50 protein-coding genes, 1 tRNA gene and 2 pseudogenes (2 of these 53 cut by a window edge) are annotated in these 57,474 nt (G+C 62.7%); 31 read left to right on the top strand and 22 right to left on the bottom strand.

Features of this window, described 5'->3' with window-relative positions:
* The 4 genes from secD to queA all read right to left on the bottom strand — a co-directional run.
* Positions 1-113 carry the 5' portion of a protein translocase subunit SecD gene (gene secD / locus J7302_RS18990; protein WP_215378257.1) on the bottom strand. Its footprint begins 1,750 nt before the window's first position, so the window shows 113 of its 1,863 coding nt (coding positions 1-113); its start codon is at positions 111-113; its stop codon lies off the left edge, out of view.
* Between the two features lie 61 nt (positions 114-174).
* Positions 175-513: a preprotein translocase subunit YajC gene (yajC, locus tag J7302_RS18985; protein WP_215378254.1), complete on the bottom strand. Its 339-nt coding sequence runs from the start codon at positions 511-513 to the stop codon at positions 175-177.
* A 56-nt stretch (positions 514-569) separates the two neighbouring features.
* Complete coding sequence (gene tgt / locus J7302_RS18980) at positions 570-1,685, bottom strand: tRNA guanosine(34) transglycosylase Tgt (protein WP_215378430.1); 1,116 nt, start codon at positions 1,683-1,685, stop codon at positions 570-572.
* A 14-nt stretch (positions 1,686-1,699) separates the two neighbouring features.
* On the bottom strand, positions 1,700-2,749 hold the full coding sequence (queA, locus tag J7302_RS18975) for a tRNA preQ1(34) S-adenosylmethionine ribosyltransferase-isomerase QueA (protein ID WP_215378249.1): 1,050 nt from the start codon (positions 2,747-2,749) through the stop codon (positions 1,700-1,702).
* 108 nt (positions 2,750-2,857) lie between these two features.
* Between queA and J7302_RS18970 the strand changes: the two genes are divergently transcribed.
* The 3 genes from J7302_RS18970 to J7302_RS18960 all read left to right on the top strand — a co-directional run bounded on the left by J7302_RS18970 (position 2,858) and on the right by J7302_RS18960 (position 4,056).
* Positions 2,858-2,944: transfer RNA gene (locus J7302_RS18970), tRNA-Leu, on the top strand.
* A 302-nt stretch (positions 2,945-3,246) separates the two neighbouring features.
* Positions 3,247-3,459 (top strand): cold-shock protein, encoded by a 213-nt coding sequence (locus tag J7302_RS18965; RefSeq protein WP_215378246.1) that lies wholly within the window; start codon positions 3,247-3,249, stop codon positions 3,457-3,459.
* Between the two features lie 102 nt (positions 3,460-3,561).
* Complete coding sequence (locus J7302_RS18960) at positions 3,562-4,056, top strand: RDD family protein (RefSeq protein ID WP_215378243.1); 495 nt, start codon at positions 3,562-3,564, stop codon at positions 4,054-4,056.
* 59 nt (positions 4,057-4,115) lie between these two features.
* On the opposite strand, the gene lptG is transcribed toward J7302_RS18960, so the two are convergent.
* Together lptG and lptF are read right to left on the bottom strand one after the other, a co-directional pair.
* Positions 4,116-5,177, bottom strand: coding sequence for an LPS export ABC transporter permease LptG (gene lptG / locus J7302_RS18955; RefSeq protein WP_215378240.1), 1,062 nt, complete (start codon positions 5,175-5,177; stop codon positions 4,116-4,118).
* A complete protein-coding gene (lptF, locus tag J7302_RS18950) occupies positions 5,170-6,291 on the bottom strand; it encodes an LPS export ABC transporter permease LptF (RefSeq protein WP_215378237.1) in 1,122 nt (373 codons plus the stop codon). Before lptF ends, lptG begins: the two co-directional genes overlap by 8 nt.
* A gap of 143 nt (positions 6,292-6,434) precedes the next feature.
* Between lptF and J7302_RS18945 the strand changes: the two genes are divergently transcribed.
* The 8 genes from J7302_RS18945 (at position 6,435) to rlmF (ending at position 15,893) form a co-directional block, all read left to right on the top strand.
* Complete coding sequence (locus tag J7302_RS18945; RefSeq protein ID WP_215378234.1) at positions 6,435-7,922, top strand: leucyl aminopeptidase; 1,488 nt, start codon at positions 6,435-6,437, stop codon at positions 7,920-7,922.
* Positions 7,919-8,335: a DNA polymerase III subunit chi gene (locus J7302_RS18940; protein ID WP_215378230.1), complete on the top strand. Its 417-nt coding sequence runs from the start codon at positions 7,919-7,921 to the stop codon at positions 8,333-8,335. The genes J7302_RS18945 and J7302_RS18940 overlap by 4 nt, the downstream gene beginning before the upstream one ends.
* Before the next feature lie 11 nt (positions 8,336-8,346).
* Positions 8,347-8,751 (top strand): FUSC family protein, encoded by a 405-nt coding sequence (locus J7302_RS18935; RefSeq protein WP_215378226.1) that lies wholly within the window; start codon positions 8,347-8,349, stop codon positions 8,749-8,751.
* A 214-nt stretch (positions 8,752-8,965) separates the two neighbouring features.
* On the top strand, positions 8,966-11,830 hold the full coding sequence (locus J7302_RS18930; protein ID WP_215378223.1) for a valine--tRNA ligase: 2,865 nt from the start codon (positions 8,966-8,968) through the stop codon (positions 11,828-11,830).
* A gap of 221 nt (positions 11,831-12,051) precedes the next feature.
* Positions 12,052-12,348 (top strand): winged helix-turn-helix domain-containing protein, encoded by a 297-nt coding sequence (locus J7302_RS18925; protein WP_215378219.1) that lies wholly within the window; start codon positions 12,052-12,054, stop codon positions 12,346-12,348.
* Between the two features lie 36 nt (positions 12,349-12,384).
* Positions 12,385-14,214 (top strand): SLC13 family permease, encoded by a 1,830-nt coding sequence (locus tag J7302_RS18920; RefSeq protein ID WP_215378216.1) that lies wholly within the window; start codon positions 12,385-12,387, stop codon positions 14,212-14,214.
* A gap of 61 nt (positions 14,215-14,275) precedes the next feature.
* On the top strand, positions 14,276-14,836 hold the full coding sequence (locus tag J7302_RS18915; protein WP_215378213.1) for a TVP38/TMEM64 family protein: 561 nt from the start codon (positions 14,276-14,278) through the stop codon (positions 14,834-14,836).
* A gap of 67 nt (positions 14,837-14,903) precedes the next feature.
* Positions 14,904-15,893, top strand: a complete 990-nt coding sequence (gene rlmF / locus J7302_RS18910) for a 23S rRNA (adenine(1618)-N(6))-methyltransferase RlmF (RefSeq protein ID WP_215378210.1) — start codon at positions 14,904-14,906, stop codon at positions 15,891-15,893.
* A gap of 203 nt (positions 15,894-16,096) precedes the next feature.
* Here rlmF and J7302_RS18905 read toward each other — a convergent pair whose 3' ends face one another.
* Positions 16,097-19,522, bottom strand: coding sequence for an AAA family ATPase (locus J7302_RS18905; RefSeq protein WP_215378207.1), 3,426 nt, complete (start codon positions 19,520-19,522; stop codon positions 16,097-16,099).
* Entirely contained in the window at positions 19,519-20,739 is a 1,221-nt protein-coding gene (sbcD, locus tag J7302_RS18900; RefSeq protein ID WP_215378204.1) for an exonuclease subunit SbcD, read from the bottom strand. The genes J7302_RS18905 and sbcD overlap by 4 nt, the downstream gene beginning before the upstream one ends.
* Positions 20,740-20,861: 122 nt before the next feature.
* Here sbcD and J7302_RS18895 point away from each other — a divergent pair, with 122 nt between their 5' ends.
* On the top strand, positions 20,862-22,196 hold the full coding sequence (locus J7302_RS18895; RefSeq protein WP_215378201.1) for a TAXI family TRAP transporter solute-binding subunit: 1,335 nt from the start codon (positions 20,862-20,864) through the stop codon (positions 22,194-22,196).
* Positions 22,197-22,264: 68 nt separating this feature from the next.
* Positions 22,265-23,275 (top strand): nucleoid-associated protein YejK, encoded by a 1,011-nt coding sequence (yejK, locus tag J7302_RS18890; RefSeq protein ID WP_215378194.1) that lies wholly within the window; start codon positions 22,265-22,267, stop codon positions 23,273-23,275.
* Between the two features lie 181 nt (positions 23,276-23,456).
* Here the strand turns inward: yejK and J7302_RS18885 are convergent, their stop codons facing one another.
* From J7302_RS18885 to J7302_RS18855, 7 genes are all read right to left on the bottom strand, one after another.
* A complete protein-coding gene (locus tag J7302_RS18885; RefSeq protein WP_215378190.1) occupies positions 23,457-24,392 on the bottom strand; it encodes a glutathione S-transferase family protein in 936 nt (311 codons plus the stop codon).
* Between the two features lie 66 nt (positions 24,393-24,458).
* Positions 24,459-24,767 carry a GIY-YIG nuclease family protein gene (locus J7302_RS18880; protein WP_215378186.1) on the bottom strand — a complete coding sequence of 103 codons (309 nt, stop codon included), beginning with the start codon at positions 24,765-24,767 and terminating at the stop codon, positions 24,459-24,461.
* Between the two features lie 66 nt (positions 24,768-24,833).
* Entirely contained in the window at positions 24,834-25,304 is a 471-nt protein-coding gene (locus tag J7302_RS18875) for a nuclear transport factor 2 family protein (RefSeq protein ID WP_215378183.1), read from the bottom strand.
* A 92-nt stretch (positions 25,305-25,396) separates the two neighbouring features.
* Positions 25,397-26,158 carry an amino acid ABC transporter ATP-binding protein gene (locus J7302_RS18870; RefSeq protein WP_215378180.1) on the bottom strand — a complete coding sequence of 254 codons (762 nt, stop codon included), beginning with the start codon at positions 26,156-26,158 and terminating at the stop codon, positions 25,397-25,399.
* A gap of 9 nt (positions 26,159-26,167) precedes the next feature.
* Positions 26,168-27,265, bottom strand: coding sequence for an amino acid ABC transporter permease (locus J7302_RS18865; RefSeq protein WP_215378177.1), 1,098 nt, complete (start codon positions 27,263-27,265; stop codon positions 26,168-26,170).
* Between the two features lie 10 nt (positions 27,266-27,275).
* Complete coding sequence (locus J7302_RS18860; protein WP_215378173.1) at positions 27,276-28,460, bottom strand: amino acid ABC transporter permease; 1,185 nt, start codon at positions 28,458-28,460, stop codon at positions 27,276-27,278.
* A 108-nt stretch (positions 28,461-28,568) separates the two neighbouring features.
* Positions 28,569-29,597, bottom strand: a complete 1,029-nt coding sequence (locus J7302_RS18855; RefSeq protein WP_215378169.1) for an amino acid ABC transporter substrate-binding protein — start codon at positions 29,595-29,597, stop codon at positions 28,569-28,571.
* A 475-nt stretch (positions 29,598-30,072) separates the two neighbouring features.
* Between J7302_RS18855 and J7302_RS18850 the strand changes: the two genes are divergently transcribed.
* The 5 genes and pseudogenes from J7302_RS18850 (at position 30,073) to rhlB (ending at position 35,458) form a co-directional block, all read left to right on the top strand.
* Positions 30,073-30,756 carry an alpha/beta hydrolase gene (locus tag J7302_RS18850; RefSeq protein WP_215378166.1) on the top strand — a complete coding sequence of 228 codons (684 nt, stop codon included), beginning with the start codon at positions 30,073-30,075 and terminating at the stop codon, positions 30,754-30,756.
* Positions 30,713-31,159, top strand: a pseudogene (locus J7302_RS18845) (AMP-binding protein); the annotation flags it as partial. The gene J7302_RS18850 and the pseudogene J7302_RS18845, both read left to right, overlap by 44 nt.
* Positions 31,160-31,592: 433 nt before the next feature.
* Positions 31,593-32,531, top strand: coding sequence for a GGDEF domain-containing protein (locus J7302_RS18840; RefSeq protein WP_215378163.1), 939 nt, complete (start codon positions 31,593-31,595; stop codon positions 32,529-32,531).
* A gap of 196 nt (positions 32,532-32,727) precedes the next feature.
* On the top strand, positions 32,728-33,885 hold the full coding sequence (locus J7302_RS18835) for a dipeptidase (RefSeq protein ID WP_215378158.1): 1,158 nt from the start codon (positions 32,728-32,730) through the stop codon (positions 33,883-33,885).
* Between the two features lie 97 nt (positions 33,886-33,982).
* Positions 33,983-35,458 carry an ATP-dependent RNA helicase RhlB gene (gene rhlB, locus J7302_RS18830; protein ID WP_215378156.1) on the top strand — a complete coding sequence of 492 codons (1,476 nt, stop codon included), beginning with the start codon at positions 33,983-33,985 and terminating at the stop codon, positions 35,456-35,458.
* Between the two features lie 230 nt (positions 35,459-35,688).
* Here the strand turns inward: rhlB and J7302_RS27160 are convergent.
* A pseudogene (locus J7302_RS27160) lies at positions 35,689-35,993 on the bottom strand (ISL3 family transposase); the annotation flags it as partial.
* Between the two features lie 219 nt (positions 35,994-36,212).
* Between J7302_RS27160 and J7302_RS18825 the strand changes: the two are divergent.
* From J7302_RS18825 to J7302_RS18815, 3 genes are all read left to right on the top strand, one after another.
* Positions 36,213-37,172, top strand: coding sequence for an ornithine cyclodeaminase family protein (locus tag J7302_RS18825; RefSeq protein ID WP_215378153.1), 960 nt, complete (start codon positions 36,213-36,215; stop codon positions 37,170-37,172).
* A gap of 9 nt (positions 37,173-37,181) precedes the next feature.
* Complete coding sequence (locus J7302_RS18820) at positions 37,182-38,306, top strand: NAD(P)/FAD-dependent oxidoreductase (RefSeq protein WP_215378150.1); 1,125 nt, start codon at positions 37,182-37,184, stop codon at positions 38,304-38,306.
* A gap of 82 nt (positions 38,307-38,388) precedes the next feature.
* Positions 38,389-39,021, top strand: a complete 633-nt coding sequence (locus J7302_RS18815) for a helix-turn-helix transcriptional regulator (protein WP_215378147.1) — start codon at positions 38,389-38,391, stop codon at positions 39,019-39,021.
* 140 nt (positions 39,022-39,161) lie between these two features.
* On the opposite strand, the gene J7302_RS18810 is transcribed toward J7302_RS18815, so the two are convergent.
* From J7302_RS18810 to dmeF, 6 genes are all read right to left on the bottom strand, one after another.
* The gene (locus J7302_RS18810; protein WP_215378144.1) at positions 39,162-39,938 is read right to left on the bottom strand and encodes an ABC transporter substrate-binding protein; all 777 of its coding nucleotides are present in this window, start codon (positions 39,936-39,938) and stop codon (positions 39,162-39,164) included.
* Positions 39,939-40,244: 306 nt separating this feature from the next.
* Positions 40,245-40,697 (bottom strand): molybdopterin synthase catalytic subunit MoaE, encoded by a 453-nt coding sequence (moaE, locus tag J7302_RS18805; protein WP_215378141.1) that lies wholly within the window; start codon positions 40,695-40,697, stop codon positions 40,245-40,247.
* Between the two features lies 1 nt (position 40,698).
* Entirely contained in the window at positions 40,699-40,947 is a 249-nt protein-coding gene (locus tag J7302_RS18800) for a MoaD/ThiS family protein (protein WP_215378138.1), read from the bottom strand.
* A 2-nt stretch (positions 40,948-40,949) separates the two neighbouring features.
* Positions 40,950-41,420, bottom strand: a complete 471-nt coding sequence (gene moaC / locus J7302_RS18795; RefSeq protein ID WP_215378136.1) for a cyclic pyranopterin monophosphate synthase MoaC — start codon at positions 41,418-41,420, stop codon at positions 40,950-40,952.
* A 98-nt stretch (positions 41,421-41,518) separates the two neighbouring features.
* Positions 41,519-42,910 (bottom strand): PhoH family protein, encoded by a 1,392-nt coding sequence (locus tag J7302_RS18790; protein ID WP_215378133.1) that lies wholly within the window; start codon positions 42,908-42,910, stop codon positions 41,519-41,521.
* A 267-nt stretch (positions 42,911-43,177) separates the two neighbouring features.
* Positions 43,178-44,170, bottom strand: a complete 993-nt coding sequence (gene dmeF / locus J7302_RS18785) for a CDF family Co(II)/Ni(II) efflux transporter DmeF (RefSeq protein WP_215378130.1) — start codon at positions 44,168-44,170, stop codon at positions 43,178-43,180.
* Between the two features lie 253 nt (positions 44,171-44,423).
* Between dmeF and yaaA the strand changes: the two genes are divergently transcribed.
* From yaaA to J7302_RS18735, 10 genes are all read left to right on the top strand, one after another.
* Positions 44,424-45,203, top strand: coding sequence for a peroxide stress protein YaaA (gene yaaA, locus J7302_RS18780; RefSeq protein ID WP_215378126.1), 780 nt, complete (start codon positions 44,424-44,426; stop codon positions 45,201-45,203).
* 777 nt (positions 45,204-45,980) lie between these two features.
* A complete protein-coding gene (gene algD / locus J7302_RS18775) occupies positions 45,981-47,291 on the top strand; it encodes a GDP-mannose 6-dehydrogenase (RefSeq protein WP_215378122.1) in 1,311 nt (436 codons plus the stop codon).
* Between the two features lie 61 nt (positions 47,292-47,352).
* A complete protein-coding gene (gene alg8 / locus J7302_RS18770; protein ID WP_215378119.1) occupies positions 47,353-48,834 on the top strand; it encodes a mannuronan synthase in 1,482 nt (493 codons plus the stop codon).
* A 29-nt stretch (positions 48,835-48,863) separates the two neighbouring features.
* A complete protein-coding gene (locus tag J7302_RS18765) occupies positions 48,864-50,027 on the top strand; it encodes an alginate biosynthesis protein Alg44 (RefSeq protein ID WP_215378116.1) in 1,164 nt (387 codons plus the stop codon).
* Positions 50,028-50,040: 13 nt separating this feature from the next.
* Positions 50,041-51,405, top strand: coding sequence for an alginate biosynthesis TPR repeat lipoprotein AlgK (gene algK, locus J7302_RS18760; RefSeq protein WP_215378112.1), 1,365 nt, complete (start codon positions 50,041-50,043; stop codon positions 51,403-51,405).
* Positions 51,406-51,548: 143 nt separating this feature from the next.
* Positions 51,549-52,994, top strand: a complete 1,446-nt coding sequence (locus J7302_RS18755) for an alginate export family protein (protein WP_215378109.1) — start codon at positions 51,549-51,551, stop codon at positions 52,992-52,994.
* A 29-nt stretch (positions 52,995-53,023) separates the two neighbouring features.
* Positions 53,024-54,583, top strand: a complete 1,560-nt coding sequence (gene algG, locus J7302_RS18750; protein ID WP_251702148.1) for a mannuronan 5-epimerase AlgG — start codon at positions 53,024-53,026, stop codon at positions 54,581-54,583.
* Positions 54,584-54,594: 11 nt separating this feature from the next.
* Positions 54,595-56,019 (top strand): alginate O-acetyltransferase, encoded by a 1,425-nt coding sequence (locus J7302_RS18745; RefSeq protein WP_215378098.1) that lies wholly within the window; start codon positions 54,595-54,597, stop codon positions 56,017-56,019.
* 14 nt (positions 56,020-56,033) lie between these two features.
* Positions 56,034-57,134, top strand: coding sequence for a mannuronate-specific alginate lyase (locus J7302_RS18740; protein ID WP_215378093.1), 1,101 nt, complete (start codon positions 56,034-56,036; stop codon positions 57,132-57,134).
* Positions 57,135-57,235: 101 nt separating this feature from the next.
* Positions 57,236-57,474, top strand: partial view of an MBOAT family O-acyltransferase gene (locus J7302_RS18735; RefSeq protein ID WP_215378088.1) — the 5' portion only. 1,258 nt of this gene lie beyond the right edge of the window; the window shows 239 of its 1,497 coding nt (coding positions 1-239); it begins with the start codon at positions 57,236-57,238; its stop codon lies beyond the right edge, outside the window.

Below are 57,474 nucleotides of genomic sequence, written 5' to 3'. Positions count from 1 at the left end.
CTGACCTGAATGGCCGGATCATCCGGATAGAGATTGGGAGCGGAATAGACCAAACCAATCGCCAGCACAGCCAGGATCAGCAGGTACTTCCACAGTGGATATTTGTTGAGCATGACACCGCCCGTTATGACGCGGGGCGCCTCAAGCGCCCCGTCGATGGTAATCCGTGATTCGTTAGATGGCTTTCAGCGTGCCCTTCGGCAGGGTCGCTGCGATGGCCGCCTTCTGGAACTTCAGCTCGACAGTGTCGGACACCTCGATGACGACGAAGTCATCGGAGACCTTGACCACCTTGCCGGCGATACCACCAGAGGTCACCACTTCATCACCCTTCTGCAGGCTTGTAAGCAGGTTCTTGTGCTCCTTGGCGCGCTTGGCCTGGGGACGCCAGATCATCAGGTAGAAGATGACCAGGAAGCCGACCAGGAAAACCCACTCGAAACCGGTACCGGCGGGGCCAGCAGCAGCGGCCGGGGCGGCGTCGGCATAAGCGGCGGGAATCAGAAAGCTCATGTAAAACTCCTGTTATAAGGATTTGAATATCCAGGTCTTGAAACGATTGCTTCGACTCAATCCAGAGGCGGCACTGGCAAGCCACGTCGGGCATAGAAGGCATCGACAAAGGCGGCCAATTTACCCTGTTGGATAGCCTCGCGCAAACCAGCCATCAGGCGCTGGTAATGGCGCAAGTTGTGGATTGTATTCAGCATGCTGCCCAGCATTTCACCGCATTTGTCGAGGTGATGCAGGTAGGCACGGGAGAAGTGTTTGCAGGTGTAACAATCGCAGGTCGGATCCAGGGGAGACTCGTCGTGCCTGTGCACCGAGTTGCGGATCTTCAGCACACCCGTCTCGATGAACAAGTGGCCGTTGCGCGCATTACGGGTCGGCATCACGCAGTCGAACATGTCCACGCCCCGGCGCACACCCTCCACAAGATCCTCGGGTTTGCCCACCCCCATCAGGTAGCGAGGCTTGTCGGCTGGCATCTGCGCCGGCAGGTAGTCGAGGACGCGAATCATCTCCTCCTTCGGCTCACCAACGGAAAGCCCACCGATGGCCAGTCCATCGAAATCCAGCGCGCTCAGGCCTTCCAGAGAGCGCATGCGCAATTCTTCATGCATACCGCCCTGAACAATGCCGAACAGCGCTGCAGTGCATTCGCCATGGGCGACCTTCGAGCGTTTGGCCCAGCGCAGCGACAGCTCCATGGAGCGCTTGGCCACGTCGAAGTCAGCCGGATAGGGCGTGCATTCGTCGAAGATCATCACAATATCGGAGCCCAGGTCGCGCTGGACCTGCATCGACTCCTCCGGCCCCATGAAGACCTTGGCGCCGTCTACCGGGGAAGCAAAGGTCACCCCCTCCTCCTTGATCTTGCGCATAGCGCCCAGGCTGAACACCTGGAAACCTCCGGAGTCAGTGAGGATCGGCCCCTGCCATTGCATGAAGTCATGCAGGTCGCCATGGCGCTTGATCACCTCCATCCCCGGTCGCAACCAAAGGTGGAACGTGTTGCCGAGGATGATCTGCGCACCGATTGCCTCGATATCGCGCGGCAGCATGCCCTTCACCGTGCCGTAGGTGCCGACTGGCATGAAAGCAGGGGTTTCCACCACGCCACGCGGGAAGGTCAAACGGCCGCGACGGGCCTTGCCATCGGTGGCCAAGAGCTCGAAGTTCATTCGGCAGGTGCGGGTCATGCTGGGTCCTCGGGCCCGCGCGGAGCGGGATTGCGGGTGATGAACATGGCATCACCGTAACTGAAGAAGCGGTAGCCCCCTTCCACTGCCGCCGCATAGGCCGCCATGGTCTCCGCATAGCCGGCAAAGGCCGAGACCAGCATCAACAGGGTGGATTCAGGCAAGTGGAAGTTGGTCACCAAGGCATCGACCACGTGGAATGGCCTGCCCGGATATAGAAAGATGTCGGTATCGCCGCTGAACGCCTTCAGCTGCCCGTCACGGGCTGCACTTTCCAGCGAACGAACACTGGTAGTCCCTACTGCAATCACACGACCGTCGCGCGCACGACATGCCGCCACCGCATCCACGACATCCTGGCCAACTTCCAGCCACTCATGGTGCATGTGGTGGTCCTCGATGCGCTCTACGCGCACGGGCTGAAAGGTGCCAGCTCCGACATGCAGGGTGACGAAAGCCGTGGCAACGCCCTTCTCGGCGATAGCCTCCAGCATGGCCTGATCGAAATGCAGACCGGCAGTGGGCGCCGCAACGGCACCGGCGTGCCGGGCATAGACCGTCTGATAGCGCTCGCGGTCAGCATCCTCGTCAGGCCTGTCGATGTAAGGAGGCAGCGGCATGTGGCCGACGCGCTCCAGCAGCGGAAGCACCTCTTCGGTGAAGCGCAACTCGAACAGCGCATCATGGCGCGCCAGCATCTCTGCCTCACCGCCGCCATCAATAAAGATGAAGGAGCCTGGCTTGGGAGATTTGCTGGAGCGGACGTGAGCCAGCACGCGATGGCTGTCCAGCACGCGCTCGACCAGTATCTCAAGCTTGCCGCCGGACGCTTTCTGGCCGAACAGGCGAGCTGGAATCACTCGCGTGTTATTGAAGACCATCAGGTCGCCGGGACGAAGGTATTCCAGCAAGTCGGCGAATTGCCGATGGCTGAGCTGGCCACTGACACCATCCAGAACCAGCAGTCGGCTGGCCCGGCGCTCAGCGAGTGGATGGCGGGCAATCTGAGCTTCAGGAAGCTCGAAGTGAAAATCGGCTACGCGCATGGTGGGGGTCGTATCGCAGGGGCGCAAATAATACCGGAAATGTACGAAGCTGACCACGAAGACGGATTGACCGACCCTGAGCGCCTCCCTATACTGCGCGCCCATCGTGCCTCGGTGGCGGAATCGGTAGACGCGGCGGATTCAAAATCCGTTTCTGGCGACAGAGTGAGAGTTCGAGTCTCTCCCGGGGCACCACGATATCTGCAATTCCCTCCTCAAGTTGCCTGCCACACCCGGTAAATCCGGCCTGCCGCAGTACCCATGAATACCCCTTGTAAGATAGGCCCTACGGGGGATTGGCAATTACGCAAAACTTAGCGTAGAGTGAGCCAACTGTGTTTGCATGGGTCGCTGTTGAATCGTGACCTGATGCGGTAGATCACCAGATCCGCTACATCCCGCTCGACTTCTCTTACCTCTTTGCAACCAGTTCCAGCCCTTCTTGCCCAAGCGGGAGCAGGAGGCTGTCATCAACTTCAGTTTCAAGGAAACAAGATATGTCGAATCGTCAAACCGGCACCGTAAAATGGTTCAACGACGAGAAGGGTTTTGGCTTCATTACCCCTGAGAGCGGTCCGGATCTGTTCGTTCACTTCCGCGCTATCGAAGGCTCCGGCTTCCGTAGCCTGAAAGAAGGCCAGAAGGTCACTTTCGTAGCCGTGCAAGGCCAGAAAGGCATGCAGGCTGATCAGGTTCAGATCGTTAACTGATCTCCTGAGCTTTGCAAAAGCCCCTGATGGAAACATCAGGGGCTTTTTTGTGCGCAGCGCTCGGCTGCTAGAATGGCGCCTCCCTCACGCCAAGAGCCTGCAATGCCGAAACACCACTTGCGCCCTCAGGGCGAATTTCCATCTGCCGGCCTGATCCGACGTTTTGCGGCCATGTTCTACGACTTCCTGCTTTGCGCTGCGATGATCCTGGTGGTGGGTTTTGCCTATCAGGCAATGCGCATCATGGTTCACGGCGAGGAGCGCATGAGACAGCTTGCCGACGCTGGAGCCCTCGATGGCGACCCAGTCCTCGCCACTCTCGTGTTCTTCAGCCTGTTCGCCTTCTTCGCCAAGTTCTGGACGCACACCGGCCAGACCCTCGGCATGCAAGTGTGGGGCATCCGCGTACAGAACAAGGACGGCACAGCCATAAGCCTTTGGCAGGCGACGCTACGCTTCGTAGTCGCCATCGGCTCCTGGCTGTGCCTGGGCCTGGGCTTCCTCTGGAGTCTCTGGGACAAGGAAAAACGCACCTGGCACGACCTCTACTCCGAAAGCCAGGTGGTGCAACTTCCGAAGGGCATTCACAAGAAATGACCCAAACAACAAAAAGCCGGCATTGAGCCGGCTTTTTGTTCATCGCGGATTGGCTACGATCACCCTGCCCGCCTCAACAGCCAGACGCCAGCCAAGGCACAGACGCCCGCTGGAATCAGCACCGCCAGCAGCGGCGAGAATCCGAACACCAGGCTCGAGGGCCCCAGCAAGTCCTGACTGATGCGCACCACAAAGCCAATCACAACCCCGGTGAACACCCGCTGCCCCAGTGTCACGGAGCGCAAGGGCCCGAATATGAAGGAGATCGCCATCAGCACCAGGGCGGCAGTCACCAGGGGCTGCAACACCTTGATCCAGAAGGCCAACCAGTAGCGCCCATTATTCAGTCCCTGCTCCGCCAGGTAGTGGGCGTATCGCCACAACCCGCTGATGGACAGCGCCTCGGGCTCCATCACCACCGTGCCGAGCAGCTGCGGATCGAGTTGCACATCCCAACGCTCGCTGGCTGCATCCGCCACTTCGGTATGGTCGCCGCGGAAATGGGTCGTCTTCACATCCTCCAGCAGCCAGTGATCACCTTGGAACATTGCTCGACGTGCGAAGCTGGCAGCCTGCATATGGCGCTCGGCATCGAAGCGGTAACGGGTCACGCCATAGAGAATGCCATTGGGCTGCACGGCGTTGATGTGCACAAACTCTTCGCCCTGGCGGTGCCAGAGACCACGCTTGGAGCTTTGCGCATCGCCTCCACCCTGAGCCAAGGAGCGGTTGGCCTGCGCCAGATTCTCGCTCCAGGGGGCAACGTACTCGCCGACCAGGATGCCTACCAGCATCAGCACCAGCATCGGCTTCATGACGGCCCAGACGATGCGCCCAATGGAGACGCCCGCCGCACGCATGACCGTCAGCTCGCTGCTGCTGGCCAATGATCCGAGACCGATCAGGCTGCCAATCAGGGCTGCCATCGGCAGCATGTCGTAGAGCCTACGGGGTAAGGTCAGGAACACGTACCAGGCCGCGTCCATCACGCCATAGCCACCCTCGACGTCGCCCAACTCATCGATGAACGCAAACAACGCCGCAAGACTGACAATGACCCCCAACACAGCAAGAATGCCGAACAGCACGCTGGTACCGATGTAGCGATCCAACTTAACCATGGGCCACCTCACGGGCATCACGACGGGCCGCCCACTTCAGGCGCAGAGGCTCCCAGTAGAGCAACAACAGACCGATCACCAGGAACAACCCGTGCACCCACCACAGACCAAGCACCATGGGGATACGCCCCTTGTCCAGTTGCCCCCGCGCGGCTATCAGCAGCGACAGATAAGCCATGTAGAGCAGGATCGCCGGCAGTAGCTTGAGGAAGCGCCCTTGGCGTGGGTTCACTTTCGACAACGGAACAGCGAGCAGCGTGACCACAAATACCAGCAACGGGATCGATAGGCGCCACTGCAACTCGGCCTGGTAGCGCGGATCGGCGCTGCCGATCAGCTCCGAGGTCGGCACCGCCTCGCGCTCGCCGATTTCGGCGCTGATTTCCGGCTTGGGTAACAGTACCCCGTAGGTTTCGTAATGGATAATGCGGTAATCGGCCTTGCCCGGATTTCCGTCGTAGCGGTAACCGTTCTGGAGGATAAGGTAGCGGCTGCCATCAGGCTGGATTTCCTGACGCCCTTTCTCGGCGACCAGCACGCCAATGCCGCGATCCTTGCCATTTTCACGCGATACGCGCTTCTCGGAGATGAACACCCCGCCCAGCTCAGCGCGGTCGGCGGACAACGCCTCGGTATAGGTAACCCGTCCACCACCCTTGAGGCCCTGGAAGCGACCGGGCACCAGGGTGTCGAACTCGGTCAGCGCATCCTGTTCCTGAAGGATGCGGCCAACCTCGCTCACGCCTTGCGGCGCCAGCCCCATGCTCAACCAGGCCACCAGCAAGGCGACCAGGGTGGCCGGCGCCAGACTGTAGACCATCAAGCGCTGCTGGCTCATGCCCGTAGCGGTCAGCACCGTCATCTCACTGTCGAGATAGAGGCGTCCGTAAGCCAGCAGAAAGCCGAGGAACAGGCCCAGCGGGAGGATCAGTTGAAGGAACCCTGGAATCCGGTAGCCCATGATCATGAACAGCACGCCCGGGTCCAGAACCCCTTGGGCAGCCTGGGCCAGGTACTTGATGAAACGGCCGCTCATGATGATTACCAGCAATACGGCGCTGACCGCACTGAGGGTGATCAAGACCTCGCGGGAGAGATAACGGAAGACAATCAAAACCAGACACTCCAGGGTTGTCAGGCTCGGGCGGCTACGCTCAAACTAGCCGCTTTATGGCCAGCCCGCCGTAATTGCGGGCCACTGAAAAAATAGCCGGCATTATCCTGCAATACCGGCTCTTTGTCTTGGGGACACATGTCATGGAATTCCTCGTCAAAAGCGCCCGTCTGGAAACCCTGAAAACCGCCACACTGGTCGTCGCCGTGGGTGAAGGGCGCAAGCTCGGTGCAGCAGCCACGGCGCTGGACGCTGCCAGCGGAAGCGCCATTAGCACACTGCTCAAGCGCGGCGACCTGCAAGGGAAGTCAGGCCAGACCCTGCTGCTCCACAGCCTGCCCAACCTCAAGGCCGAACGCGTGCTGCTGGTGGGCAGCGGCAAGGAGCACGAACTCTCTGACCGCCAGTTCCGCAAAATGATCGCTGCAGTCAACGGTGTATTGAAGAGCCTCGGCGGCGGCGACGCCACCCTGGCCCTCGGTGAGGTGGTCGTCAAAGGCCGCGACGCCTATGGCAAGGCGCGCCTGATGGTGGAAACCCTGGCCGATGGCACCTACCTGTTCGAGCGTTTCAAGAGCAAGAAAACCGAGCCCAAGGCCCTGAAAAAGATCACCCTGCTGGCCGACAAGACCGAGCTGGCCGACGTCGAGCGTGGCAGCGTCCACGCTCAGGCAATCGCAAAGGGCATGGCCTTTACCCGCGACCTCGGCAACCTGCCGCCTAACCTCTGCCACCCCAGCTTCATCGCCGAAGAGGCCAAAGCACTGGCCAAGGAGCACAAGAACCTCAAGGTCGAAGTACTGGACGAGAAGAAGCTCAAGGAGCTGGGCGCCGGCGCCTTCCTGGCTGTGGCCCAAGGCAGCGATCAGCCGCCGCGCATGATCGTACTCAACTATCAGGGCGGCAAGAAAGACGACAAACCCTTCGCCCTGGTGGGCAAAGGCATCACCTTCGACACCGGCGGCATCAGCATCAAGCCCGCAGCCGGCATGGACGAGATGAAGTACGACATGTGCGGTGCCGCCAGCGTGCTCGGCACCTTCCGCGCGTTGCTCGAGCTGCAACTGCCGATCAACGTCGTCGGCCTGCTCGCCTGCGCCGAAAACATGCCCAGTGGCGGCGCCACTCGTCCGGGCGACATCGTCACCACCATGAGCGGTCAGACGGTGGAGATCCTCAACACCGACGCAGAAGGCCGCCTGGTACTGTGCGACACCCTGACCTATGCCGAACGCTTCAAGCCTCAGGCGGTGATCGACATCGCCACCCTCACCGGCGCCTGCATCGTCGCCCTGGGCAGCAACACGTCCGGACTGATGGGCAACAACGACGGCCTGATCAAGCAGATCCTGAAGGCCGGCGAGTACGCCGACGACCGTGCCTGGCAGCTGCCGCTGTTCGACGAATACCAGGAGCAGCTGGACAGCCCCTTTGCTGACATCGCCAACATCGGCGGCCCCAAGGCCGGCACCATCACAGCGGGGTGCTTCCTGTCGCGCTTCGCCAAGAAGTACCACTGGGCGCACCTGGACATCGCTGGTACCGCTTGGGTCAGCGGCGGCAAGGACAAGGGCGCGACCGGTCGCCCAGTGCCCCTGCTGACCCAGTACCTGCTGGACCGTATCAAGTGAGGATAGAGTTCTATGTCCTCTCCTCAGCCAACCCGGCAGACCGCCTCCGCGCGGCCTGCCAGTTGGCCGCCAAGGGCTGGCGTCATGGGCTCCCGGTCATGTTGCGCTGCGCCAACGTTGCCCAGCGTGACGAGCTGGACCAGCTCCTGTGGCGTTTTCGGGCCGAAAGCTTCATCCCTCACGACCTGCATGAAGACGATGCCGAAGCCCCGGTCGTGCTCGCCCTCGATGAGGCGCCAGCGATCCAGCAAGGCCTGCTGATCAATCTGAACCCGAGCATCTCCCCACACATCGAGTGCTTCAGCCGGGTGATCGAGATCGTCAACCAGGAACCCGACCTGCTGGCCGCCTGCCGGGAGAATTTCCGCGCCTACCGCCAACGGGGCTATGATCCAAAACGAGTCGAACTCTGATCGTGCTATCCATGGAAACCCCGAAACAGCCTCCTAAGCCTGCGCACCTGCTGGACGATCTCGAGTCGATCCGTGCCCTTCTCGACCAGCCGGGCAGCAATGAACCGCCCCTGCTCACCGATCCCCTCGAAGCAGATGGCATTCCCCTGCTCTCGGACATCATCGAGCCCGCACTCTCCGCACCGCTTCAGCCAGCCCCCGAGCCACCGCTATTACAACCGCTGGTCGATACCGTCCGGAACCGCCTGGAGCCTGATGCATCGGCTGAACCTGCCGACCTGGATGCTGAGCTCCGCGCCACAGCACAGGCAATTCTCCAGGACGTCATCGACGATTTCGTCCCGCAGATCGAGGCCGAGCTGAAACGCCGTCTCGAAGCGCATATGGCCCACCTGCTGGCTCACCCCAAGCGGTGATCTCCCACTCGCCGCCCCACCTGCAGGAGCGAGCTTGCTCGCGAACGAAGCAAGCGCCTTCGCCAGCAAGCTGGCTCCTACACAACCTGCGCCTCCCCCGCCTTCGACCCCGTTCATCGCGCACCGAACGCGTGCGCCAATTCTTTCGACGGCCCGTTGCCGCTATACTCTCCGGTTTTCCCGACTAGTTGCCTTCTAGGGTCCCCGCCGAACCATGGACAAGACCTACCAGCCCCACGCCATCGAAACCTCCTGGTACAAAACCTGGGAGTCCAAGAACTACTTCGCCCCGCAAGGTTCCGGCGAGCCCTACACCATCATGATCCCGCCGCCGAACGTCACCGGCAGCCTGCACATGGGGCACGGTTTCAACAACGCCATCATGGACGCGCTGATCCGCTTCCGCCGCATGCAGGGCCGTAACACACTGTGGCAGCCGGGCACCGACCACGCCGGCATCGCCACCCAGATGGTGGTGGAGCGCCAGCTGGGTGCCCAAGGCATCAGCCGCCATGACCTCGGCCGCGAGAAATTCCTGGAAAAGGTCTGGGAATGGAAGGAGCAGTCCGGCGGCACCATCACCCGCCAGATCCGTCGCCTCGGCTCCTCCGTGGATTGGTCGCGCGAGCGTTTCACCATGGACGAGGGCCTGTCCGAAGCGGTCAAGGAAGCCTTCGTACGCCTGCATGAAGATGGCCTGATCTACCGTGGCAAGCGCCTGGTCAACTGGGACACCAAGTTCCACACCGCCATCTCCGACCTCGAAGTGGAGAACCACGACGAGAAAGGCAGCCTATGGAACCTGCGCTATCCGCTGGCCGACGGCCACAAGACTGCCGACGGCAAGGATTACCTGATCGTCGCCACCACCCGTCCGGAAACCATGCTCGGTGACGCTGCCGTAGCCGTGCATCCGGAAGACGAGCGCTACAAATCCCTGATTGGCACCTTCGTTGAGCTGCCGCTGGTGGGTCGTCGAATTCCGATCATCGCGGATGAGTATTGCGACCCCGAGTTCGGCACCGGCTGCGTGAAGATCACTCCGGCCCACGACTTCAATGACTATGAAGTCGGCAAGCGCCACAACCTGCCGCTTATCAACATCTTCGACAAGAACGCTGCGGTGCTGGCCCATGCCCAAGTGTTCAACCTGGACGGCAACGTCAACCACGAAGTCGACGGCAGCCTGCCCGCCGAGTATGCCGGCCTGGATCGCTTCGAGGCGCGCAAGCGCATCGTCGAGGCCTTCGACGCCCTGGGCCTCTTGGAAAAAATCGAAGACCATGCGCTGAAAGTGCCCAAGGGCGACCGTTCCGGCACCGTCATCGAACCCTGGCTGACCGACCAATGGTACGTCTCCACCAAGCCGTTGGCCGAGCCGGCCATCGCTGCCGTGGAAGACGGTCGCATCCAGTTCGTGCCCAAGCAGTACGAAAACATGTACTTCTCCTGGATGCGCGACATACAGGACTGGTGCATCAGCCGCCAGCTTTGGTGGGGTCATCGCATCCCGGCCTGGTACGACGAAGAAGGCAATGTCTACGTCGGCCGCAACGAGGCCGAGGTCCGCGCCAAGCACAACCTGGGCGACACCCCCCTGGAACAGGACGAGGACGTGCTGGACACCTGGTTCAGCTCTGGCCTGTGGACCTTCTCCACACTTGGCTGGCCGGAACAGACCGAGTTCCTCAAGACCTTCCACCCCACCGACGTGCTGGTCACCGGCTTCGACATCATCTTCTTCTGGGTCGCCCGCATGATCATGCTGACCATGCACCTGGTGAAGAACGAAGACGGCACCCCGCAGGTTCCGTTCAAGACCGTCTACGTCCATGGCCTGGTGCGCGACAGCCAGGGCCACAAGATGTCCAAGTCCAAGGGCAACGTGCTCGACCCGCTGGACATCGTCGACGGCATAGACCTCGACACCCTGCTGGAAAAACGCACCAGCGGCATGATGCAGCCCAAGCTGGCCGAGAAGATCGCCAAGCAGACCCGCGCCGAGTTCCCCGAAGGAATCAACAGCTACGGCACCGATGCCCTGCGCTTCACCTTTTGCTCGCTGGCCTCCACCGGCCGCGATGTCAAGTTCGACATGGGCCGCGTGGAGGGTTACCGCAACTTCTGTAACAAGCTGTGGAACGCCGCCAACTTCGTCATCGAGAATACCGATGGCCAGGACACTGGCGTCAACGACGAGCCGGCGGCCGGCGCTCCGGTCGAACTGTCCTCGGTAGACCGCTGGATCATCTCTGCCCTGCAACGGACCGAGCAGGAAGTCACCCGTCACCTGGAAGCCTTCCGCTTCGACCTCGCCACCCAGGCCCTCTACGAGTTCGTCTGGGACGAGTACTGCGCCTGGTACCTGGAGCTGGTCAAGCCGGTGCTGTGGGACGAGAACGCCCCGATCGAGCGCCAGCGCGGCACCCGCCGTACGCTGATCCGCGTGCTGGAAGTGGCTCTGCGCCTGGCGCACCCCTTCATGCCGTTCATCACCGAGGAAATCTGGCAGCGCATCAAGGCCCAGGCCGGCAAGAGTGGCGACACCCTGATGCTGCAACCCTGGCCAGTGGCCAATGAAGCGCGCATCGACACCGCCGCCGAAGGCGACATCGCCTGGGTCAAGGCGCTGATGCTCGGTGTGCGGCAGATCCGTGGCGAGATGAACATCTCGATGGCCAAACGCATCGACATCATCCTCGTCAACGCCAACGACGAAGACCGTCGCCGCCTGACCGAGAACGAGCCGCTGCTGAAGAAGCTGGCCAAGCTGGAGACCGTCCGCGTACTCGCCACCGGCGAGGAAGCCCCGATGTCCGCCACCGCCCTGGTTGGCGACATGCAGGTGTTGGTGCCTATGGCAGGCCTGATCGACAAAGACGCCGAACTGGCGCGCCTGGATAAGGAAATCCAGCGCCTGGAAGGCGAAGTGAAGCGCGTTGGCGGTAAGCTCGGCAACGAAGGCTTCGTCGCCAAGGCCCCGGCCGACGTGATCGAGAAGGAGCGCGCCAAGCTGGCCGAGGCCGAGCAGGCCCTGGCCAACCTCGCCGAACAGCGCGGCAAGATCGCCAGCCTGTAATGCCCACGAGGTCCGCTGATCAGACCGCGTGAAACGTCGCGAGCGAAGGTTAGGCTGGTTCTAACACCGCATAACCGAGCGCAGCAGTTTTCACACAATCTGTAATGCGGGCCTTGTGCTTTTCGGCCCCTATTCGGTGGACGAAAAGAGCGTCGTCCATCCTGCCGATACGGTGGAAAATCACGTAGCGTTTTCCACCGCCCTTGTCGCAAGGACCGCCCATGGACACCAGCAAGACCAAAACCAGCTTCTACCGCCGCCTTTACGTCGCCTGGCTGATCGACAGCAGCACCGCAGCCAGCGTGCCAGCGCTGATGGAGGCCACCGGCATGCCCCGTCGCACCGCACAGGACACGCTGTTGGCGCTCGCCGACCTGGATATCGACTGCCACTTCGAGCAGGACGAAGGCGCGCGCAATAATGCAGGCCATTATGTGATTCGTGACTGGGGCGCCATCGACAAGCGCTGGATCGCCGCTAACCTGCATCAGATCAAGGCCGTATTGGGTTATCCCTGACAGACTGCCGCCCCTGCAAGGAACTGGGAGTCACGCTTGAATCTGGATCTGCTCATCGTGCTGGGCCTTTTGCTCGGTGCCGTTACGCTTTTTGTCCTGAACAAACCACGCATGGATGTGGTTGCATTACTGGTGATCGTTGCCCTGCCGATGACCGGCGTGCTCGATATCCAACAGACGCTCGCCGGATTCAGCGACCCCAGCGTGGTATTGATCGCAGCGCTGTTCGTCATCGGCGACGGTCTTGTGCGCACCGGCATCGCCTACCGCCTGGGCGACTGGCTGGTAGCCCGGGCCGGCAGCAGCGAAACGCGCCTGCTCATCCTGCTGATGCTCTCGGCCGCAGGCCTCGGCTCGGTGATGAGCTCCACCGGCGTCGTCGCGATCTTCATCCCGATTGCCCTTGGCGTTGCCGCGCGGCTGAAAATCGCCCCGGCTCGGCTGATGATGCCACTGGCCTTCGCCGGCTTGATCAGCGGCATGCTGACCCTGGTGGCCACGCCGCCGAATCTGGTGGTGAACAGCGAGTTGCTCCGCGCCGGCCTGGAAGGATTCGGCTTCTTCAGCCTGACGCCCATCGGACTCGCAGTCCTCGTGCTGGGCATCGGCTATATGCTGCTAACGCGGAGCTGGCTGGCTCGCAGTGGCATCGACGCCGATGCGGCCCCACCCCGCCTGACCCTCTCCGACCTGGCCGCAGCCTACAGGCTCAACGAGCGAGAACGGCGCCTGAAGGTGCGGGCTGACTCGCCCCTGGCCAGGCAGGCGCTTAACGAGTTGGAGCTGCGCCGGCAATACGGCATCAACGTGATCGGCGTCGAACGTCAGCGCAAATTCCGCACGTTGCTATTGATGGCAACGGGCAACACCCTGCTGGAGCCCGGCGATGTGCTGCTGGTGGATCTGGCCAGCCCGACCATCGGCCTGCTGGGCGTTTACCAGCAACTGGGGCTGGAGCCCATGCCGCTGGCCACCTCCTATTTCAGTCTGCACGCCCATGAGCTCGGCTTGGCGGAAGTCGCGCTGCCACCAGAATCGACGCTTCCCGGCAAGACCATCCTGGAGCTGGGCGTTCGCAGTCAGCATAAGCTCAATGTGGTGGGCCTGCGCCGCCATGGCGTAGCGCTGGAAGGCGTGCTGGTGGATGAGAAACTCAAGCCCTCGGACATGCTGCTGGTGGCCGGAAACTGGAAGAACATCCATCGCCTGCAGGGGCTGAGCCGCGACTTCCTGGTGCTGAGCCTGCCGGCTGAAGTCGACGAAGTCGCGCCAACTGCGCGCAAGGCGCCCTATGCGTTGCTCAGCCTGGCTGTGATGGTGGGCCTGATGGTCAGCGGCCTGGTCCCTAACGTAATGGCCGCACTGATCGGCTGCCTGCTGATGGGTGCGTTCCGCTGCATCGACCTGGCCAGCGCCTACCGCGCCATTCACTGGCCGACCCTGATCCTCATTGTCGGCATGCTGCCCTTTGCCCACGCCCTGCAACAGACCGGTGGCATCGACCTCGCGGTGAAAGGCCTGGTTGCCGTGCTCGGCGGCGCCGGGCCATACGCGATGCTGGCCAGCCTGTTCATCGTCACCGCACTGATAGGGTTGTTCATCTCCAATACCGCCACTGCGGTGCTCATGGCTCCCGTCGCTATCGCCACGGCCCAGCAGCTTGGCACTTCGCCCTATCCGTTCGCGATGATCGTCGCCCTGGCCGCGTCGGCAGCTTTCATGACTCCAGTTTCCTCGCCGGTGAACACCTTGGTGCTCGGCCCAGGCCAGTACCGCTTCGGAGACTTCGTCAAAGTCGGGGTGCCCTTTACCTTGCTGGTAATGATCGTCAGTGTGTTCCTGGTGCCGCTGATCTTTCCGCTTTGAGGGGTGGCGACGCGCCGGATTGGATGGACTTCAATGAAGGGGAAGCCTTGGAGCGACCGCTATGGACAAGTACCGGCGCCTGCTGCTGGTGGCCCTTACCCTCGCTGTGTTGCTGGCAATCTTCCAGTTCAGCGGCCTGCGCGAAAACCTGAGCCTGCAGTACCTGCATGATGCACTGCTGGCTCACAAGTTCTGGGGGGTGGTGCTATTCGCCCTGCTGTTCGCGCTGGGCAACCTGATCCAGATCCCCGGCTGGGTCTTCCTCGCCGCTGCGGTGCTGGCCCTGGGGCGACTCTGGGGAGGCCTGGCGACCTACGTAGCGGCGACCTTCTCCTGCTGTTGCACCTTCCTGCTGATCCGCCTGCTGGGCGGCGATGCACTGCGCCAGTTCGACAACCAGCTGGCGCAGCGCATCATCGCCCACCTCGACGAACGCCCAGTGCTGGTCGTCGCATCGTTGCGGGTGATGTTCCAGACCGTGCCAGCGCTCAACTATGCCCTCAGCCTCAGCGGCGTACGCTTTCGTCATTACCTGGGCGGGACCCTGCTCGGCCTGCCGTTGCCGATTGCCCTTTACTGCCTGTTTTTCGATTACCTGGGCCGTGCCCTGCACATCTCGTAGGATGGTGCGCACCAATAACGTCGGCTGTGGGAAAATGCGGCGCTTTCACTCCTCGACGCCAACCATCATGCCCCAGCCGCCCAAGCGCCCTCGCCCATCAGCCGCCAAATCGCCCACCACCAAGGGCCTGTTGCACCCGCGTAACCGACACCAGGGTCGCTACGACTTTCCCAAGCTGATTCAGGGCAGCCCGGAGCTGGCACAGTTCGTCATCACCAACCCCTACGGCAAGGAAAGCATCGACTTCGCCGATCCAGAAGCGGTGAAGGTGTTCAACCGTGCCCTGCTCCGACAGTTCTATGGCATCCGCCACTGGGACATTCCGGCTGGCTACCTCTGCCCGCCCATTCCAGGCCGCGCGGACTATCTGCATGGCCTCGCCGACCTGCTGGCCGCCGACAACGGCGGCGAGATTCCGCGCGGCAAGGGCATCCAGGCGCTGGATGTCGGCATCGGCGCCAACTGCATCTACCCGTTGATCGGTCATAGCGAATACGGCTGGCATTTCACCGGAGCGGATATCGATGGCACAGCGCTGGCCTCGGCCCGCGCCATCGTCGAATCCAACCAGCTGACGACCAGCATCGAACTGCGCCGGCAGACCGAGCCGAAGCACATATTCAAAGGCCTGCTGCTGCCCGGTGAGCGCTTCGACCTGACCCTGTGCAACCCGCCCTTCCACAGCTCGCAGGAAGAGGCCGCACGAGGCAGCCAGCGCAAGTGGAAGAACCTCGGCAAGCTCGACCCCACGCGCAAGTTGCCGGTGCTGAACTTCGGTGGCCAGGGCGCAGAGCTTTGGTGTGTGGGCGGTGAAGCGGGCTTCCTGCAACGGATGGTGGACGAAAGCGCGCAATTCAAGGAACAGGTGCTCTGGTTCAGCAGCCTGGTATCCAAGGGCGGCAATCTGCCGGGGCTGGAGGCGCGACTGAAGCGTGCCGGCGTCGTCGAGATGCACGTGGTGGAAATGGCCCAGGGGCAGAAGCAGAGCCGTTTCGTCGCCTGGACCTTTCTCGATTCCGGCCAGCGCGAGGCCTGGCGCAAGGCGCGCTGGAAGTGAGTGCCTGGCGGCAAACCTTGTAGCGAATTCATTCGCAAAGGCAGGCTGCAGGTCTGCCTCAGGAAGTCCCAGTCGAGGCCACCTACCCTCCCCCCCAGTCCCTTCCCCTGAAAAGGAGAGGGGAGCGGCCCGTGCGCACTGAACCGTCGTGCTTTTCCTGTAGGGGCGATTTCAATCGCTGAGCAGACCACAGGTCTGCCCAATCAACCAACCGCGAAACACCCATCCAGCCGGCTATAGCCCATACCCACGCCCTTGTGCACCTTGAGCTGAACCGGAATTCGCTCCTTCATGGCCTCGACGTGGCTGATCACGCCGATCATCTTGCCGCTGGCGTTCAGCGCATCCAGTGCGTCCAAGGCGACTTCCAGGGTCTCGCCGTCGAGGGTGCCGAAGCCTTCGTCGAGGAACAGTGAGTCGATGCTGGTTTTGTGGCTGACCAGGTCGGACAGCGCCAAAGCCAGCGCCAGGCTCACCAGGAAGCTCTCTCCACCGGACAGCGTCTTGCAATCACGCACCACGTCCGCCTGCCAGGTATCCATCACCTCCAGCTCCAACTCACCGCTGCTGCGCCGCGCCAGCTGGTAGCGGCCGTGCAGGCGCTGCAGCTGCTGGTTGGCCAGGTAGACGAGGTGATCCAGGGTCAGGCCCTGGGCGAACTTGCGGTACTTGGCACCGTCGGCGGAGCCAATCAGACTGTTGAGGCGCTGCCAGAGGTCGTAGTCAGCTTCCTGCTGGGCGATTTCGGCGAACAGCGCCTGCTGGCTCTGCCGGCGCAGTTCATCACCGGAAAGCTGCGCGCGAATTTCGCCTTGCCGCAGGCTCAGCAGCCGAGCCTGCTCGCCCAGAGCCTGCCACTGCTGCTCCAAGTCCTCCCGGATCAGCTCGCTCTGCGGCATCGACTGGAGTTGCTCGACCTGCTGACGGGCATCCGCCAGCAGGGCCTGGGCGTCGCCCAGCTCGCGCTGCAGCCGTTGCTGCAAGGCCTGAAGGGTGCTGCGCTCGCTGTCATCGAGCAAAGCTGCGAGAAACGCTGCTTCGTCCCCGAAAGGACTTGCCTCCACCCCTGCCCGCCAGGCATCCAGTTGCAGCTGCAGGCCATACCTGGCTTCACGCACACGCAGGTCCTGGCTCTGCTCGCTGCCCTTGAGCTGGTTCAGGCGTTGCTGCGCCGCCTCCAGCTCGGCCTGCACCGCAGCCAGCGCGGCCTGTGGATCGTCCACCGGTGCGATGGCGGATTGCCCGGCATGGCCCGACGCCTGCCAACGCACCTGCCAGATACTGGCCTGCTCCCTTGCCTGCTCCAGGGCATGCTGCTGGTCGCGCAGTTGGCCGTCCAGGCGCTGGCTGGCAGCCTGGTCCTGCTGCCACTGCTGCCACTCGGCTTCGCGCTCGGCCAGCCAGACGTTCCCTTCGTCCGGCAAGGCATAGCCGAGCACCGAAAGGCTGTCCGCCAGTTGCTGGCGCGTCTGCTGCTGCTCATTGAGGCGCTGTGCCAGTTGCAAGGCATTGTCCTGGGTCCGCTGCTGCAATCCGACCTGATCCTTTTCCAGCAGGGCGAACTGACTGCCGCAGTCGTGCAGGGCCTTCTCCCGCTGCTGGCGCCGGTCCCGCGCAGAGGATAGGGCGGCCTTGAGTTCATCCAGTCGTGCCAGCCGCTGCTGCAGTGCCGTCTTACGCTCGCAGTGAGCCCTGACCTCGTCGTGCAACGCCTGGATATCGGCCAGTTGCAGGCCGAGCGCCTGGCAGAGTTGCCGCCAGCGTTCGACGTATTCCCGCTGCTCGGTGTCCCCACTTTGCAGCGACTCGTTGAGCTGGATGATCTGGGCCTCCAGACTGGCGAGCCGATTGCTCAGCGTCTCCCCTTCAGCCCGCACGGCATCCTGGGCAGCCCTGCACTCGTGCAGGGACTGCTGGGTTGCAGAGAGGTTGAGTGCCTGGTACTCGGCGATGGCCGGATGCTCGAAGGACCCGCACAGGGGACAGGCTTCGCCCGGCTGCAAGGCGCTGCGGTAGGCCTCCAGTTGCTGGATGCGTTGTTCCTGCTCCAGCAGTTTTTCCTTGTCGGCGATCTGCTGCTTGAGCTCGCTGAAGCGACGACGCAGGGCATCTCGCTTGCCCCCCAGTTCGCGCTGCTCCGCTTGCAAGGGTTGCAGTTGCTCGCGGGCCTTCGCCTGCCGCTCCGCCAGTTGCCGACGTTGCTGGGACAGCTGCTCCAGGCGTTCGAGCTGGCTGCCTTGCTCCAGCAGCTGCTGCCACTGGTCACGCAAGGCTGCGTCACTTTGCCCGACCAACAGCGCATCAAGGCTCGCTTGCGCCTCGATCTCCTCCTGCTGGACCTGGGCATGCTCGGTGCGGACTGCGTCCAGCGTATTGCGCGCCTGCAGTAGACGATCGCCAAGCTCGGCGGTCTTTCGGCCCAGTTCCGCCGCTGTGCCTTGCAGGTCGGAAATCTCGCGATGGCCGCGGCCCAGCGCCGCAAACTCCGCACGCCAGCCCCCCAGGTACTCACCCAGGCGCGCCCGATGCGGCTGCTCCGCCAGGCGTCGTTGCAGGGTTTCACGTTGGCCATGCAAGGCATCCAGCGCCTGCTGACGTGCCTGGACCCATTGGCCGCCGAGCTGTGCGCCTTGCCATAGCTGTTCAAGAATCCGCTCTGCCAGTCCCTGCAGTTCGTGGCGCGTAACCCGCAATTCGCTTTCGCCCTGGGTCAGTTGCTGCTGGGCCCGCTGCCAGTCGCGATACACCGGCAGCAATTGACTGGCCGGCTCACTGGCGGCCAGCCGCGCAAGTTGCGGTCGAGCTTGCTCCAGAGCCTGGCGCGCCGCCTCGCGTTGTTGTTCGGCTGCGCGCTGGCGGACCTCGGCCTTGTCCAGCTCATCGCGCCACTGGCGCTGCCGCTGCAGGTCCGCCTGACGGATGCTGAGCCGCTGTTCCTCGACCGCCAGGTTGACGGCTTCTGACTGCAGTCCTGCGCGGGTCTGCTCATCCAGCAGCTCTACACCTTCGGCGCGGGCTTTCAGTTGGTCCAGACCAACCTTGACCTCACGGGTACGTTCGAACACACGCTGAGAAAGCTGGCCATAGATTTCGGTGCCAGTCAGCTCCTCCAGCAGCTCGGCGCGCTGGTTGGCACTGGCTTCCAGAAAGGCCGCGAAGCCGCCTTGGGCCAGCAGCATGGATTTGGTGAAGCGCTCGAAGTCGAGGCCGGTGAGGCTCTCCGTCTGCTTGAGCTTGTCGTTGATCTTGTCGGTGAGAATCTCTCCGTCCGCCACCCGGGCCAGTTCCACCTTCGGCGGCTGCAGGCCGCCGTCGGCCTTGTCGCGGGCGCGGCGCTGGCTCCAGAAGGCGCGATAGGCGACGCCCTTCACCTCGAACTCGACTTCGGCCAGGCACTCGGCGGTGTGACGGGTCATCAGCTCGTTCGCGCTGGCCGACACCGTGCTCATGCGCGGCGTGCGGTGGTAGAGGGCCAGGCAGATGGCATCCAGCAAGGTGGTCTTGCCGGCGCCGGTGGGCCCGGTGATGGCGAACAGCCCGTTACCGACGAAGGGTTCGCCGGTGAAGTCGATCTTCCACTCCCCCTTCAGCGAGTTGAGGTTTTTCAGACGCAGGCTGAGGATCTTCATGCCTGCCCCTCCTGAAGCTCATTGAGCACCTGGCGATGCAGATCCTTGAGGCGCAGCTCCAGCCCCTCTTCAAGCGTTTCGCTGCCAAGACGCTGCTCGAACACATCCTCCGGGTTGAGTTCGTCAAGGGTCTCGCGCGCCTGGCGCTGCAGGCTGGGCTGGGCGGTGCCGCGCTCACGGCGGATACGCAACACTTCCACGGGCAGGCCCTCACAGAGCGCGGCCAGGCGGGTTTGCAGGTCGCTGAGGTAGTCATCGCTGGTCACCAGCACTTCCAGCCACACTGGGCGTTCCGGCGTTCCCTCCTTGGCGACTTCGGCCAAGTGCGCGGGCAGGTCGTCGAGGGCGCCCTGCACGGAATACAGTGCCTGGAAACGTGGCACCGGCAGCGCCTCCACTCGGTGCAGACCGATGCTGTCCAGCTCCACCAGGAGTACTTCCTTCTGCTGCCACGCTTCGTCGAACGACAGCGGAATGGGCGACCCGCAATAGCGGATGTGCTCCAGACCACCGACCCTCTGCGGTCGATGGATATGGCCGAGGGCGATGTAGTCGACCGGCGGGAAGGCGCTGGTGGGGAAGGCTTCCAGGGCGCCAACATAGATTTCCCGCACCGACTCGCTAGCGCTGGCGCCCACTGTGGTCAGATGGCCGGTGGCAATGATCGGAAGCCCGCCACCCAGCTCGGTGCGGCGCTGCTCGGCCAGGGCGTGGAGCGCCTGGTAATGTCCCTGGATTGCCTGCTGCAACGAAAGCTGCTTGTCCGCCGCGCTCTGCCCGGCCTGGCTTTGGAGGACGTCGCGCGGCCGGATGAACGGGATGGCGCAAAGGATTGCACCCACCTGGCCGGTGCGGCGGTGCAGCACCAGCACCTGCTCCTCGATCGCTTCAGCAACGGAGGGAATCACCTGGGTGTCGAGCTGCGCCAGGAGAGTGCGGCTTTCCCCTAGCATGGCCACCGAATCATGGTTACCGCCAAGCACCACAAGTTCGGCCCCGGTAGCGCGTAGCTCGACGATGAACTGGTTGTACTGTTCACGGGCGTAGCTGGGCGGAGCGCCGGTGTCGAACACGTCCCCGGCGATGAGGACGGCATCCACCTGATGCTCTCGCACCTGTTCGATCAGCCAAGCACAGAAGGCCTGGTGTTCGGCTTGGCGGGTCTTGCCCATGAAATGCTGGCCGAGGTGCCAGTCAGAGGTGTGCAGGATACGCATGGCGGAAATCACGGGTCACCGATTCGGAAATGCCGGCAACCCTGTCATTTCCTTGGTTTTCTGGCAACCACAGGACCGCTTGTTACTATCCTTACTGCTGACCGCTGCCGACAGGGAATTCCATGCAACGCATCTTCCGCGACATCAAGATCATGCTGCTCGCCAACCTCTGGTTGATTCCAGTGCTGGCGGCGCTGGTCGGCGCCCTCTTCTACTTTGTCGCTCCGCCGCCGCCCATGCATGCCCGCCTGGCCACTGGCAGCCCCTCCGGCGGCTACAGCGAGTTCGGCGAGAAGCTCAAGGCCGAGCTGGCCAAACAGAGCTTCGAGCTGGAGCTGGTGCCCAGTAGCGGCTCGCTGGACAACCTGGCCAAGTTACAGGCCGGCGACGTTGAGATCGCGCTGATCCAGAGCGGCCAGGAGCTGACGCTGGACAACCAGGCGCGTGGAAAGCTGCACGGCCTGGGCGTGATGTTTCAGGAGCCGTTGTGGCTGTTCAAGCACAAGGAGCTGGAGATCGACAGCATGGCCGACCTGAAGCGGCTACGAGTAGCCATTGGCGCACCGAACAGCGGCACCCGCTCGATCAGCGATGCCATCCTGAGCGCCAACCAGATCAATGAAGACCAGTATCCCGCCGAATGGAAGGCCTTCAGCGGCACCCCGGCCGCCGAGGCGCTGATCGCTGGGGATCTGGACGCTGCGTTTTTCATCGGTCCGGCGGAAAACCCGCTGATCCAGCGCCTGGCGGCGCAGCCGCAGTTGGACCTGGTCAGCTTCCGCCGCAGCACTGCCTACGGCGCACGCCTGCCCTTCCTGACCAAACTGGAGGTCGGCGAAGGGTTGCTCAACCTTGCGACGAACAGCCCCTCGCAGGACATCCGTACCCTGGCCCCCGTCGCCACCCTGGTGGCCAACGACAGCTTCCACACCTCACTGACACCACTGATCCTCGAAGCCGCCCGCGAAGTGATGAAGAACGGTACCCTCCTCGACGCTGCAGGCCAGTACCCGAGCGCCAAACCGCAAACCTTGCCGACGCTCGACGAGGCCGATTACTACTACGAGAAGGGCTTGCCGATCCTGCAGCGCTACGTGCCCTTCCGCATCGCTTCGCTGGCGGATCGCTACATCATCCTGCTGATCCCGCTGATCGTGATCATGATTCCGCTGCTCAAGGCCGTCGGTCCAATCTACCGCTGGCGCATTCGGGCACGCATTTACCGCTGGTACAAGTACCTGCGCGAAATCGACCGCAAGCTGGACGCCGGCGCCCTGCCGGACGAGCTGAGTGCCGAGATCGAGCGCCTGGAGAGTCTGGAGGACCGCCTGGCCAAGGTCGAGGTGCCGCTCTCCTACTCCAACGAGCTGTATGACCTGCACGTGCACCTGCGCTATGTGATCGAACGGTTATACGCCTTGCAGCGACGGCAGGCAGCCAACGAGCAGGTCGGGTAAACTGGCGCACTTTTCCCGCCGGCGCTCCCGCGCGCCGGCTGAGCGTCTTTCTCCAACGGTCGAACCCCATGCCCATCCGCCACTGCATCGTCCACCTCATCGACAAGAAGCCCGACGGCAGCGCCGCCGTGCTGCATGCCCGGGATAGCGAACTGGCCGAATCCCAGGCCATGGAAAACCTCCTGGCCGACCTCAACGAGAGCTACAACGCCAAGCAGGGCAAGGCCTGGGGCTTCTTTCACGAAGAGTCCGGCGCCTACCCCTTCAGCGGCTGGCTGAAGGAGTACCAGGACGGCGGCCGCGACTTCACCGCCTTCACCCGCCAGGCCGTTGAGCACCTGCAGAAGCTGATGGAAGAGTCCAACCTCTCCACAGGCGGCCATGTGCTCTTCGCCCACTATCAGCAAGGCATGACCGACTACCTGGCCATCGCCCTGCTGCATCACAGCGAAGGCGTGACCGTCACCGACGCCCTGGACGTGGCGCCAGCCCGGCACCTGGACCTGGGCCAATTGCACCTGGCAGCGCGCATCAACCTGTCCGAGTGGCAGAACAACCAGCAGTCGAAGCAATACATCTCCTTCATCAAGGGCAAGAATGGCAAGAAGGTCTCGGATTACTTCCGCGACTTCATCGGCTGCCAGGAAGGCATCGACCCGCCCAGCGAGACGCGCACCCTGCTCAAAGCCTTCAGTGATTTCGTCGAGAGCGAAGACCTGGCCGAAGAGCAGGCCCGCGAGAAGACCAAGACCTTGGTGGATTACGCCAGCACCCAGGCCAAGCTGGGCGAGCCGATCACCCTGCAAGAGCTGTCCGGGCTGATCGATGAAGAACGTCCGCGCGCCTTCTACGAACATATCCGCAACAAGGACTACGGCCTCTCCCCGGAGATTCCGCCGGACAAGCGCACCCTTAGTCAGTTCCAGCGCTTCACCGGCCGCGCCGAAGGGTTGTCCATCAGCTTCGAAGCACACCTGCTGGGTTCAAAGGTGGAGTACGACGAGGGCCGCGACATGCTGATCATCCGCCAGCTGCCGACCCAGCTGAAGGATCAGCTCAAGCGACGCAAGGAAGACTGAAACGACAACGCCCGGCAATGCCGGGCGTTGTCTTTGTGGGGCTGATTAGCGTCCGGGGGCTTTTCCTGTCGGGGCGAATTCACTCACCAAGTCACCCGAAAGACTGCCCCTCAGCCAATCAGGGGCCGCTTTGCGGCCCTTTGCGAATGAATTTGCCCCCACAAGAGCAGCGTCCCACCACTCAACACGCCTCGATGCGGAAGCCCAGTCGCGGGAAATGCACGTGCACGACGCCGGCGCGCTCGTCTTCGCGGCGCAGGATGAGTTCTTCACGGCCAGCGAAGAGCAACTCGCCTTCCACCGGATCGACACCGTAATCGGTGGCTGCCACGCGCACTTTCTGCCCGAGCTCGAAGCCGTTCGGCTCATCGAAATCCTCATCCGGCAGTGCCGCCGGCGACGCGTTACGGGCGATTTCCAGCGCCTCGCTCGAAGACAGCTCGCTGGGAGAGCCATGGCCAAAGCCCAGGACGCGCCCCAGCCAGGCCGACACTTCAGGGTAAGCATCCACCAACGGCGCGGTGACCGGGGTGCCCTTGAGGAACCACAGGCAGTGGGCCAGGGAGAAGTCGGCCATGGAGGGCTCGCCGAACAGGAAATCGCCCTCGCTGCGCGCCAGCTGCTGCTCTGCGCGTGCCATCAAGGTCGGCCAGTTGTGCTTGGCCTGCTCCAGCGGCAGGCGGGTGGCGCTGCCCCCGCTGAACAGCCCGGAACGGTCGGCGATGAAGGCCTTGATCGCCTCCGGTGGCAACTTGCCGAAACGCACGGCTACCGACTCAGGCTGGAACACCAGGGCAACGGCATGCTGGAAGATCACCGAGTCCACCCACAGGGCAAAGCTGGCGACGTTGAACTCCTGACCCTCAGGGAACAGGGCCGGGGTGGCCTTCTCCGCCTCCAGGCGACGGGCAATCAGCGCCGTGTCGCAGTAGACGTCTGCACCTACCTGCAGCACCGGGGTCTTGCGGTAGCCGCCGGTGAGAGCGGTGAGGTCCGGCTTGGGCATCACCGGCGGGATCAGCACCGACCGCCAGGAGAGCTGCTTGAAGCCCAGCATCAGACGGGCTTTCTCGGCGAAGGGCGAGGTCGGGTAATGGTGCAGGATCAACTCATGCATGACGGGCTCCATGTCGGATCGGATGATGTCGCAGCTTAACCGGGCGCACACCCCAGGCACACGGGGTCAGCCTGATACCAAGGCATCAGCCGGCTGGATTGGCATTCCCTGGAGCACCAGACGCTCCTTGGCCGCCTTGCGCAACTGCTTGATGGCACGCTCGCGACGCAAGGCCTCACCCTTGTCGATACAGGACTCGACGAACACCAGCGCCTGGGCCGGGCTGGAATGGAAAAAGCGCGCGCCCTTGCCGCTCTGGTGTTGGGCGAAACGCCGCTGTGGGTCGTCGCTGATGCCGCAATACAAAGCGCCGTTCTCGGCGCGCACCAGGTAGACGAACCAGGGCTTGGCTGCGGGGGTGGGTTCTTCAGACATCGGATAGTCCAGTGGGGAAGCGGCGAGATTAGGCACCGTGCCGCTGCCTGGCACAAGCCCAGGCCATCAACGCCCGGCGCGATAGGCAGCCAAGCCACGTGCGGCCTGCTGGCGGACCTTGCCCTGCACCGCCGGCAGCCAGCCAAGCAGCAGCCCCTTGGCACCTAGTGCCTGCCGCGCCCAACGCCACACATCGAAGCTGTCACGATGCTCAGTGATGCGGCCATCCTCGAAGCGAAAGCGCGCCTCGATGCGATTGACCACCATTCGCCCGGTCTGGCTGAACAGGTAGGTCGCCACCCAGCGCCCGCGACCGAGGCGGTCATCCGCCTCGACACCGTCGAAGGTCAGGGAAAACTGCTGCGCACGGCTGGCGAGCATGCGCCACATGTCGGCCGCCTCTTCGCCGCGCAGATCGGGGAACACCGGATCGCTGAACCGCACATCGGGGCTGTAGCAGGCGGCCATGGTTTCCGCGTCGAGGCGCTGGAAGGCCTGGTAGAAGCGGGTGATGAGTTCGGCGTTGGGATGGGCCATGAGGGGCTCCGACAAACACGTGGTGTAGGGAGGGTACGGCATGAATCCATGAAAAAAGGAGCCCGAAGGCTCCTTTCGCAGCAAGCGACGCCTCAGTGCAGGATCTGCCCCAGGAACAGCTTGGTCCGCTCGTTCTGTGGATTGTCGAAGAAGGCGTGAGGTTCGTTCTGTTCGACGATCTCGCCCTTGTCCATGAAGATCACCCGGTTCGCCACGGTGCGGGCGAAGCCCATTTCGTGGGTCACGCAGAGCATGGTCATGCCGTCCTGGGCCAGGCCGATCATGGTGTCGAGCACTTCCTTGACCATCTCCGGATCGAGCGCCGAGGTGGGTTCGTCGAACAGCATGATCTTCGGCTTCATGCACAGCGCGCGAGCAATGGCCACCCGCTGCTGCTGCCCGCCGGAGAGCTGGCCCGGGTACTTGTTGGCCTGCTCGGGGATGCGCACCCGCTCCAGGAAGTGCATGGCGATTTCCTCGGCCTTGCGCTTGGGCATCTTGCGTACCCACATGGGCGCCAGCGTGCAGTTCTGCAGCACGGTGAGGTGCGGGAACAGGTTGAAGTGCTGGAATACCATGCCCACTTCGCTGCGGATCGCCTCGATGTGCTTGAGATCGTTGGTCAGCTCGGTGCCATCGACGATGATGTGCCCCTGCTGGTGCTCTTCCAGGCGGTTGATGCAGCGGATAGTGGTGGACTTGCCGGAACCGGAAGGCCCACAGAGGACGATACGCTCGCCCTGCTGCACCTCCAGGTTGATGTCTTTCAACACGTGGAACTGGCCGTACCACTTGTTCACGCCCTGCATGCGGATGATCGGCTCGCCGGCGGTTTTTTTGCTTGCTTCAGTCATGGGTGACTCCTAACGCTTGTGGCCGGTGTCCAGCTTGCGCTCCAGGCTCATGGAGTAGCGGGACATGCCGAAACAGAAAATCCAGAACACCAGGGCGGCGAAGACGTAGCCTTCGGTCGCCATGCCCAGCCAGGTCGGATCGGTGGTGGCCTGCTTGATACTGTTGAGCAGGTCGAACAAACCGATGATGATCACCAGGCTGGTGTCCTTGAACAGGGCGATGAAGGTGTTGACGATGCCGGGAATCACCAGCTTCAGGGCTTGCGGCAGGATCACCAGGCCCATCATCCGCCAGTAGCCCAGGCCCATCGCGGCAGCCGCTTCGTACTGCCCCTTGGGAATGGCCTGCAGGCCACCCCGCACCACTTCGGCGATGTAGGCCGACTGGAACAGGATTACCCCGATCAGCGCGCGCAGCAGCTTGTCGAAGCTCAGTCCCTCGGGCAGGAACAGCGGCAGCATCACCGAGGACATGAACAGCACGGTGATCAGCGGAACGCCGCGCCAGAACTCGATGAAGGTGACGCAGAGAACGCGGATCGCCGGCATGTCGGAACGCCGGCCCAGTGCCAGCATGATGCCCAGTGGCAATGCACCGACGATGCCCACGGAGGCGATCACCAGGGTCAGCATCAACCCGCCCCACTGGCTGGTGGAGACTGTTTCCATGCCGAGGAATCCGCCATGCAGCAGCCAGTACGCGAGCAGCGGATAGGCCACCAGGAATCCCAGGCCATAGATAGCCTTGTGCGGGAACTTGGGCACGAACAACGGTGCGGCGCCGATGATCGCCAGCCAGACCGCCAGGTCCACCCGCCAGCGCAGCGCTTCAGGGTAGAAGCCATACATGAACTGGCTGAAGCGCATCTTGATGAACACCCAGCAAGCGCCTTCGCTGGTGCAGTCGGCCCGTGTGGTGCCCGTCCAGTCGGCCTGGAAGAACGCCCACTGCAGCAGCGGCGGCACGATCAGCCAGATCAGGTAGATGGCAAACAGGGTCAACAAGGAGTTGAACCAGTTGGAGAACAGGTTGGAACGCATCCAGCCAAGAGCGCCAACGCTGAGGCGGGGTGGCGGCTGGTCGGGCTTGAATACATGTGTCGTCATGGCTCGGACCTCACCGCTCGATCAGCGCAATGCGCTTGTTGTACCAGTTCATCAGGATCGAAATGCTGATGCTGATGGCCAGGTAGACGCTCATCGTGATGGCAATCACCTCGATGGCCTGGCCGGTCTGGTTGAGTACGGTTCCGGCGAACAGCGACACCATGTCCGGATATCCGATACCGGCTGCCAGGGACGAGTTCTTGGCCAGGTTCAGATACTGGCTGGTGAGTGGCGGGATGATCACGCGCAGAGCCTGCGGGATGATCACCAGGCGCAGGAGCTTGCCCGCCGGCAGTCCGAGCGAACGCGCCGCCTCGGTCTGGCCATGGCTGACCGCCTGGATGCCGGAACGCACGTTCTCCGCGATGAATGCCGCGGTGTACACCGTCAGCGCCAGGGTCAGGGCGATCAGCTCAGGGACCACCACCCAGCCACCCCGGAAGTTGAAGCCCGTGAGCTCAGGCACGCTCCAGAGGAACGGTGCGCCGAACACCTGGGCCACGAGGAACGGAACCGCGATCAGCAGCACCAGCGACGTGATCAGCACCGGGAAGCGCTCGCCGGTCGCCTCGCGCTTGGCCTTGGCCCAGCGGGCCACGGCGATAATCGCCAGCAGCACCAGCACCATGCCCACCATGAATGGCCAGAATCCGTCCGCCTGGGTCGGTGCAGGCATGTACAGCCCACGGTTGTTGAGGAAGAAATTCTCCCCCAGGCTCAGGCTCTGCCGCGGACCGGGCATCGGCAGCATTACCGCGAAGTACCAGAAGAAGATCTGCAGCAGCGGCGGGATGTTGCGGAAGGTCTCGATATAGATGGTCGCCAACTTACGAATCAGCCAGTTGGGCGACAGCCGCGCCACCCCCAGAATGAACCCCAGGATGGTAGCGAAGAAGATGCCGATGCAGGACACCAGCAAGGTGTTGAGCAGGCCGATGACGAAGACGCGAGCGTAGGTATCGCTCTCGGTGTAATCGATCAGGTGCTGGGAGATTCCGAAGCCAGCGCTCTGTTCGAGGAAACCGAAGCCGGACAGGATGCCGCGTTGTTGCAGGTTGTGCTGGGTGTTCTGAAACAGGAACCAGCCCATGGCGATGACCGCGATGACCGCGATGATCTGGAATAGCCACGCGCGCGCCTTGGGGTCGGTCCAGACCGACCCACGGGGGCGCGGGGTACTTGCAGGATTTTGCATGACAGCCCTCTTTGAAGCCCCGGCTGGCCCACGGGAATGCGGCCAGCCGGACTTCTCGCTAAACGGAACTCAAACCCGGCGGCGCATCATGCAGCCGCCGGGCGACGGTCAGCGCACCGGTGGTGCGTATTGCAGACCGCCCTTGTTCCACAGGGCGTTTAGACCACGCTCGATCTTCAGCTCGCTACCGGCACCGATATTGCGATCGAAGACTTCACCATAGTTGCCAACTTGTTTGACGATCTGGACTGCCCAATCCTTCGGCAGCTTCAGGTCCTTGCCGAAGTCACCTTCAGCCCCCAACAGGCGGGCGATGTCGGGGTTCTTGGTGGTCTTGGCCTGCTCTTCGACGTTCTTCGAGTTCAGGCCCAGCTCTTCTGCGTTGAGCAATGCGAACAGCGACCAGCGCACGATGTCGAACCACTCCTCGTCACCCTGGCGTACGGCTGGGCCAAGGGGCTCCTTGGAGATCACTTCCGGCAGCACCACGTACTCGTCCGGTGCCGCCAGCTTGATGCGCTGCGCATAGAGCTGGGACTGGTCGGAAGTCAGCACGTCGCAACGGCCGGACTCGAGCGATTTTGCGCTCTCGTCGGAGGTGTCATAGGTGATGGGGGTGTACTTCAGGCTATTGGCGCGGAAGTAGTCGGCGAGGTTGAGTTCAGTGGTGGTACCGGCCTGGATGCAGACGGTCGCGCCATCGAGTTCCTTGGCACTGGAAACACCCAGTTTCTTGTTCACCAGGAAGCCCTGGCCGTCGTAGTAGGTCACCCCGGTGAAGTTGAGGCCCATGGCCGCATCACGGGAGCTGGTCCAAGTGCTGTTGCGCGACAGGACATCCACTTCGCCGGACTGCAGCGCGGTGAAACGTTCCTTGGCAGTCAGCGGGCTGAACTTCACCTTTTTGGCATCGCCAAATACTGCCGCCGCTACTGCGCGGCAGACGTCGACGTCGATACCCAGATAGTTGCCTTTGCCATCAGCGTAGGAAAAGCCCGGGAGGCCATCACTGATGCCGCACTGTACGAAGCCCTTCTTCTTAACCGCGTCCAGGGTGGCGCCCGCCTGGGCGATACCGCTGGCACCGAACACGACTGCCGCGGTCAGCACGGCCAGGGTGGATTTCACCATCTTCATCAAAACCTCCAGTTGCTTTTATTGGTGTTGGAGTCTCGGTCCCACCGCCGTACCCTCGTGAGGCAGGTTCGACCTTTCGATGCACCAGAAAAGGTCAACCGGGGTGTCGGACCTAAGGAAAGAGTCTAGTTGGCACTGCTCCGCACGCCAGCCGACTCTTCCTCGCCCATTTGTAGAACGGGCTGGAGACGGATTTCGCCCATTGCCATGCCATCGTCAGCACTTGGCGGGCGCTTGCAAGACACCAGTTGCAACCGGTGCCCAACCCGTTTCGCCCCGCCGGTGTTACCCGGTTGATGGGACAATTCGCTTGGAGGACGCTTAGCAAGGGCCGTACCAGACAGCAACCCGCAGGGCCTTTCCTATAGGTCAATAGGTAAAGTTTTAGCGTTGCGACAAATTATTCAGTTATCAACCACCTTACCCAGAACGCACTGCCCCCCAAGTGGGCAGAAGCACCACAACGGAGCCACACATGAGCGACACATTGATCCTTGAGCCCACACTTGCCGCCGACGCCTGTGTCATCTGGCTTCACGGGCTGGGCGCCGATCGCTACGACTTCCTCCCGGTAGCCGAGGCGCTCCAGGAGGTGCTCGACAGCACGCGCTTCGTGTTACCGCAAGCACCGACCCGGCCAGTCACCATCAATGGCGGCTGGGCCATGCCTTCCTGGTACGACATCCTAGCCATGAGCCCGGAGCGCGCCATCGACCAGGCACAACTGGAAGAGTCGGCGCAGCAGGTGATCAACCTGATCGAAGCGCTGCGCGATGGCGGGATCGACCCGACGCGCATTTTCCTGGCCGGCTTCTCCCAAGGCGGCGCCGTTGTCCTGCACACCGCGTTCCTGCGCTGGCAGGGCCCACTGGGCGGCGTCCTCGCGCTCTCCACCTACGCCCCGACGTTCAGTGACGAAATGCAACTGACGGAAACAAAACAACAACTGCCGGTACTGTGCTTGCATGGCAGCTTCGACGACGTGGTGACCCCGGCAATGGGCCGTTCCGCCCACGATCGACTGGCCAAGGCCGGAGTGGCCGTGCAGTGGCGCGCCTATCCGATGGCCCATGAGGTCCTGCCAGAAGAGATCCGTGATATCGGCACCTGGTTGGCCGAGCGGCTGCGCCATCAAGGCCCAGCGCGGCACCCAGCCTGAGGGCGTCCTCGAATTCGACGAACTGCTCGAGGGGTTCCCCAGCAACCACCTGCAAAGCGGCCACGTCATAGCCCCCGACGACGTGGCTTCCTACTTCCATACCACCGGCACCACGCCCAAGCTGGCGCCGCACAACCATCGAAATGAAGTGGCGATGATCCTCGCCTATGTGATCAACCTCGGGGAAACCGACAGTACCCTGTGCGGCCTACCGCTATTCCACGTCGACGGCATGATTGTGACCGGCCTCGCGCCTTTCTTCGCGGGTGCTGAAATCCTCATCGCCACGCCCCACGACTACCGCAGCACGCGGCTGGTCCAGAACTTCTGCAAGGTCATCGAACACTACAGGGTGAGCTTCTTCAGCGGCGTACCGACCATCTATGCAGGATTGCTCCAGGTGCTCATCGACGACCGCAACGGCCAGTTCGTCGAAACCCATGTGCAGGCCCTCTCGACCGACCTTGAGGGCCAGCTCAACGCCTGCCTCGCCGGGTTCTCGATCAAATACGAGCTAATGGCAGAAAGCCAGCTACCATGAATCCCAAGCCTGCAAATCCGCAGGAATCATAGGGGATAGGCTGGTTTTGACTCGAACAAACCGACACTGACCGGCAACGACGTGATCGCCTGCCGTGTCGTTTGTGGCGGTATAAGTCGCGAATTCCAGCCAACGTTACGTTGCTGACATAAATCAGGCCGCTGGTCGGCCGAATTTTGAACGAGCATTGCCAGCCCAGAACGGCCGGAATAATGTCAAACGCCGGTCACGACCCATAGACAAGGAACGTCAGCGGTGCCCTCCGCTTCGACTGCCAATCAGGTCCTTTGCAGCGATGAAGCACATCAAGTGGCAGGAAGACTTGCAGCAACTCAGTCAGGCGCGGCTTTTCCACAATGTCGCTCCGGGCAACCTCAAGCGGCTGCTGACGGAGTTTCGCGCATGCGCTCTGGCGGCAGGAGAAGTCGTCCTGTCGCCCTTCAACCGCAACCAGCACCTCTACCTGTTGCTCGCCGGAAGGCTCGATGTCCACCTGGGGTCGATCGACAACACCCCGGTCGCCAACCTGATGCCGGGCGAATGCGCCGGCGAGATCAGCTTCATCGACAACAACTGCCCCAGTGCCTATGTGGTCGCCGGCGAACCCTCCACCGTCCTGCGCTTGCACCGGGACGCCCTGGTCGGTCTGCTCCGGCAATCGCCGCAAATGATGCAGAACCTGCTGGAGCTGCTCTGCGAGCGGGTACGCCAGGGCAACCGCATCATCCTGGACACTGAACAGCACGCCAACATCGATACCCTGACCGGGCTCTACAACCGCCGCTGGCTGGAACACATTTACGTGCGGGAAAGCACGCGCTGCGCCTTCAATGAAAGTCCACTGAGCATGCTCATGCTGGATGTCGACCACTTCAAGGCCTACAACGACACCCATGGCCACCTGGCCGGCGATTATGCCCTGTGCCTGGTAGCGCACACCCTGCGCAGCCAGCTCCGGCCCAAGGACAGCATGACCCGCTTCGGTGGCGAGGAGTTCGTGATACTGCTGCCGGAACTGGGCGAAAACGACGCCCGTCCCATCGGCGAGCGGCTGCGCGTCAGTCTGGAGCAGATCACCTCTTTCTATTCGCCACTGGGTGTGCTCCCAGGCGTGACCGTCTCCATCGGCCTTGCCCAGATGCGCCAGCGGGACAGCCTGCAAGGGCTGATTGCCCGCGCCGACAGCGCCCTCTACCAAGCGAAGCAGAACGGCCGCAACCGCCTTCACGGCTGAAAGCAACGTCTGGTTGTAGAAACGAACTCATTCGCGAAGGACCGCGGCCCATCCCCACTGGCCGGCCTTCGGCCTGCTTGGCGAATCAATTGACCCCTACAGCGGAGTCCCTAGGCGACGCAGCAATTTCCCACGCATTCAAACATCCGTTTGCTAGAGTGCGAGGCACGACAACACCACAGCCAGGATGCTGGACATGCGCAAAACCCTGATCGCCGTGCTCGTACTGATCCCCGTCGGCCTGGGAATCTTCTTCAGCCTGCCAAACCTGCTCGACCGCCGAATGAACAGCGTGGCCACGCCGCCGCCCTACTCCGCCTCTCCCGCCGCAGAAAAGCTCCACGACACCCTGTTCGTCGCCGACCTGCACGATGACGCCCTGCTCTGGAACCGCAACCTGCTGGAGCGCCACGACTTCGGCCACAGCGACCTGCCGCGCCTGCTCGAAGGACGGGTCGGCCTCCAGGTGTTTTCCACGGTCACCAAGACCCCACGCGGCCTCAACTACGAGAGTAATGGCGCCGACAGCGACAACATCACCCTGCTGGTCCTGGCCCAGCGCTGGCCAAAACCTACCTGGACCAGTCTCCTGCAGCGCGCCCTGTACCAAGGTGACAAACTCCAGCAGGCCGCGGCCGAGAGCCAGGGCAAGCTGGTGCTGGTTCGCTCGCGCGCCGACTTGGCCAGCTTCCTCGAGGCCTGGAACAAGGACCCCAAGCGAACCGCCGCCATTCTCGCAACCGAAGGCCTGCACCCGCTGGAGGGCAAGCTGGAGAACGTCGACCGGCTCTACGATGCTGGTTTCCGTATCACCGGCCTCACCCACTTTTTCGACAACGAAGTCGGCGGCTCCGCCCATGGCCTGGAAAAAGGTGGCCTGACGCCCTTTGGGCGTCGCGTGATCGCGCAGCTGGAAGAGAAAAAGATGATCGTGGATCTGGCCCACGCCTCCCGCGCGCTGATCGACGACGTGCTGGCCATCGCGGAACGCCCTGTGCTGGTTTCCCACACTGGCGTCGTAGGCACCTGCCCGGGTTCGCGCAACCTAACCGACAAGCACCTGCAGGGCATCGCCGCCATGGGCGGCGTCATCGGCATCGGCTACTGGGACGCCGCGGTCTGCGAAACCTCGGTAGCCGCCATAGTCCGCGCCATCCGCTACACCGCGGACAAGGTCGGGGTCGAGCACGTGGCCCTTGGCTCGGATTTCGACGGTACCGTCCACACGCCATTCGACACCAGCGGCCTGGCCCAGCTCACCCAGGGCTTGCAGGAAGCCGGTTTCAGCGAGGCAGATATCGCCGCGATCATGGGTGGCAACGTGCGCCGACTGCTGCTCGAGGCCCTGCCTTAAGCCCCGCAATGCTCCGTAGCCCGCGCCACTTCGCCGCGCGGGCATCTTGCTTTACACTGGCGGGCGTTCACTCCTTAATCAAATTGACGAGATCACCGTGCTCAAGGCACTCAAAAAGATATTCAGCAAGGGCGAAGAGCCCCAAACCAGCCCCACCCCATCAGCACCCGCCCCTGCTCGCGCCGAGAGCGAAGAGCGCCCGGAAAAGCCCAAGAGAGCGCCCCGTACCGCAGGCGAAAAGGCTGAAGGCAGCGCAGAGCGCACCCCACGCGGCGAGAAGAAACCCCGCAGCGACAAACCGAAATCCGACAAGCCGCGCCGCGAGCGTCCCGCCAAAACCTCAGCCCCGGTCAATAACTGGAAGCTGGAAGACTTCGCGGTAGAACCCCAGGAAGGCAAGACCCGCTTCCACGACTTCAACCTCGACCCACGGTTGATGCACGCGATCCACGACCTCGGCTTCCCCTACTGCACGCCGATCCAGGCACAGGTGCTGGGCTTCACCCTCAAGGGCCAGGACGCCATCGGCCGCGCCCAGACCGGCACCGGCAAGACCGCCGCGTTCCTCATATCGATCATCACCCAGCTACTGCAGACCCCGCCGCCGAAAGAGCGCTACATGGGCGAACCCCGTGCGCTGATCATCGCGCCAACCCGTGAACTGGTGGTGCAGATCGCCAAGGATGCCGCCGCGCTGACCAAGCACAGCGGCCTCAATGTGATGAGCTTCGTCGGCGGCATGGACTTCGACAAGCAGCTCAAGCAACTGGAATCGCGCTTCTGCGACATCCTGGTAGCCACGCCCGGCCGTCTGCTGGACTTCAACCAGCGCGGCGAAGTGCACCTGGACATGGTCGAAGTGATGGTGCTGGACGAAGCCGACCGCATGCTCGACATGGGCTTCATCCCGCAGGTTCGCCAGATCATCCGCCAGACCCCGTACAAGGGCGAGCGCCAGACCCTGCTGTTCTCCGCCACCTTCACCGAAGACGTGATGAACCTGGCCAAGCAGTGGACCGTCGACCCCGCCATCGTCGAGATCGAACCGGAAAACGTGGCCAGCGAAACCGTCGAGCAGCATGTCTATGCCGTCGCCGGTAGCGACAAGTACAAGCTGCTGTACAACCTGATCGACCAGAACGACTGGACCCGCGTCATGGTCTTCGCCAACCGCAAGGACGAGGTCCGCCGCATCGAGGAGCGCCTGACCCGCGACGGCATCAGTGCCGCCCAGATGTCCGGCGACGTTCCGCAGCACAAGCGCATCAGGACCCTGGAAGGTTTCCGCGAAGGCAAGATCCGCGTCCTGGTGGCCACCGACGTCGCCGGCCGCGGCATCCATATCGACGGCATCAGCCACGTGATCAACTTCACTCTGCCGGAAGACCCGGACGACTACGTGCACCGTATTGGCCGTACCGGCCGCGCCGGAGCCAGCGGTACGTCCATCAGCTTCGCCGGCGAGGACGACGCCTTCGCCCTGCCGCCGATCGAGGAACTGCTGGGTCGCAAGATCAACTGCGAGATGCCCCCCGCCGAACTGCTCAAATCGGTACCGCGTAAGCATCACTGATCGCAACACGATCAAAAAAGGCGAAGCCCCGGCTTCGCCTTTTTTTTTGGTTCATCGCGGAATCTGGGGGAGAGGCGAGTTGACAGCCGGACAGCCGGTACTCTCTCTGTAGGAGCCAGCTTGCTGGCGAACATGCGCCATTCGTCAGCAAGCTGGCTCCTACAAGGTTTCGCGCGCCTTCGATGTGTCACTCCGACCGACAAGTCCGCCAAGGAGGTGTTGCAGGCTGCTTTCCGAGGAAGGCGGGAAGCCGGCGCCAGACAGTCAATCCGCTCGGATACGCGTCCGCAGTACAGGCAGTCGACGCGACGCACCGGCAGTTGTAGCAGGACGCGCTGATCCTGCAGGTCACGATCCCGAACCTGGCGGATGTGCTGTTGCTCGTGGGTCAACAGGTTGGGTTTGGCACGCGGCTGCAAATCGGGAAGCGCTCCGCTTGGGGCTCAAGACTGATCAGCAGGGTGTCATGAGTGGATTGGCGACAGGCGACGACCTCGTAGCCCGGCCAGAAAGGGGCCAGATCAATAGGATGCACGGCGACAGCAGGGGGTGGGGGTTGGGATGTTTGGCGATTGCCAATTTACCCGCTTCCCCGACTGTCAACTCGCTCTTCCCCCTGATTCCGCAACGAACCTTTTTTTGCCCTCACCACCCTGTGGGCTACGGTTTCATGGACAGACGCCCGGCGCTTGCTGAAACATACCTAAAAGTCCAGAATGGACAGATAAGTTTATTTCAAGTCCAGGAGCGTCTCATGTCCAGCGCCACGCCCTATCTCATCCCGCACGCCGAAGCCCGCCGCCTGCTGCAGCAGATCGACGTCCGCCAAACCATGCGTCGGATGTTTCAAGACCTCGCGGCCGGTGAGGCGGTGCAGCCCGCCCAGCAACTTGTGGAGTTTCCGGCGGGGGCTGGAGACTTTATCAACTACCTCGGCGTCATGGCCAAGGAACGTGTCTACGGCGTGAAGACCTCGCCCTACATCAAGACCGCCGATGGCGCCCTGGTAACCGCCTGGACCCTCCTGATGTCCATGGAAACCGGCGAGCCGTTGTTGCTCTGCGATGCCGGTGAGCTGACCACCGCGCGCACCGCGGCGACTACCGCCGTGGCCATAGACGCCCTGGCGCCCGCGCAGGCCCGCCGCCTCGCAGTGATCGGCAGCGGAGCGGTAGCTCGCGCGCACATTCATTACGTGAAGGACCTGCGGGACTGGCAGGACATGCGTGTCTATTCCCCAAGCCTGGCAGGCGAGCAATCTGCGATCCATGCCGAACTGCGCGCGCTGGATCCACGTATGGAGTTGTGTGCCAGCCTGGAGCAGGCCATTGCCGATGCGGATGTCGTTATGCTCTGCACCTCCTCGGCAAGCCCCATACTCGACCCGCTGAGACTGGGTAAACCAGCCTTGGTGACCTCAATCAGCACCAACGCCCCGCGCGCCCACGAGGTGCCGCCTGCGGCCCTGGCTGAAATGGATGTTTACTGCGACTACCGCGCCACCACGCCGGGCTCAGCCGGGGAAATGCTGCTGGCAGCCGAACAGAATGGTTGGAGCTGCGAGCAGATTTGCGGGGACCTGCCCGAGTTGCTGAGCGGTGCGGTGCCGCGCCCGGATTACAGCCGCCCGGTATTCTTCCGCTCCATCGGCCTTGGCCTGGAAGACATGGCGCTGGCCAACGCCCTCTATCACCTAACCCGGCAAGGCCAGTGAGGGATGCACATGAACCAGGCTGATTTCATCATCATCGGTGCCGGCATCGCGGGCGCCTCGACCGGCTACTGGCTTTCCCGACATGGACGCGTGGCTGTGCTGGAGCGTGAAGAACAGGCGGGTTATCACTCCACCGGTCGTTCTGCCGCGCTCTACACCGTGGCTTATGGCACGCCCCAGGTTCGTGCGCTGACCGCCGCCAGCCGCGCTTTTTTCGATGCGCCGCCGCAAGGCTTCAGCGAGCACCCTATTCTTACCCCGCGCGGCGAAATGGTGGTCGACTTCACCGGTGATCCGCAGGAACTGCAACGCCAGTTCAATAGCGCCTGCGAGAATGTGCCCGAGATGCAGATGCTCACCCCGGAGCAAGCCTGCAAGCTGGTGCCAGTACTGCGACGCGAAAAGGTCCAGGGTGCCATGCTCGACCCCAGTGCAGCCGACATCGACACCGACGGCCTGCACCAGGGTTATATGCGTGGTATCCGCCGCAATAATGGCCAGATTCACAACGGAGCCGAGGTGACCGGCATCCAGCGCCGAGGCGAGCTGTGGAAAGTCACCACCACCGCGGGTACCTTCCTGGCGCCCGTGCTGGTCAACGCGGCCGGCGCCTGGTGCGACCACCTTGCGGAACTTGCTGGTGTAAAACCCTTGGGCTTGCAGCCCAAGCGCCGCGCCGCGTTCATCTTCTCGCCGCCGGAAGGTGTGGACAGCCACCGCTGGCCGGCCCTGGTCAGCCTGGACGAGTCCTTCTACTTCAAGCCGGATGCCGGCGTGCTGCTGGGTTCCCCAGCCAATGCCGACCCGGTGCAGCCTCATGATGTACAGCCGGAGGAGTTGGACATCGCCCTCGGCATCTACCAGATCGAGGACCACACCACCATGAGCATCCGCCGGCCGATGCACGTCTGGGCCGGGCTACGTTCGTTCTTCGCTGATGGCGACCTGGTGTCCGGTTATGACGCGCAAACGCCGGGGTTCTACTGGGTAGCCGGTCAAGGTGGTTATGGCATCCAGACCTCCGCTGCGATGGGGGAGGCGAGCACCTGCCTGATCCTGCACCAGCCCCTGCCAGAGCACCTCACCCGCTACGGACTGAACGAGGCGATGCTCTCCCCTGCGCGCCTGGGGTGACGCCAATGGAGCTTTGCGCCACACTCGCAGCGCCGGGCCAATTGAGCCCGGCGCCGTTTTTCTCGCCTTCGGAGCCGCCCGCATGACGCCCCGCCAAGACCCGACCCTGGATAATTACCGGGCCATCGCCGACGCCATCGCCAACCTGTTTTTCCCTCATGCTGAGGTGGTGCTGCACGACCTGCGCACGCAGAAGATCGACTACATCGCCAATAACATCTCCAAACGCTGCATAGGGGACGATGCGGCCCTGGAAGACATGCTCACCGGCGAGGTCGACGAGCGGAACATCGGCCCCTACGAGAAGCTCAACTGGGACGGCCAGAAAATCCGTTCCATCAGCACTGTACTGCGCGATGCCATGGGCACGCCGATGGCAGTCCTCTGCATAAACCTGAATATCTCGATGTTCGAGTCGGCCAAGGCCGCCCTGGACCTGTTCCTTTCCTCCAGCAAGGTGATCCCTCAGCCGGACTCGCTGTTCCGCGACGACTGGCAGGAGCGTATCAATACCTTCCTGCATAACTGGCTGCAGCAGCGCCAGCTAGGGCTCAACCTGCTGACCCGCGAGCACAAACGCGAGCTGGTACTGGCGCTGCACGCCGAGGGCGCATTCAAGGGCAAGAGCGCCGCCAACTATGTGGCCAATGTGCTGAACATGGGCCGTGCGACGGTTTACAAGCACCTGAAGGAGTTGAAGGAAGAGTCGGTCTAGCGCTCTGATCTTCCCTATGGGTGAAAATTCATTCACCTGTTGTAGATCGGACTTCCCTCACCCCTACCCTCTCCCAGAGGGAGAAGGGGTAAAAGCGAAAAAGCCGCGCAATGCGCGGCTTTCTCATGCGGGGCCGACGATCACTCGCCGTAGATATCGAAGTCGAAGTATTTGGCCTGGATCGCCTGGTACTTACCATTGCTGCGCAGGGTCTTGATAGCCGCATTGAATTGCTCGCGCAGCGCGTCGTCTCCCTTGCGAACAGCAATCCCGGCGCCCTCGCCAAAGAAATGCGGATCCTGGAGCACCGGACCGACGAATTCGTAACCCTGGCCGTTGTCGGTTTTCAGGAAGCCTTCATTGAGAGGGAAGACATCCCCCAGCACGCCATCCAGGCGGCCGGAAATCACGTCCAGGTAGATTTCGTTCTGGGTGCTGTAGCGCACCACTTTCACGCCCTTGGGCTCCAGCACTTCGGTGGCGAAGCGGTCGGTGGTGGTGGAGCGCTGGGTACCGATGGACTTACCGACCAGGTTCTTGAATTCGGGGTCGACGGTCGAGCCTTTCTTCATCACCAGGCGCGCCGGGCTGTAGTAATACTTGTTGGTGAAGTCCACGGATTTGCGTCGCTCGTCGGTGATGGTCATTGACGAGAGGACGGCATCGACCTTCTTCACCTTGAGCGATGGGATCAGCCCATCGAACTCCTGCTCGACCCATTGGCACTTGACCTTCATCTCCTCGCACATGGCGTTGCCGATGTCGTAGTCGAAGCCCGAAATCTCACCTGCCGGCGTCTTGAAGGCGAAGGGCGGATAGGCTGCTTCGATGCCGAGGCGCAAAGGCTTGTCGGCGGCAAAGACGCTGGAGGCCAGCAGAGTAAGGGCAAGGCTGCCCAGCAGAACGAGTTTCTTCATGGTGCGACTCCCGCAGTACGGATGGAGGCCCGCCACAAGGGTTGGGCGAACGGATTCGAATTGGATTGCGAGGCAGAGGAAGGCACAGCCTGGTCAGGCCGGCATGGGCAGGGATTCGACGATAGCTGGCTGATAATCATTATGGGACGCCGCTAATTTTGTACTTGTAAGTCCATGCTGGACTTAAATGTACAGAGCGTCAATACCCAGTCGGCAGACAGCAAAAACCCGGCATGTGCCGGGTTCGATGTCAGTGTGTTTGGATGTGAGCGAATTCATTCGCTCACACAAGGCAAATGCCAGGACCTAGTTTTCCCAGCGCTTTGCCGCAGCCTTGTCGCTGCAACGGCCTTCGACCCAGCGTGGCCCTTCGGCGGTGTCTTCCTTCTTCCAGAATGGTGCGCGAGTCTTGAGGAAATCCATGATGAAGTTGCAGGCATCGAACGCCGCCTGGCGATGGGCGCTGGCGGTACCGACGAAGACGATGGGCTCGCCCGGCTCCAGGCGGCCAATGCGGTGGAGGATGTCCACCTTGAGCAAGGGCCAGCGCAGGCTGGCCTCCTGGGCAATCTTTTCCAGGGCTTTCTCGGTCATGCCGGGATAGTGCTCGAGGAACATCCCGGCGACGTCCTGGCCGTCGTTGAAGTCGCGCACGTAGCCGACGAAACCGACCACCGCGCCCACGCCGACGTTGGCGGCGTGCATGGCATTGAGTTCGGCACCTGGGTCAAAGGCGGCTTCCTGTACGCGAATAGCCATCTCAGCCTCCGGTAACGGTAGGGAAGAAGGCGACCTCGTCGCCATCGGCGAGGGCCTCGTCGAGGCTGCACAGTTCCTGGTTGCGCGCACACATCAGGTTCTGCTCGTCCAGCACCTCCCAGACACCGCCCCGGGCCAGCAGATGACGGCGCAAGTCATCCAGCTTCGCGAAGCCCGAAACCCAGCCAAGTTGCTCGCCGTCAATGCCGAGCGCTTCACGGTAACGGGCGAAATACTGCACGCGAATCATCTTCACTCCCCGGCCTGGTAATGGCCGCTCTTGCCGCCCAGCTTCTCCAGCAGGCGCACGCTTTCGATGGTCATGCCGCGGTCCACCGCCTTGCACATGTCGTAGATGGTCAGGGCCGCAACGCTGGCGGCGGTCAGGGCTTCCATTTCCACGCCTGTCTGCCCGGCCAGCTTGCACCGCGCGACGATGTGCACGGTGTCTTCGCCTTCGGCGCTCAGCTCAACCTTGACGCTGGTGAGCATCAACGGGTGACAGAGCGGGATCAGGTCGGAGGTCTTCTTCGCCGCCTGGATGCCGGCGATGCGCGCCACGGCGAACACATCGCCCTTGGGGTGGCCGCCGGCCTGGATCAGTTGGAGGGTTTCCGGGCGCATGCGCACGCGGGCTTCAGCCGTTGCCTCACGGGCCGTCACCGCTTTGTCGGTGACGTCGACCATGTTGGCACGACCTTGGGAATCGAGATGGGTCAGCACTGCTAGTCTCCTCGGGCGGGCCGTTCAGGGCCCGCAGGAGGCAGATTGTATACAGAAAAACAGCCTGGGCGGCAGGTGCCGCCCGGCGGACAGTGACGTTACATATGGGCTTCGGCGAACTCGGCCAGCACGGAGCGCGGTACACCCTGCAGGGTGATGTGCACGCCATGGGGGAAGTCCTTGAAGCGTTCGGTCAGGTAGGTCAGGCCGGAGCTCGGCGCGGAGAGGTAGGGGGTATCGATCTGCGCCAGGTTGCCCAGGCAGATCACCTTGGACCCGGTGCCGGCACGAGTGATGATGGTTTTCATCTGGTGCGGCGTCAGGTTCTGGCACTCGTCGATGATGATCAGGCTCTGCTGGAAGCTGCGCCCGCGGATGTAGTTCAGCGATTTGAACTGCAGGGGCACCTTGCTGAGGATGTAGTCCACGCTGCCGTGGGTGTTTTCATCCTCCATGTGGAGGGCTTCCAGGTTGTCGGTGATGGCACCCAGCCAGGGCTCCATCTTCTCCGCCTCGGTGCCGGGCAGGAAGCCGATTTCCTGGTCCAGCCCCTGCACGCTGCGGGTGGCGATGATGCGCCGGTAGCGCTTGCTGACCATGGTCTGCTCGATCGCCGCGGCCAGCGCCAGGATGGTCTTGCCCGAGCCCGCCGCGCCGGTCAGGTTGACCAGGTGGATGTCCGGATCGAGCAGGGCATAGAGCGCCAGCGCCTGATACACATCACGCGGGCGCAGGCCCCAGGCTTCCTGGTGCAGCAAGGGCTCCTGGTGCAGGTCGAGTATCAGCAACTCGTCGTCCTTGATGCCCTTGATCCAGCCGACGAAGCCCTGCTCGTCGACGATGAACTCGTTGACGTGCACCGCCGGCAGGTTGTCGGTCAGCTGCACCCGATGCCAGGTCCGGCCATGGTCCTGGCGGGTTTCCACCTTGCTGACGCGCTCCCAGAAGGAGCCGGGCATGTCGTGGTAACCGCGAGACAGCAGGGAAACGTCGTCGACCAGCTGGTCGGTGTGGTAGTCCTCCGAGTCGATGCCACAGGCGCGCGCCTTGAGGCGCATGTTGATGTCCTTGGTCACCAGCACCACGGATATCCCCGGTTTGCGGCTCTTCAGCTCCACCAGTTGGTTGATGATCTTGTTGTCGTTGAGGTCTTCCGGCAGCCAGGTGATCGGGGCTGCACGCTTGCTCATGAGAATCGAGAGGAAGCCGCAGGGGCCGCTCTTCTCGCGCTGGATGGGTACACCGTGCTCGACTTCCTCGGGAGAGGCTCCCCCGAGGATCTTGTCGATATTGCGGATGGCCTGGCGACATTCAGCGGCGACACCCTGCTTCCCGGTCTTCAACTTGTCCAGTTCTTCCAGCACGGTCATTGGAATGGCCACGTGGTGTTCCTGGAAGTTCAGGAGCGCATTGGGATCGTGGATCAGGACGTTGGTATCGAGGGCGTACAAGGTTGGAGCGGTAGGGCGGGAGCGTCCGTGGTCATCCATACTCGGTCACCTTCTTATCTGGCCAGGCGACGGAATGCCAGACTGGCGCTCCGCCGCGGAGGGCCGCCGACCTCTCCATCCCGGGTCATGCCGGGGCAGGAGATGGTGCTAACAAGTGAGGGCCGATGGCCGCCACCTGTCTGCAGGATTCGGCGGTCTTGATTCGTTAATACTCCATTCCGGATGACAGAAAAAAGTAATTTTTTCGCAGTCTGATTATTTTTTTATTCACGACAAAAAAACCTTGGCGTGGGGACATTTCGCCGTTTAAAGTCGAAAGTCCTTCCCCTCCGCGGCAGCCCCCTCCCCGCCGCAGCGATTGACCTCCACGGTCACGTGCACCAGTTCTGAAAAGCCCGCCAGTCTCGCCTTGTAGCGATCCGCCGAAGTTTCGCCGTGGGTCACCAGGCTGATGATGCAGGCGAACTGTGTACGACCGACCCTCCAGAGGTGCAGGTCGGCTACTTCGGTGTCCGGAATGCACTCCAGCGTGGTGCGCACGAGCTCCACCAGGGGGCGGTCCATCTCGCGGTCCACCAGCACCTTTCCGGTTTCCAGCAGCAGGCCCTTGGCCCAGATGCCGATGATCAGCGCGCCCAGCAATCCCATCAGCGGATCGAGCCAGGCCCAGCCGAGCAGCATGCCGCCCAGCAAGGCGAAAATGGCGGCCACTGAGGTCAGGGCATCCGCCAGGACATGGAGATAGGCCGCATGGCGATTCAGGTCCAGCCCACCATGCCCATGCCCGTGTGCATGGTCGTGGTCGTGGTCGTGGTCGTGGTCGTGGTGAGCATGGCCATGCTCGTGCTTGTCCCGCAGCAACCAGGCCGAGGCCAGATTGACTGCCAATCCGACGACCGCCACCCACAAGGCAACCTCATAGCCAATCTCCGCTGGCTGCCACAAACGCCATAGAGACTCCAAGGCCATCAGCAGCACGACCACCATCAGCAGCACCGCACTGGCGAAACCGGCCAGCACTTCGACCTTCCACGTCCCGAAGGTAAAACGCGGGTCCTGCACATAGTGCCGCGCCAGGCGATAAGCGAACGCCGCCATGCCAATGGCCACCATGTGCGACGCCATGTGCCAGCCGTCGGCCAGCAGTGCCATGGAGTTGAACCAGAGGCCGGCCACGATCTCCGCCAGCATGGTGCCGCCGGTCAGGGCCACCACCAGCCACGCCTGCCGCTCGCCGCCGTGCTCCAGCGGACGGTAGTCGTGGGAAGGTTCCCAGCGTGAGTGGTTGCAGTTGTCCATGACATGTCCCCGGCAATCGGACGGTTTGAAAACATCACGAACGAAGGTCAGGCAAGAACAGCGCGGCTTGTGCATTGTAAATGCGCATTTTGATCGGACCCGCGCACGAGGCTGTTCTCACGCCGCATGATCGAGCGCAGCAGTTTTCACCCAGCCTGAAATGGCCTTTCTTGCAGACTAGCCAATGATCCCCATAGGTGGAGTCATCGTCCCTAAATCCCTAGAATCGCCGGGTTCCCGAAGGAGACGACTCATGCTGATGGTGATTTCCCCCGCCAAGACCCTGGACTACGAGACCCCGCCGGTCACCGCGCGCTACACCCAGCCGCAACACCTGGATCACGCCCAGGAGCTGATCCAGCACCTGCGCACCCTGACGCCGACCAACATCGCCGAGCTGATGCACCTGTCCGACAAACTGGCGGGCCTCAATGTCGCCCGCTACGGCAGCTGGCACCCGGATTTCACCCCCCAGAACGCCAAGCAAGCGCTGCTGGCCTTCAAGGGCGACGTCTACACCGGCCTGAACGCCGAGGATTTCAGCGAAGCGGACTTCGACTTCGCCCAGTCTCATCTGCGCATGCTGTCCGGCCTCTACGGCCTGTTGCGGCCGCTGGACCTGATGCAGCCATACCGCCTGGAAATGGGCACCAAGCTGGCCAATGCGCGCGGCAAGGACCTGTATGCCTTCTGGGGAGAGCGCATCAGCGGTTGGCTGAACGAAGCCCTGGAAGCCCAGGGCGACGATGTCCTGCTGAATCTGGCCTCCAACGAGTACTTCAGCTCGGTGAAGCGCAAGGCGCTGAATGCCCGCCTCATCGATACCGAATTCAAGGACCTGAAGAACGGCCAGTACAAAATCATCAGCTTCTACGCCAAGAAGGCCCGGGGCCTGATGGCGCGCTACGTGATCAAGGAGCGGCTGAACGACCCCGAGGGTCTGAAGGACTTCAACTACGACGGGTATCGTTTTTCCGTGGCGCACTCCAAGCCGGATAGCCTGGTGTTCCTGCGGGAACATCCACAGGACTGACCGCCCCTCCCCCTCCCCCTCCCCTCTCCCGTAAACAGGAGAGGGGGTCACCACGTGCAACTGCTTGCATTCCCCTCGCTCCTACAAGGCTCTTCGCTCGACGGACTATTCCTAGCAACAGCTAGTGCAGACATCGCCAATTCATTCGCAAAGCAGGCCGAAGGCCAGCCCCACTTTTTGCCGGAATATCTTTTTGCCATCCGTGGCACTTCATAATCAAACTGCCTTTATTAACAAAATTAAGTAGTGGCAACTTGCAAAATGCAATGCTCGAGAACTTGCAATTTGCAACACCGGAACTTCACGAACACCAAAACACCAACACATCGCCACTACCCTGCAATCACCCCATAGTTAAAAAAATGCAATAGATCAAATTCGGGACGAACGGTAGGAACTATCCGAAAAGCCGGACACTCATACCCCCGTAACGTAATTCTTCCGCCAACTTTCGGCGTGATCTCAAACTGCCTACATCTATCGGCTCACGCCGAGGGAGCAGTTTTACCTGGATAAAACCAGAAAATTAATCAAGGAGAAATTCAACAACTCGACCAACTGGACAAAACCAACGAGACAAAGCCTTTAAAGGCTATCTTCTCAGGACTCTAAGTGGGCAAGCTTTATTACATGCCCAGTTCAGGCGCCCTAACTTTGGCGTCCGGTATTAATCATGCCTGCGCATTGCCAAGTTGCTACCAAGTAACCGGCTGCGCGAATGGAAGTGGCACTACCGCCACATATTAAACAGCGTGCTGAATGGACGAGGTGATTGCGATGCGAATCAGCATCTTTGGTTTGGGCTATGTGGGCGCAGTATGCGCCGGTTGTCTTTCTGCTCGTGGTCATGAAGTGGTCGGTGTGGATATCTCCCCGACCAAGATCGACCTGATCAATTCGGGCAAATCGCCCATCGTCGAACCGGGTCTGGAAGAACTGCTTCAAGAAGGTGTGCGCTCCGGCCGCCTGCGCGGTATGACCGATGTCGCTGCCGCCGTGCGTGACACCCAGGTGTCCTTCATCTGCGTGGGTACCCCGAGCAAGAAGAACGGCGACCTGTCGCTGGACTACATCGAAGGCGTCTGCCGCGAAATCGGCTTCGCCCTGCGCGACAAGGCCGAGCGCCACACCGTGGTCGTGCGCAGCACCGTGCTGCCGGGCACCGTGAAGAACGTTGTGATCCCGATCCTCGAAGACTGCTCCGGCAAGCAGGCTGGCGTCGAATTCGGCGTTGCAGTAAACCCGGAGTTCCTCCGCGAGAGCACCGCGATCAAGGACTACGACTACCCGCCCATGACCGTCATCGGCGAACTGGACAAGAGCTCCGGTGACCTGCTGGAAAGCCTGTACCGCGAACTGGACGCGCCGATCATCCGCAAGGACGTCGAAGTCGCCGAGATGATCAAGTACACCTGCAATGTCTGGCACGCCGCCAAGGTCACCTTCGCCAACGAAATCGGCAACATCGCCAAGGCGGTGGGCGTCGACGGCCGTGAAGTGATGGACGTGGTCTGCCAGGACAACAAGCTCAACCTGTCCAAGTACTACATGCGTCCTGGTTTCGCCTTCGGCGGCTCCTGCCTGCCCAAGGACGTGCGGGCGCTGAACTATCGCGCAACCTCCCTGGACGTCGACTCGCCGCTGATCGGCTCGCTGATGCGCAGCAACGCCGGCCAGGTGCAGAAGGCCTTCGAGATCATCGCCAGCCACGAGAAGCGCAAGGTCGCCCTACTCGGCCTGTCGTTCAAGGCCGGAACCGACGACCTGCGCGAAAGCCCGCTGGTGGAACTGGCCGAGATGCTGATCGGCAAGGGCTTCGACCTCAGCATCTACGACCGCAACGTCGAGTACGCCCGTGTCCACGGTGCCAACAAGGACTACATCGAATCGAAGATTCCCCATGTGTCCTCGCTGCTCGACAGCAACCTGAAAGCAGTTGTCGACAAGGCCGACATCATCGTCCTGGGCAACCGCGACGAGCTGTTCGCCCCGCTGGCGCAGCAAGCCCCGGAAGGCAAGCGCGTCATCGACCTGGTGGGCTTCATGCCCAAGGCCTCCCACGGCAACGCCGAGGGTATCTGCTGGTAAGCGGCCCGCCCCCTTCCTTCGCGGGAGGGGGCTCGCCCAATGAGACCAGGACGATAAAACTATGGACAAGCTAAAGCATGGCCTGCTCGAAGCCTCGGGCTGGCTGTTCTACCTCATCGCGCTGATGCTGCTGGCACTGGCCCTGCCCAAGTCGGTATTCGACCCCGACTCCAAGGACTTCCTGCTGCTGGTCGGCGTGGTCGGTATCTGGCGCTATTCCATGGGCGCCCTGCACTTCATTCGCGGCACGCTGTTCCTCTACCTGGTCTACCCCTGGTATCGGCGCCGTCTGGCGAGGCTGGGCAGTGCGGCCGACCCGTCCCACGTGTTCCTGATGGTGACCAGCTTCCGCATCGAGGCGCTGACCACCGCGATGGTCTACCGCTCGGTGATCCAGGAGGCGATCGACTGCGGCTACCCGACCACCGTGGTCTGCTCGATCGTCGAGCTGTCCGATGAACTGCTGGTGAAGAACCTCTGGGCCAAGCTCAATCCGCCGGAGCGGGTAAAGCTGGACTTCGTGCGCATTCCCGGTACCGGCAAGCGCGACGGCCTGGCCTATGGCTTTCGCGCCATCTCCCGGCAACTGCCGGACGAGAATGCGGTGGTGGCGGTCATCGACGGTGACACGGTGCTGGCCGAGGGTGTGGTGAAGAAGACCGTGCCCTGGTTCAAGCTCTTTCCCAATGTCGGCGGTCTGACCACCAACGAGTTCTGCGAGGTGCGCGGCGGCTACATCATGAGCGAGTGGCACAAGCTGCGCTTCGCCCAGCGCCACCTCAACATGTGCTCCATGGCACTAAGCAAACGCGTGCTGACGATGACCGGGCGCATGTCGGTGTTCCGCGCCAAGGTGGTGACCGACCCGGACTTCATCGCCGACGTGGAAAGCGATCACCTGGACCACTGGCGCCTGGGCCGTTTCCAGTTCCTCACCGGTGACGACAAGTCCAGCTGGTACAGCCTGATGCGTCTGGGCTACGACACCTTCTACGTGCCAGATGCCGCCATCAACACCGTGGAACACCCGCCGGAGAAGAGTTTCATCAAGGCCAGCCGCAAGCTGATGTTCCGCTGGTACGGCAACAACCTGCGGCAGAACAGCCGCGCCTTGCGCCTGGGGCCGAGCCGCCTGGGCTGGTTCACCACCGTGGTGCTCAGCGACCAGCGCCTGTCCATGTGGACCTGCCTGCTGGGCCTGGCCGTGGCCATCATCGCCAGCCTCAAGTACAGCATCGCCTACCTGCTGGTGTACCTGCTGTGGATCGGCCTGACCCGCCTGGTCCTGACCCTGCTGCTGTCCATAAGCGGCCACCGGATCGGCCCGGCCTACCCGCTGATTCTTTATTACAACCAGATCGTCGGGGCCCTGGTGAAGATCTACGTCTTCTTCCGCCTCGACCAGCAGTCCTGGACCCGCCAGAACACCAAGCTCAACCGTGACCTCGCCAGCTTCACGCGCTGGTTCAACACCTGGTCCTCACGCGCCATGACTTTCACCGCAACCAGCGTATTCGTCGCCACCCTGATGGCGATCGTGTGAGCACAAGGAATCTGACAGGAATCGAAGCCATGAATACAGCCGTCAATCTCAATGTGGTGCATGAATCCGAAGCCCAGCGCCAGCACGCGCGGGTGAAGATCCCCGGCAAAATCCGCTACATCCTCCGCAACGAGCGCATGGAGCAGGCCCTGATCGACGTTTCTGCTGGCGGATTCGCCTTCAATGCCGGGAACATCCAGATCAGTGTCGGCGACCATTGCCGGGGCCGTATGCAGTTCCATGTGGACAGCCTCACCCTGGGTCTGGACGTGGAATTCCAGGTCCGCGCGTTCGACCCACGCAGCGGTCGCGTCGGCTGCCAGTTCCACAACCTCAAGCCACGCGATATCGCCACCCTGCGCTACCTGATCAGCGCACACCTGTCGGGCGAACTGGTCAGCACCGGCGACCTGCTCAACACCCTGCAGCGCGAGAACTTCACCAAGGCGCGCAAGAACGGTTTGGGCGGCAATGGCATGGGCGTGTTCGGCCGCCTCAAGGCCGTCTCCTTCACCCTCGGGCTGTTCATGGTGGGCATCGGCGCCTTCGCCTATATCGCTAAATCGCTTTACGGCCTGTACTTCGTCACCCATGCCGATTCGGCCATGGTCGCGGTGCCCTCCATGCAGGTCACCATGCCTCGCGAGGGTACGGTACAAAGCCTGGTCGGCCCCGACGCCAGCATCGAGAAAGGTGCGCCCATCGCCTCCTTCTCCGCCACCATGCTGGAAATGCTCAAGGGTCACCTGACCGACGAGCAGCTTTCCCCAAGCAACGTCGAAGCACTCTTCGGCAAGGAGATGAAGGGCACACTCACCAGCCCCTGCAACTGCAAGATCGCCCGCCAACTGGTGGCCGACGGCCAGTTCGCGAGCAAGGGTGACGTGATCTTCGAACTGGTCCCGCAGGACACCGTGGCGACCGTGCAGGCGCGCTTCCCCTTCCGCAACATCGCCCAGGCCAAGCCCGGCGCCAGCGTCAGCTTCCAGGTCGCCGGCGAGGATGAGGTTCGCCACGGCAAGATCCTCAGCAGCAGCCTGCACGACGGCGACATGTCGGCGAATATCCGCGCCACCATCCAGCCCGACGAGCCCCTGCCGAGCAGCCTCGCCGGCCAGCCGGTGGAAGTCAGCATCGATCGCGGCCCGTCCCTGGGCTGGCTGATCGATCGCCCCCTGGCCGCAGGTCTCTGAGGAGGGCTCCGCCATGGCTCACACGGCCCCCCCACTCCTGCTGCTGGCTGCGGCGATCGCCCTGGCCGGCTGCGCCGGGTTACCCGACGAGCGCCTCGCCCGCGAAGCCCTCAAGCGCGGCGACAGCGCCACTGCAGAGCAGAACTTCCGCCAGCTGGCGGAGCTCGGCTACACCGATGCCCAGGTTGGCCTGGCCGACCTGCAGGTGGCCACCGGCGACCCGGAGCAGATGCGCCGCGCCGAACAGACCTACCGCCAGGCCATCGACGACTCGCCGCGCGCCAAGGCACGCCTGGGCAAGCTGCTGGCGCGCAAGCCCGAGCTGAACCCGGCCGAACGTCGCGAGACCGCACAGCTGCTGGAGGAGTCCTTCGCCGCAGGTGAAGAAAGCAGCCTGATGCCGCTGGTGATGCTCTACATGCAGTACCCGCAGGACTTCCCCGAGGTCAACGTCCCCGCGCGCATCGCCCAATGGCGCGCGGAAGGCCACACCCAGGCCGCACTGGCACAGATCCTCTTCTATCGCACCCAGGGCACCTATGATCAGCACCTGGCCGAGATCGAGCGGATCTGCACCGCCAACCTGGCCATTGCCGATGTCTGCTACGTCGAACTGGCCACCGTCAACCAGAAGCAAGGCAAGCCCGACGCCCAGAAGGCCCTGCTGGACGACCTGATGGCCGGCTACCGCGCAGGCCGTATTCCCGCCCAACGCGTGGACTCGGTGGCCCAGGTGCTGGCCGACAACGAACTGGGCAAGCCGGACGAAAACAAGGCCCGCGAACTGCTGGACGAAATCGCCCCGGCTTATCCGGCTGCCTGGACCAGCTTGGCCAAGCTGCTCTACGACTATCCCGCGCTGGGCGACACCGACCAGATGCTGGCTTACCTGGAGAAAGGTCGCGCCGCCGCGCTGCCCCGCGCCGAGTTGCTGCTCGGCCGCCTGTACTACGAAGGCAAGCTGGTGCCACAAGACCCGCGCAAGGCCGAGCAACACCTACTCAAGGCCTCCGCCACCGAGCCCAACGCCCACTACCTGCTGGGGCAGATGTACCTGCGCGGCTACCTCGGTGACGTGGACCCGGAGAAGGCCCTGGAGCACCTGCTGATCGCCGCCCGCAACGGCCAGATCAACGCCGACTTCGCCCTCGGCCAGATGTTCGCCCAGGGCAAGGGCATCCAGCCCAACCCGGCCAACGCCTATGTGTTCAGCCAGCTCGCTCTGCCCAAGAACACCCCACAGGCGCTCGAACTGGCGCAACAGGTGGAGCAGCAGCTGCCGCCCGCCGAACGCGCCCGCGCCGAACAACTGCTGCGCGAGGAACGCCTCGCGCGCGGCGCCAGCGCCCAGGGCGCTGGCCAGATGAGCAGCCTATGAATACCCGTCCGGAAGTCGACCGTAGGTTGGCGCCGAGCCTGCGAGGTTCAACGCTGCGGGGCACGCTCCGCGCGCCTTGTTGGGCTGCGCTGCGCTCACCAACCTGCGGACCAGGCCTCCAGACCGAGCGATAAGGAACGACCATGAACATGAAACCCTGGATGAACGCCGGCCTCGGCCTGTCCCTGCTCTCGGCGAGCATTGCCTTCGCCGCCCAGAACGACGACAAGAATTTCGGCCTGGACGTGAAGATCACCGCACAGTCCGAAGCCGACCGTGACCTCGGCACCCGTGACGGTGGCGACGTCAACGGCCTGGGTCTCGATGTGCGTCCCTGGGTCTATGGCGAGCGTGGCGAATGGAGCGCCTTCGCCATGGGCCAGGCAGTGACGGCCACCGACATCGTCGAGACCGACACACTCGAATCCAGCGATATCGAAAGCGACTCCAGTCAGCGCGACGACGGTCGCGAGCCGGACAAGAACTACCTCGCCATGCGCGAGTTCTGGGTCGATTACGGCGGTCTCACTGCCTATCCGGGCGAGCACCTGCGTTTCGGCCGCCAGCGCGTACGCAGCGAGGAAGGCACCTGGTGGGACACCAACATCGAAGCCCTGCGCTGGAGCTTCGACACCACCCTGCTCAAGGCCCATGTCGGCGTTGCCGAGCGCTTCAGCGAGTACCGCACCGACATCGACGAACTGGCCCCGGAAGATGAAGACCGCCGCCACCTGTTCGGCGACATCTCCACGCAATGGCAACCCGGTCACTGGGTCGGTCTGAAGGCCCACCACAGCCGTGACGAAGGCGACCTGCCGAATGTCGGCGAAGAAGTGGACGAGCTGTCCAAGCGCACCACCGGGGACCTCACCTGGCTGGGCATCAACGCCGACGGTGGCTTCTTCGACCGCCGCTCCTCCCTGCCGCTGAACTACTGGGCCGAGGCCACCTGGCTTACCGGCGATGCGGACGAGCTGGAGCAGACCGCAGTCGGCGATCAGACCATCGCCAGCGGCTCGCGCAATGTCGACGTCAACGCCTGGGCCCTGGACCTGGGCCTGCGCTGGAACATCGACGACCAGTGGAAAGTCGGCGGCGCCTATGCCCGAGGCAGCGGCGGTGGCGATGACGACAGCTCCGAGCAGTTCCGCCAGACCGGTCTCGAGAGCAACCGCTCTGCCTTCACAGGCACCGAAGCGCGCATGCACCGTTTCGGCGAGGCCTTCCGGGGCGAGCTGAGCAACCTGCAAGTAGCCAGCGCATTCACCTCCTGGCAGATGGGCGAGGACTACGACGCCAGCCTGGTCTACCACCGCTTCTGGCGCGTGGACGACAACCAGGACGTGGGCCAGAGCGGCATCATCGCGCCGCTCGAGGATGGCGAGAAGGACATCGGCCAGGAAGTCGACCTGGTGGTCACCAAGTACTTCAAGCAGGGCCTGCTGCCGGCTTCCATGACTGAGCACCTGGACGAGCGCTCGGCCCTGGTGCGCCTGCGTGGCGGGGTGTTCAAGCCGGGCGACGCCTACGGCGCCGGCACCGACTCGCTGATGCACCGCGCCTTCGTCGACGTCATCTGGCGCTTCTGATGCAGCCATCGCGCAAGGGAGTAACAGCCATGAAACGAGGCATGGGAGCCACGCTGCTGATGGGCGGCGTCGTACTCGGCGCCCTGCAGATGGCCGCGCCCTGGGTCCAGGGCGCGGAGCCCACACAGGCGCTCAAGCAGATCAAGAACTACACGGTCTCCACCGCACCGGTGGAACAACTGCACCTTGACCCACCCAAGCTGCCGGACCTCTCCGGATACACCGCGCAAGCGGTAGAGGCCAAGATCGACCGCAGCCGCAAAGGCCGTGTCGTGGTGCGGCGCATGCTGCAACAGGACGCGCTGAAAGATTTTATCGGCGGTAACGAGCGCCTGCGCGAGTGGGTCAAGCGCCAGCAGGGCATGCCTAACGCGATCTTCATCGAAGGTGGCCACGTCACTCCGGCGGATATCGCCAGGGCCCTGCCGGACAGCCAGTTCAGCGAAACGGAGAAAGGCGTCTACCTGGCGCGCCTGCCGCTGGTGGTAGCCCACGACGCAAGCCTTGAAATCGACAAGGAAACCCGCGATTTCCGCCTGTCCCAGGAGCGAGGCTCGTTCCTGGTGAACGACGGCAAGCTGTTCGTCACCGGCAGCAAGCTCACCGCCTGGCGCGAGCAGGACAAGAGCCCGGCCTGGTTCCGCAAGCCGGAAGAGTTCCGACCGTTCCTCGTGTCCTGGGGTGGCAGCGAGCTGTACATAGTCGCAAGCACGGTCACCAGCCTCGGTTACGACAACTCCAAGTCCTATGGCGTGTCCATCACCCAGTACACCCCCGGCCAAGCCGCGCGCCTCAAACGTGCGGCGCCCACCGGTTGGCTGATCAATTCGGAATTCGTCGACCACTGGTACGGCTTCTACTGCTTCGAGGCCGAGAATGTCGTCATCAAGGGCAACACCTACCGCGACAACATCGTCTACGGCATCGACCCGCACGACCGCTCGCGCGGGCTGATCATCGCCGAGAACACCGTATTTGGTACGAAGAAGAAGCACGGCATCATCATCTCCCGTGAGGTGGATGACAGCTGGATCGTCAACAACAAGACCTTCGACAACAAGCTCTCCGGCATCGTCATCGACCGTAACAGCGTGAACAACCTGGTGGCCTGGAACGAGGTCTACCAGAACCACGCCGACGGCATCACCCTCTACGAGAGCTCGAACAACCTGTTGTGGGGCAACAAGGTCCTCAACAACGCGCGACACGGTATCCGCGTGCGCAACAGCGTGAACATCCGCCTGTACGAGAACCTCTCCGCGGCCAACGGCCTGACCGGCGTACTCGGCCACATCAAGGACCTCACCAACACCGACCGCGACATCGAGCTCGACCCCTTCGACGCCAAGGTCTCGATGATCCTGGTGGGCGGCAAGCTCGCCGGCAACGGCTCCAGCCCCCTATCCATCGACTCACCGCTCTCGGTCGAGCTGTACCGAGTGGAACTGCTCGCCCCGAGCAAATCCACCGGCATCAGCTTCGCCGGCGTGCTCGGCGAGAAGCAGGAAGAAATCCTCGACCTGATGGTGCGCCGCAAGCAGGCGGTGCTGATCGATCCCGTCGAAACCCAGGCCGAACTCCAGGACTGAGGCAACAGACCATGCACAGACTTTCAAATAAATGGTTCACCCCTTCCGCCCTGGCCGCCGCCCTGCTGGCCAGCGCCCACGGCGCGCAAGCAACCCCGCAATACAGCGTGCAACGCACCGGCCCACTCTGCGCCGTGGCTCAGGACCCGGCCTCGTACAACACCAAATACCTGAGCTTTTTCGAGAGCCTGGTGCAGGGCCAGGGTGACTGGTTGTTCCGAACCCGCTACGACCTGCGCACCGACTTCGGCACCACACCTTACGGCTACAGCCAGTTCAAGCGCCTGCGCGATGCGCTGAAGGCCAGGGGCGTCGAACTGATGATCGTCTACCAGCCCACTCGTGGCCTGGTTAACCGCGAGAAACTCACCCCAGAGGAGAAGGCTGCCTTCAACTTCGACCTGGCGAAGAAGAACTACCTGGCCGCTGTGGAGCAGTTCCGCAAGGCCGGTATCTGGGTCACCGACCTCTCGCCGCTGTTCGATGAGAAGGGCGTGGACACCGATTACTACTTCAAGGCTGACCACCACTGGACCCCGGCCGGCGCCGAGCGCACCGCCAAGCTGGTGGCCGAGACGCTGAAGCAGATTCCCGGCTTCGACGACATCCCGAAGAAGGACTTCCAGAGCAAGGTCGTCGGCCTGCTGCCCAAGGCCGGCACCCTGCACAAGACCGCCGGCCAGCTATGCGGCACCACCTATGCCACCCAGTACGTCGACCAGTACGAGACGGAAGCGGCCGGCGATGGCGGCGACAGCCTGTTCAGCGACGAATCCGACCCCAAGGTGGCACTGGTGGGCACCAGCAACAGCGGCCCGGCCTACAACTTCGCCGGCTTCCTGCAGCAACACAGCGGTGCCGAAGTGCTCAACATGGCGGTCAGCGGCGGCGGCTTCGACAGCGCCCTGCTGCAGTACATGAGTAGCCAGGAATTCCACGACAACCCGCCCAAGGTGCTGATCTGGGAGTTCGCCACCCACTACGACCTGGCACAGCAGAGCTTCTACCGCCAGGCCGTACCGCTGGTGAACAACGGCTGCGAAGGCCGCCCGGTGGCGCTGAAGAACCGCGTCAAGCTCAAGCCCGGCGCCAACGAGGTGCTGGTCAACGGCAAGGAGCAGCCGCTGCGAGACCTGCGCGGCCGCGACTACCTGGTGGACCTGACCTTCAGCGACCCGGCGGTGCACGAGTCCAAGGCGACCATCTGGTACCTCAACGGTCGCCGCGAGAACTTCAAGATCGAGCAGAGCGACCGCGTCGACACCGGCGGGCGCTACGTCTTCGAACTGCGCAACGACCAGGACTGGGCCGACCTGAACCTGCTCGCCCTGGAAATCCACAGCCCCGAACAGATGCCAAAGGATCTCAGCGTCGAGGTCAGCGTCTGCAAGCGCCCTGGCGCCGGTGGCAGCAACCTCGCGGCCCAAGCCGATTGAGGAAGGAGGATTCCATGCAACGACAACTCTGGCTCCTGGCGCCCTGCCTGCTGGGCAGCACCTTGCTCTGCCCCCAGGTATTCGCGGCCTCTCTGGTACCACCGCCCGGCTACTTCGCCCCTGTGGATATTGACGACAAGGCACCGCGCACCTGCGCAGCGCCGCCGGCGCCCTACACCGCCAAGCTGGAATTCCGTAGCAAATACGAAGGCTCCGACAAGGCCCGCGCCACGCTCAATCCGGCGGCGGAGAAAGCCTTCCGCGACAAGACCGCGGACATCAGCGAGATGGAGCGCGGGGTCAGCAAGATGGTCATGCAGTACATGCGTGAAGGCCAGCGCCCGCAGCTCGAATGCACCCTGCAATGGCTGGGCAGTTGGGCCCACGCCAACGCCCTGCTGAGCACCGACTACAACCACACCGGCATGTCCATGCGCAAATGGGCGCTGGGCAGCATGTCCTCGGCCTACCTGCGCCTGAAGTTCTCCAAGTCGCAGCCGCTGGCACCCTACCGGGCACAGACCCAGGTGATCGAGTCCTGGTTCGCCAAGCTGGCCGACCAGGTGGTGAAGGACTGGAGCAGCCGGCCCCTGGACAAGATCAACAACCATGCCTACTGGGCGGCCTGGTCGGTCATGGCGACGGCAGTAGCAACCGACCGCCGCGACCTCTTCGACTGGTCCGTGAAGCAGTTCCGTGTGGCGGCCAACCAGGTCGATCGCGACGGTTTCCTGCCCAACGAGCTCAAGCGCCGCCAGCGCGCCCTCGCCTACCACAACTACAGCCTGCCGCCGCTGGCGATGGTCGCCAGCTTCGCCCAGGCCAACGGCGTGGATCTGCGCAATGAAAACAACGGCGCCCTGCGCCGCCTCGGCGAGAAGGTGATCGAAGGCGTCGAGGACCAAAAGTCTTTCGACAAGAAAACCGGCAAGGACCAGGACATGACCGAGCTGAAGAAGCACAGCAAGTTCGCCTGGCTGGAGCCCTGGTGCGAGCTCTACCAGTGCTCGGCCGAAACCCGCGAATGGAAGGATGAGATGGGGCCGTACAAGACCTTCCGCCTCGGCGGGGATGTGACCCAGGTGTTCCATCCGAAGAAGGGAGGTGGGAGCTAGCGCGAACGGCCCCTCTCCCAGCGGGAGAGGGGAGAAAAACCACCCGCCCCCGCGCAGCCGCGGCGGCGGCCCTGTAACCGACACACAACGGAGAGACTCGGATGGTCTTTTCTTCAAACGTGTTCCTGTTCCTGTTCCTGCCGATCTTCCTCGGCATGTACTACCTGGTCGGGACGCGCTATCGAAACCTGCTGTTGCTGGTTGCCAGCTACATCTTCTACGCGTGGTGGCGCATCGACTTCCTTGCATTGTTCGCTGCGGTCACGGTGTTCAATTACTGGATCGGCCTGCGCATAGGCGCTGCTGGCGTGCGCACGAAAACCGCGCAGAAATGGCTGCT

It is taken from the genome of Metapseudomonas boanensis, assembly GCF_018704125.1.
GTDB lineage: Bacteria > Pseudomonadota > Gammaproteobacteria > Pseudomonadales > Pseudomonadaceae > Metapseudomonas > Metapseudomonas boanensis.
The sequence above is the reverse complement of the archived record's forward strand: the minus strand, read 5'-3'. Positions and strand labels throughout refer to the sequence as shown.

What these genes read in the sequence shown, in the direction of transcription:
- J7302_RS18835 (WP_215378158.1), top strand. Translation starts at nt 32,728, where the DNA reads ATGCGCAAAACCCTGATCGCCGTGCTCGTACTGATCCCCGTCGGCCTG.
- yejK (WP_215378194.1), top strand. Translation starts at nt 22,265, where the DNA reads ATGCCCATCCGCCACTGCATCGTCCACCTCATCGACAAGAAGCCCGAC.
- yaaA (WP_215378126.1), top strand. Translation starts at nt 44,424, where the DNA reads ATGCTGATGGTGATTTCCCCCGCCAAGACCCTGGACTACGAGACCCCG.
- lptG (WP_215378240.1), bottom strand. Translation starts at nt 5,177, where the DNA reads ATGGTTAAGTTGGATCGCTACATCGGTACCAGCGTGCTGTTCGGCATT.
- J7302_RS18740 (WP_215378093.1), top strand. Translation starts at nt 56,034, where the DNA reads ATGCAACGACAACTCTGGCTCCTGGCGCCCTGCCTGCTGGGCAGCACC.
- J7302_RS18745 (WP_215378098.1), top strand. Translation starts at nt 54,595, where the DNA reads ATGCACAGACTTTCAAATAAATGGTTCACCCCTTCCGCCCTGGCCGCC.
- J7302_RS18815 (WP_215378147.1), top strand. Translation starts at nt 38,389, where the DNA reads ATGACGCCCCGCCAAGACCCGACCCTGGATAATTACCGGGCCATCGCC.
- J7302_RS18840 (WP_215378163.1), top strand. Translation starts at nt 31,593, where the DNA reads ATGAAGCACATCAAGTGGCAGGAAGACTTGCAGCAACTCAGTCAGGCG.
- J7302_RS18810 (WP_215378144.1), bottom strand. Translation starts at nt 39,938, where the DNA reads ATGAAGAAACTCGTTCTGCTGGGCAGCCTTGCCCTTACTCTGCTGGCC.
- J7302_RS18755 (WP_215378109.1), top strand. Translation starts at nt 51,549, where the DNA reads ATGAACATGAAACCCTGGATGAACGCCGGCCTCGGCCTGTCCCTGCTC.
- J7302_RS18800 (WP_215378138.1), bottom strand. Translation starts at nt 40,947, where the DNA reads ATGATTCGCGTGCAGTATTTCGCCCGTTACCGTGAAGCGCTCGGCATT.
- J7302_RS18885 (WP_215378190.1), bottom strand. Translation starts at nt 24,392, where the DNA reads ATGCATGAGTTGATCCTGCACCATTACCCGACCTCGCCCTTCGCCGAG.
- J7302_RS18930 (WP_215378223.1), top strand. Translation starts at nt 8,966, where the DNA reads ATGGACAAGACCTACCAGCCCCACGCCATCGAAACCTCCTGGTACAAA.
- J7302_RS18855 (WP_215378169.1), bottom strand. Translation starts at nt 29,597, where the DNA reads ATGAAGATGGTGAAATCCACCCTGGCCGTGCTGACCGCGGCAGTCGTG.
- tgt (WP_215378430.1), bottom strand. Translation starts at nt 1,685, where the DNA reads ATGAACTTCGAGCTCTTGGCCACCGATGGCAAGGCCCGTCGCGGCCGT.
- J7302_RS18915 (WP_215378213.1), top strand. Translation starts at nt 14,276, where the DNA reads ATGGACAAGTACCGGCGCCTGCTGCTGGTGGCCCTTACCCTCGCTGTG.
- J7302_RS18880 (WP_215378186.1), bottom strand. Translation starts at nt 24,767, where the DNA reads ATGTCTGAAGAACCCACCCCCGCAGCCAAGCCCTGGTTCGTCTACCTG.
- moaE (WP_215378141.1), bottom strand. Translation starts at nt 40,697, where the DNA reads ATGGCTATTCGCGTACAGGAAGCCGCCTTTGACCCAGGTGCCGAACTC.
- algK (WP_215378112.1), top strand. Translation starts at nt 50,041, where the DNA reads ATGGCTCACACGGCCCCCCCACTCCTGCTGCTGGCTGCGGCGATCGCC.
- J7302_RS18905 (WP_215378207.1), bottom strand. Translation starts at nt 19,522, where the DNA reads ATGAAGATCCTCAGCCTGCGTCTGAAAAACCTCAACTCGCTGAAGGGG.
- queA (WP_215378249.1), bottom strand. Translation starts at nt 2,749, where the DNA reads ATGCGCGTAGCCGATTTTCACTTCGAGCTTCCTGAAGCTCAGATTGCC.
- J7302_RS18765 (WP_215378116.1), top strand. Translation starts at nt 48,864, where the DNA reads ATGAATACAGCCGTCAATCTCAATGTGGTGCATGAATCCGAAGCCCAG.
- J7302_RS18865 (WP_215378177.1), bottom strand. Translation starts at nt 27,265, where the DNA reads ATGACGACACATGTATTCAAGCCCGACCAGCCGCCACCCCGCCTCAGC.
- J7302_RS18875 (WP_215378183.1), bottom strand. Translation starts at nt 25,304, where the DNA reads ATGGCCCATCCCAACGCCGAACTCATCACCCGCTTCTACCAGGCCTTC.
- J7302_RS18825 (WP_215378153.1), top strand. Translation starts at nt 36,213, where the DNA reads ATGTCCAGCGCCACGCCCTATCTCATCCCGCACGCCGAAGCCCGCCGC.
- J7302_RS18870 (WP_215378180.1), bottom strand. Translation starts at nt 26,158, where the DNA reads ATGACTGAAGCAAGCAAAAAAACCGCCGGCGAGCCGATCATCCGCATG.
- J7302_RS18895 (WP_215378201.1), top strand. Translation starts at nt 20,862, where the DNA reads ATGCAACGCATCTTCCGCGACATCAAGATCATGCTGCTCGCCAACCTC.
- J7302_RS18850 (WP_215378166.1), top strand. Translation starts at nt 30,073, where the DNA reads ATGAGCGACACATTGATCCTTGAGCCCACACTTGCCGCCGACGCCTGT.
- J7302_RS18965 (WP_215378246.1), top strand. Translation starts at nt 3,247, where the DNA reads ATGTCGAATCGTCAAACCGGCACCGTAAAATGGTTCAACGACGAGAAG.
- alg8 (WP_215378119.1), top strand. Translation starts at nt 47,353, where the DNA reads ATGGACAAGCTAAAGCATGGCCTGCTCGAAGCCTCGGGCTGGCTGTTC.
- J7302_RS18820 (WP_215378150.1), top strand. Translation starts at nt 37,182, where the DNA reads ATGAACCAGGCTGATTTCATCATCATCGGTGCCGGCATCGCGGGCGCC.
- J7302_RS18935 (WP_215378226.1), top strand. Translation starts at nt 8,347, where the DNA reads ATGGAAACCCCGAAACAGCCTCCTAAGCCTGCGCACCTGCTGGACGAT.
- J7302_RS18860 (WP_215378173.1), bottom strand. Translation starts at nt 28,460, where the DNA reads ATGCAAAATCCTGCAAGTACCCCGCGCCCCCGTGGGTCGGTCTGGACC.
- J7302_RS18925 (WP_215378219.1), top strand. Translation starts at nt 12,052, where the DNA reads ATGGACACCAGCAAGACCAAAACCAGCTTCTACCGCCGCCTTTACGTC.
- dmeF (WP_215378130.1), bottom strand. Translation starts at nt 44,170, where the DNA reads ATGGACAACTGCAACCACTCACGCTGGGAACCTTCCCACGACTACCGT.
- algG (WP_251702148.1), top strand. Translation starts at nt 53,024, where the DNA reads ATGAAACGAGGCATGGGAGCCACGCTGCTGATGGGCGGCGTCGTACTC.
- yajC (WP_215378254.1), bottom strand. Translation starts at nt 513, where the DNA reads ATGAGCTTTCTGATTCCCGCCGCTTATGCCGACGCCGCCCCGGCCGCT.
- J7302_RS18960 (WP_215378243.1), top strand. Translation starts at nt 3,562, where the DNA reads ATGCCGAAACACCACTTGCGCCCTCAGGGCGAATTTCCATCTGCCGGC.
- J7302_RS18790 (WP_215378133.1), bottom strand. Translation starts at nt 42,910, where the DNA reads ATGGATGACCACGGACGCTCCCGCCCTACCGCTCCAACCTTGTACGCC.
- algD (WP_215378122.1), top strand. Translation starts at nt 45,981, where the DNA reads ATGCGAATCAGCATCTTTGGTTTGGGCTATGTGGGCGCAGTATGCGCC.
- rlmF (WP_215378210.1), top strand. Translation starts at nt 14,904, where the DNA reads ATGCCCCAGCCGCCCAAGCGCCCTCGCCCATCAGCCGCCAAATCGCCC.
- J7302_RS18945 (WP_215378234.1), top strand. Translation starts at nt 6,435, where the DNA reads ATGGAATTCCTCGTCAAAAGCGCCCGTCTGGAAACCCTGAAAACCGCC.
- sbcD (WP_215378204.1), bottom strand. Translation starts at nt 20,739, where the DNA reads ATGCGTATCCTGCACACCTCTGACTGGCACCTCGGCCAGCATTTCATG.